37 protein-coding genes, 1 tRNA gene, 2 rRNA genes and 2 pseudogenes (1 of these 42 running past the window's edge) are annotated in these 46950 nt (G+C 55.3%); 29 read left to right on the top strand and 13 right to left on the bottom strand.

The genetic code is table 11. The features are described from left to right. Window positions 1-122 precede the first annotated feature (122 nt). From AB1E33_RS08775 to AB1E33_RS08765, 3 genes are all read left to right on the top strand, one after another. Window positions 123-2994, top strand: a 23S ribosomal RNA gene (locus AB1E33_RS08775). 217 nt (window positions 2995-3211) lie between these two features. After that, a 5S ribosomal RNA gene (gene rrf, locus AB1E33_RS08770) occupies window positions 3212-3326 on the top strand. Window positions 3327-3487: 161 nt separating this feature from the next. Next, a tRNA-Met gene (locus tag AB1E33_RS08765) sits at window positions 3488-3564 on the top strand. A 129-nt stretch (window positions 3565-3693) separates the two neighbouring features. On the opposite strand, the gene AB1E33_RS08760 is transcribed toward AB1E33_RS08765, so the two are convergent. Further along, window positions 3694-4443, bottom strand: a complete 750-nt coding sequence (locus tag AB1E33_RS08760; protein ID WP_372576886.1) for a hypothetical protein — start codon at window positions 4441-4443, stop codon at window positions 3694-3696. A 460-nt stretch (window positions 4444-4903) separates the two neighbouring features. Between AB1E33_RS08760 and AB1E33_RS08755 the strand changes: the two genes are divergently transcribed. After that, window positions 4904-5467 carry a hypothetical protein gene (locus AB1E33_RS08755; protein ID WP_372576885.1) on the top strand — a complete coding sequence of 188 codons (564 nt, stop codon included), beginning with the start codon at window positions 4904-4906 and terminating at the stop codon, window positions 5465-5467. Window positions 5468-5691: 224 nt separating this feature from the next. On the opposite strand, the gene AB1E33_RS08750 is transcribed toward AB1E33_RS08755, so the two are convergent. After that, on the bottom strand, window positions 5692-6600 hold the full coding sequence (locus AB1E33_RS08750; protein ID WP_372576884.1) for a LysR family transcriptional regulator: 909 nt from the start codon (window positions 6598-6600) through the stop codon (window positions 5692-5694). Window positions 6601-6723: 123 nt separating this feature from the next. Here AB1E33_RS08750 and cuyA point away from each other — a divergent pair, with 123 nt between their 5' ends. Together cuyA and cuyB are read left to right on the top strand one after the other, a co-directional pair. Beyond that, window positions 6724-7737, top strand: coding sequence for a D-cysteate sulfo-lyase (gene cuyA / locus AB1E33_RS08745; RefSeq protein ID WP_372576883.1), 1014 nt, complete (start codon window positions 6724-6726; stop codon window positions 7735-7737). 3 nt (window positions 7738-7740) lie between these two features. Then, complete coding sequence (cuyB, locus tag AB1E33_RS08740) at window positions 7741-8454, top strand: cysteate racemase (protein WP_372576882.1); 714 nt, start codon at window positions 7741-7743, stop codon at window positions 8452-8454. A 52-nt stretch (window positions 8455-8506) separates the two neighbouring features. Here the strand turns inward: cuyB and AB1E33_RS08735 are convergent, their stop codons facing one another. Next, a complete protein-coding gene (locus AB1E33_RS08735; protein WP_372576881.1) occupies window positions 8507-9385 on the bottom strand; it encodes a LysR family transcriptional regulator in 879 nt (292 codons plus the stop codon). A gap of 275 nt (window positions 9386-9660) precedes the next feature. On the opposite strand from AB1E33_RS08735, the gene AB1E33_RS08730 reads away from it, so the two are divergent. From AB1E33_RS08730 to AB1E33_RS08715, 4 genes are all read left to right on the top strand, one after another. Further along, complete coding sequence (locus tag AB1E33_RS08730; protein WP_372576880.1) at window positions 9661-10626, top strand: ABC transporter substrate-binding protein; 966 nt, start codon at window positions 9661-9663, stop codon at window positions 10624-10626. 70 nt (window positions 10627-10696) lie between these two features. After that, the gene (locus tag AB1E33_RS08725; protein ID WP_372576879.1) at window positions 10697-11752 is read left to right on the top strand and encodes a quaternary amine ABC transporter ATP-binding protein; all 1056 of its coding nucleotides are present in this window, start codon (window positions 10697-10699) and stop codon (window positions 11750-11752) included. Next, entirely contained in the window at window positions 11749-13290 is a 1542-nt protein-coding gene (locus tag AB1E33_RS08720) for an ABC transporter permease (RefSeq protein WP_372576878.1), read from the top strand. The genes AB1E33_RS08725 and AB1E33_RS08720 overlap by 4 nt, the downstream gene beginning before the upstream one ends. Next, entirely contained in the window at window positions 13287-14006 is a 720-nt protein-coding gene (locus AB1E33_RS08715; RefSeq protein WP_372576877.1) for an alpha/beta fold hydrolase, read from the top strand. Before AB1E33_RS08720 ends, AB1E33_RS08715 begins: the two co-directional genes overlap by 4 nt. A gap of 391 nt (window positions 14007-14397) precedes the next feature. Here AB1E33_RS08715 and AB1E33_RS08710 read toward each other — a convergent pair whose 3' ends face one another. From AB1E33_RS08710 to AB1E33_RS08680, 7 genes and pseudogenes are all read right to left on the bottom strand, one after another. Continuing rightward, on the bottom strand, window positions 14398-15408 hold the full coding sequence (locus AB1E33_RS08710) for a DUF2955 domain-containing protein (protein ID WP_372576876.1): 1011 nt from the start codon (window positions 15406-15408) through the stop codon (window positions 14398-14400). After that, on the bottom strand, window positions 15398-16462 hold the full coding sequence (locus AB1E33_RS08705; RefSeq protein WP_372576875.1) for an HlyD family secretion protein: 1065 nt from the start codon (window positions 16460-16462) through the stop codon (window positions 15398-15400). The genes AB1E33_RS08710 and AB1E33_RS08705 overlap by 11 nt, the downstream gene beginning before the upstream one ends. Beyond that, complete coding sequence (locus AB1E33_RS08700) at window positions 16459-17538, bottom strand: AI-2E family transporter (protein ID WP_372576874.1); 1080 nt, start codon at window positions 17536-17538, stop codon at window positions 16459-16461. Before AB1E33_RS08700 ends, AB1E33_RS08705 begins: the two co-directional genes overlap by 4 nt. A gap of 180 nt (window positions 17539-17718) precedes the next feature. Beyond that, window positions 17719-18045: a potassium channel family protein gene (locus AB1E33_RS08695; protein ID WP_372576873.1), complete on the bottom strand. Its 327-nt coding sequence runs from the start codon at window positions 18043-18045 to the stop codon at window positions 17719-17721. A 110-nt stretch (window positions 18046-18155) separates the two neighbouring features. Next, window positions 18156-18788 (bottom strand): annotated as a pseudogene (locus AB1E33_RS08690) (transposase). A 144-nt stretch (window positions 18789-18932) separates the two neighbouring features. Continuing rightward, the gene (locus AB1E33_RS08685) at window positions 18933-19592 is read right to left on the bottom strand and encodes a lipid-binding SYLF domain-containing protein (protein ID WP_372576872.1); all 660 of its coding nucleotides are present in this window, start codon (window positions 19590-19592) and stop codon (window positions 18933-18935) included. Window positions 19593-20667: 1075 nt separating this feature from the next. Then, window positions 20668-21690, bottom strand: coding sequence for a permease (locus AB1E33_RS08680; RefSeq protein WP_372576871.1), 1023 nt, complete (start codon window positions 21688-21690; stop codon window positions 20668-20670). An 85-nt stretch (window positions 21691-21775) separates the two neighbouring features. On the opposite strand from AB1E33_RS08680, the gene AB1E33_RS08675 reads away from it, so the two are divergent. From AB1E33_RS08675 to AB1E33_RS08660, 4 genes and pseudogenes are all read left to right on the top strand, one after another. Next, window positions 21776-22633 carry a LysR substrate-binding domain-containing protein gene (locus AB1E33_RS08675; RefSeq protein ID WP_372576870.1) on the top strand — a complete coding sequence of 286 codons (858 nt, stop codon included), beginning with the start codon at window positions 21776-21778 and terminating at the stop codon, window positions 22631-22633. A 276-nt stretch (window positions 22634-22909) separates the two neighbouring features. Then, window positions 22910-25288 carry a molybdopterin-containing oxidoreductase family protein gene (locus AB1E33_RS08670; protein ID WP_372576869.1) on the top strand — a complete coding sequence of 793 codons (2379 nt, stop codon included), beginning with the start codon at window positions 22910-22912 and terminating at the stop codon, window positions 25286-25288. Window positions 25289-25753: 465 nt separating this feature from the next. Then, a pseudogene (locus tag AB1E33_RS29590) lies at window positions 25754-25890 on the top strand (IS6 family transposase); the annotation flags it as partial. 123 nt (window positions 25891-26013) lie between these two features. Beyond that, window positions 26014-26958, top strand: coding sequence for a glutathione S-transferase C-terminal domain-containing protein (locus tag AB1E33_RS08660; protein ID WP_372576868.1), 945 nt, complete (start codon window positions 26014-26016; stop codon window positions 26956-26958). Between the two features lie 151 nt (window positions 26959-27109). Here AB1E33_RS08660 and AB1E33_RS08655 read toward each other — a convergent pair whose 3' ends face one another. Both AB1E33_RS08655 and AB1E33_RS08650 read right to left on the bottom strand, forming a co-directional pair. After that, complete coding sequence (locus AB1E33_RS08655) at window positions 27110-28099, bottom strand: methylenetetrahydrofolate reductase (protein ID WP_372576867.1); 990 nt, start codon at window positions 28097-28099, stop codon at window positions 27110-27112. Next, the gene (locus tag AB1E33_RS08650) at window positions 28096-28677 is read right to left on the bottom strand and encodes a methylenetetrahydrofolate reductase C-terminal domain-containing protein (protein ID WP_372576866.1); all 582 of its coding nucleotides are present in this window, start codon (window positions 28675-28677) and stop codon (window positions 28096-28098) included. Before AB1E33_RS08650 ends, AB1E33_RS08655 begins: the two co-directional genes overlap by 4 nt. A gap of 426 nt (window positions 28678-29103) precedes the next feature. On the opposite strand from AB1E33_RS08650, the gene AB1E33_RS08645 reads away from it, so the two are divergent. Continuing rightward, window positions 29104-29484, top strand: coding sequence for a transposase (locus tag AB1E33_RS08645; protein ID WP_372576865.1), 381 nt, complete (start codon window positions 29104-29106; stop codon window positions 29482-29484). Between the two features lie 165 nt (window positions 29485-29649). Here the strand turns inward: AB1E33_RS08645 and AB1E33_RS08640 are convergent, their stop codons facing one another. Further along, window positions 29650-30303: a GntR family transcriptional regulator gene (locus AB1E33_RS08640; RefSeq protein ID WP_372576864.1), complete on the bottom strand. Its 654-nt coding sequence runs from the start codon at window positions 30301-30303 to the stop codon at window positions 29650-29652. Window positions 30304-30470: 167 nt separating this feature from the next. Here AB1E33_RS08640 and AB1E33_RS08635 point away from each other — a divergent pair, with 167 nt between their 5' ends. From AB1E33_RS08635 to AB1E33_RS08570, 14 genes are all read left to right on the top strand, one after another. After that, on the top strand, window positions 30471-31559 hold the full coding sequence (locus tag AB1E33_RS08635; RefSeq protein ID WP_372576863.1) for a Gfo/Idh/MocA family protein: 1089 nt from the start codon (window positions 30471-30473) through the stop codon (window positions 31557-31559). Between the two features lie 97 nt (window positions 31560-31656). After that, window positions 31657-32667 (top strand): TRAP transporter substrate-binding protein DctP, encoded by a 1011-nt coding sequence (gene dctP / locus AB1E33_RS08630; protein WP_372576862.1) that lies wholly within the window; start codon window positions 31657-31659, stop codon window positions 32665-32667. 33 nt (window positions 32668-32700) lie between these two features. After that, on the top strand, window positions 32701-33258 hold the full coding sequence (locus tag AB1E33_RS08625; RefSeq protein ID WP_372576861.1) for a TRAP transporter small permease: 558 nt from the start codon (window positions 32701-32703) through the stop codon (window positions 33256-33258). Then, entirely contained in the window at window positions 33255-34550 is a 1296-nt protein-coding gene (locus AB1E33_RS08620) for a TRAP transporter large permease (protein WP_372576860.1), read from the top strand. Before AB1E33_RS08625 ends, AB1E33_RS08620 begins: the two co-directional genes overlap by 4 nt. A gap of 15 nt (window positions 34551-34565) precedes the next feature. Further along, window positions 34566-36452, top strand: coding sequence for a bifunctional sugar phosphate isomerase/epimerase/4-hydroxyphenylpyruvate dioxygenase family protein (locus AB1E33_RS08615; RefSeq protein ID WP_372576859.1), 1887 nt, complete (start codon window positions 34566-34568; stop codon window positions 36450-36452). Continuing rightward, entirely contained in the window at window positions 36449-37261 is an 813-nt protein-coding gene (locus tag AB1E33_RS08610) for a citryl-CoA lyase (RefSeq protein WP_372576858.1), read from the top strand. The genes AB1E33_RS08615 and AB1E33_RS08610 overlap by 4 nt, the downstream gene beginning before the upstream one ends. 94 nt (window positions 37262-37355) lie before the next feature. Then, a complete protein-coding gene (locus AB1E33_RS08605; protein WP_372576857.1) occupies window positions 37356-38234 on the top strand; it encodes a sugar phosphate isomerase/epimerase family protein in 879 nt (292 codons plus the stop codon). 34 nt (window positions 38235-38268) lie between these two features. Then, window positions 38269-39678 (top strand): aldehyde dehydrogenase family protein, encoded by a 1410-nt coding sequence (locus AB1E33_RS08600; protein WP_372576856.1) that lies wholly within the window; start codon window positions 38269-38271, stop codon window positions 39676-39678. Further along, window positions 39678-41471 carry a thiamine pyrophosphate-binding protein gene (locus AB1E33_RS08595; protein ID WP_372576855.1) on the top strand — a complete coding sequence of 598 codons (1794 nt, stop codon included), beginning with the start codon at window positions 39678-39680 and terminating at the stop codon, window positions 41469-41471. The genes AB1E33_RS08600 and AB1E33_RS08595 overlap by 1 nt, the downstream gene beginning before the upstream one ends. A 71-nt stretch (window positions 41472-41542) precedes the next feature. Further along, window positions 41543-41950 (top strand): universal stress protein, encoded by a 408-nt coding sequence (locus tag AB1E33_RS08590; RefSeq protein ID WP_372576854.1) that lies wholly within the window; start codon window positions 41543-41545, stop codon window positions 41948-41950. Between the two features lie 384 nt (window positions 41951-42334). After that, on the top strand, window positions 42335-43384 hold the full coding sequence (locus AB1E33_RS08585; protein ID WP_372576853.1) for a substrate-binding domain-containing protein: 1050 nt from the start codon (window positions 42335-42337) through the stop codon (window positions 43382-43384). 171 nt (window positions 43385-43555) lie between these two features. Continuing rightward, the gene (locus AB1E33_RS08580; RefSeq protein ID WP_372576852.1) at window positions 43556-45088 is read left to right on the top strand and encodes a sugar ABC transporter ATP-binding protein; all 1533 of its coding nucleotides are present in this window, start codon (window positions 43556-43558) and stop codon (window positions 45086-45088) included. Between the two features lie 12 nt (window positions 45089-45100). Next, window positions 45101-46264 carry a sugar ABC transporter permease gene (locus tag AB1E33_RS08575; protein ID WP_372576851.1) on the top strand — a complete coding sequence of 388 codons (1164 nt, stop codon included), beginning with the start codon at window positions 45101-45103 and terminating at the stop codon, window positions 46262-46264. An 82-nt stretch (window positions 46265-46346) separates the two neighbouring features. Further along, window positions 46347-46950, top strand: the 5' portion of a protein-coding gene (locus tag AB1E33_RS08570; protein WP_372576850.1) for a substrate-binding domain-containing protein. Its footprint extends 464 nt past the window's final position; the window shows 604 of its 1068 coding nt (coding positions 1-604); its start codon is at window positions 46347-46349; the stop codon falls past the right edge of the window.

Below are 46950 nucleotides of genomic sequence, written 5' to 3'. Positions count from 1 at the left end.
TACCAGCTGGGCGGTCTCGATTGATTTGATTACTATTGCAGCTTCGGTTGTGTGCGCTCAAACGCACTCAAGCAGCCGAATAGGCGGTAGTGCCAATATCAAGTCTTTCTTTTTCTGGATCAGATCAAGCGCGAGAAGGGCGTTTGGTGAATGCCTTGGCAGCAAGAGGCGATGAAAGACGTGATACTCTGCGATAAGCCATGAGGAGCTGAGAATAAGCTTTGATCCATGGATTTCTGAATGGGGCAACCCACCTGAATGTTTGTTATTGTTAGCTGTGCTAATCAATAATGGGCATAACCAGGTATTTATGACCTGAATACATAGGGTTATAAAGGCAAACCCGGGGAACTGAAACATCTAAGTACCCGGAGGAAAGGACATCAATTGATACTCCCCTAGTAGCGGCGAGCGAACGGGGACCAGCCGAGCCTGATAAGTGACCAGAATGCGTTGGGAAACGCAGCCATAGTGGGTGACAGCCCCGTATGGGAAGCTTTGAGGGACGTATTAAGTAGGGCGGAACACGTGAAATTCTGTCTGAAGATCGGAGGACCACCTTCGAAGGCTAAGTACTCCTTGCTGACCGATAGTGAACCAGTACCGTGAGGGAAAGGTGAAAAGCACCCCGACGAGGGGAGTGAAACAGTACCTGAAACCGAACGCCTACAATCAGTCGGAGCCCCCTTGCGGGGTGACGGCGTACCTTTTGTATAATGGGTCATCGACTTGGTCTCACGAGCAAGCTTAAGCCGTTAGGTGTAGGCGCAGCGAAAGCGAGTCTTAATAGGGCGCATGAGTTCGTGGGATCAGACCCGAAACCGAGTGATCTAGGCATGGCCAGGTTGAAGGTAAGGTAACACTTACTGGAGGACCGAACCCACATCTGTTGAAAAAGATCGGGATGAGCTGTGCCTAGGGGTGAAAGGCCAATCAAACTCGGAGATAGCTGGTTCTCTGCGAAATCTATTTAGGTAGAGCGTCATCCGAATACCCCGGGGGGTAGAGCACTGGATGGGTAATGGGGCCCCACAGGCTTACTGATCCTAACCAAACTCCGAATACCCGGGAGTACTAGATGGCAGACACACTGCGGATGCTAACGTCCGTAGTGGAGAGGGAAACAACCCTGACCTACGACTAAGGCCCCCAATTCATGGCTAAGTGGGAAAGCAGGTGGGACGACCAAAACAACCAGGAGGTTGGCTTAGAAGCAGCCATCCTTTAAAGATAGCGTAACAGCTCACTGGTCTAAACAAGTTGTCCTGCGGCGAAGATGTAACGGGGCTCAAGCCATGAGCCGAAGTCTAGGATGCCGTAAGGCATGGTAGCAGAGCGTAGTGTGACATAAGATTTTATCTGAATTATCGCCAACCCGGTTATGAGGCACGGTCAAACGTGCTCAAGTAGCCGAATAGGCGGTAGCACAGATATAAATCTTTTCGATGAAGCCGGGGCGTGAGCCATCCGGTGGAGAGATCACTAGTGAGAATGATGACATGAGTAGCGACAAAGAGTGTGAGAGACACTCTCGCCGAAAGTCCAAGGGTTCCTGCTTAAAGCTAATCTGAGCAGGGTAAGCCGGCCCCTAAGCCGAGGCCGAAAGGCGTAGGCGATGGGAACTAGGTTAATATTCCTAGGCCGTGGAGTGGTGACGGATCTCGGAGGTAGTTCATCCTTATCGGATTGAATGGGCTGCTGAGAGGTTCCTGGAAATAGCCCTCCTATCAGACCGTACCCTAAACCGACACAGGTGGACTGGTAGAGAATACCAAGGCGCTTGAGAGAACGATGTTGAAGGAACTCGGCAAAATACCTCCGTAAGTTCGCGAGAAGGAGGCCCGGTTCCTAGGCAACTAGGGGCTGGGGGCACAAACCAGGGGGTGGCGACTGTTTATTAAAAACACAGGGCTCTGCGAAGTCGCAAGACGACGTATAGGGTCTGACGCCTGCCCGGTGCCTGAAGGTTAAAAGGAGAGGTGAGAGCCTTGAATTGAAGCCCAGGTAAACGGCGGCCGTAACTATAACGGTCCTAAGGTAGCGAAATTCCTTGTCGGGTAAGTTCCGACCTGCACGAATGGCGTAACGACTTCCCCGCTGTCTCCAACATCGACTCAGCGAAATTGAATTGCCTGTCAAGATGCAGGCTTCCCGCGGTTAGACGGAAAGACCCCGTGCACCTTTACTACAGCTTCGCACTGGCATCAGGATTGTGATGTGCAGGATAGGTGGTGGGCTTTGAAACCGTGACGCCAGTCGCGGTGGAGCCTCCCTTGAGATACCACCCTTCGCACTCTTGATGTCTAACCGCGGTCCGTTATCCGGATCCGGGACCCTGCGTGGCGGGTAGTTTGACTGGGGCGGTCGCCTCCTAAAGCGTAACGGAGGCGCGCGAAGGTTGGCTCAGAGCGGTCGGAAATCGCTCGTTGAGTGCAATGGCAGAAGCCAGCCTGACTGCGAGACTGACAAGTCGAGCAGAGTCGAAAGACGGCCATAGTGATCCGGTGGTCCCGAGTGGAAGGGCCATCGCTCAACGGATAAAAGGTACGCCGGGGATAACAGGCTGATACTGCCCAAGAGTCCATATCGACGGCAGTGTTTGGCACCTCGATGTCGGCTCATCTCATCCTGGGGCTGGAGCAGGTCCCAAGGGTACGGCTGTTCGCCGTTTAAAGAGGTACGTGAGCTGGGTTTAGAACGTCGTGAGACAGTTCGGTCCCTATCTGCCGTGGGTGTAGGAGACTTGAGAGGAGTTGCCCCTAGTACGAGAGGACCGGGGTGAACGATCCACTGGTGGACCTGTTGTTGCGCCAGCAGCAGTGCAGGGTAGCTATGATCGGACAGGATAACCGCTGAAGGCATCTAAGCGGGAAGCCCCCCTCAAAACAAGGTCTCCCTGAGGGCCGTGGTAGACCACCACGTCAATAGGCCGGAGATGTAAGCGCAGCAATGCGTTCAGTTGACCGGTACTAATCGCCCGATAGGCTTGATTTGATCCAGTAATGGAAAGACAAACCCACCGCCTCAAGTAACGAAGCGGTAGGCCAAATCAAAAGCATACACTTCTTAGACCAAGGATAACTTCGTTGCATCAAGCAGCGATGTTGATTGATTATACAACCGTGCAGGAACGCGCATCCGCTTCGCGAATACGCTGCCTCCTGCCCGTCGCCTTTTTGCAGAGCAAAAAGAGCGACGAGTTTTTTCCCGGTTTGGTGATCATAGCACGCGTGAAACACCCGGTCCCTTCCCGAACCCGGAAGTTAAGCACCGAAGCGCCAATGGTACTGCGTCTCAAGACGTGGGAGAGTAGGTCATCGCCAAACCTGGTAAAAACTCAAAACACTCTCTCAAAACGATCAAACAGTATGCGACCCAGACCTCAAAGAGCGCAAGCAATAGGTCAACGAATGGTCTCAACCAGCCCAACAGCCGGTAGACCAATCAAAGACCTCAAGTAGCGTAAGCGATAGGTCACATAAAGTGTCGCGGGATGGAGCAGCCCGGTAGCTCGTCAGGCTCATAACCTGAAGGTCGTAGGTTCAAATCCTACTCCCGCAACCAAAATAAACAATACAATAACAACGCATTACGCACCGCCCAAGGGCGGCTCTTCGCGTTGGCACGACGGCACTGGAAGCACTGTGGAAGCAAGCAGAGCCAGTTGGAACCGTGGCGGAAACGCAACAAAGATCAATCCAAACGCGGAAGATCAATTGTGCCATTCTCGACCCGCTCAGTTACGTCCGCCGTCTCAAGTATTCGATAGATGTCCTCAGCGTATTTGGGAAAGTCTTCAAGCGGGATGGGTTTCAGATTCGGGCCGCCGCCAATAAACAACAGATTTCCCCAGATCTGATCGTAACCGACTTGAAGGAAGCAGTTCATGGATTCGGCTGGATGGCGCTCGAATTCTTTGTAGCAGACAACGACGTGTTGGGGGATGGGATCGGCAGCTGAACTCGGGGTGTAAACAAGGAACTTGCGACCTATCCAAGTATCGTCATTTGGTCTTGAATACTGCCGCAGTTCGTATTCGACGTTACCGATTGTCTTATATCCAACAGATTTACTGCGCTCAGCGTAGGGGTTAAAATTTTTTCCCCACGTGAAAAGGCCATTGATCATTAGCCCAACCATAGCCTTGTCGAAGCTCAGCCCGTCTACCCGTCGCGGGTTGTAGTAGAACCGTATCGCCCGCTTTCCATCGGGAGCTGCTGCCAGATTGCTTCGGCAGGCACGAAAGAAATAGGGGCCGACCTGAACAATGCCGCCCTCAGGATATGGAATTGTGTCGGCCCTCGATATGTGGATATCGCCCCCGCACCAAGGCTGACTGTGATCGGCAGGCGGCGCGGGGGCATACCGATCTGCATGAACCGCAGAGCCAAATGAGCAGGCTAGATATACAGCTAAAGGAAGAAATAATTTGATGTTAATCATCCTATAGGGTTTTTTCGACGTTACTCCCTGAGAGGATTACGCATGAGCTATCAGATTTCAACCTCAAAACCTAACGGTCGTAGGTTCATACCCTGCTCATGCAATCAATATTTAAAACACAATAACAACACATTAGACACCATCTTCGAGTGGCTCTTTGCGTTGGCGTGATGGCGATGGAAGCAAGCGGAAGACATTCGGTGGCGTGGCGGAAACGCAACGATCGCGTATTGGGCAACCAAGTGGTGAGGGCAGCGCGCTACATGTTGCGACAAGTCTGCATAGAAAGTCCCCTAACCTTCGCGATCATCTGTTCTCGTTGACTGCGCCGCGAGCTCCATCCCAACTACTAGTTAGGCTGTTTGCGACGAAAATGAAATTAACTTGCTTGGCAGCGAAGCCGAGATAGCATGACGATCACCACCAGGATGATTTGGGAATTCCGGAGATCAACACTAGATTGAATAACTTGGTTCTAATTGCATTACTGGCGATAGTGCTTAGTCTGTTTAACTCTTCACTAAAACTGCATGCTGTAACTCCTGAACTTGAAGCCAGAGCAAGACAATTGCCTAGGGTCGAAGGTACTGTGATTGGTGTAACTTCTGAAGGACAGCTGCTGTTACATCTCGAACAAGATGGAGCGGAAAAGAAGGTCATACGAGTTCGTCAGTGGGGGTACGAAGCGGAACCTGAATTGTTGAGCTACCTAGTGCTTGGCCGAAAGGTAACCTGCGTCATACTATACAATGCCGATGAATTTCTCGGTGGAGAGTGCTTCTTAAGCTACTTCCCAGAATATGAAGCAGCTTCCGAGTGGAGAGATCGAAAGGGCCTATCAAGTGTCTCCAACTACTACGGCGGGTCAGTTACGTATTATCTAAATCAATTAAAAGTTGGATCACATCACTGCAATGAAGATGACCGGCGGCTTATTGCAGAAACTCCAAATGAGTCACCTCATCGACGAGATCACTATTTAGGGCGCTGTGACTATTTTGATCAACTCAATGAACGGAAATGAAAGCTGAAGGCTGATAGATTATGATTTTAGATTTGACTGCCAGCAATGCAATTGTATTTACGAACTCCAGTGATTTAACTGCGGAGCAGTTTGAAGCCGAGAAAATACCATTAAGGGAAGCCTAAAAGCGCTTTTCACCAACGCTGCTATGAAGTAGCAACGCCCTCTGACTCGCGGGCATTGGTTGCCAAGGTTGACCAGTTCAAATACGGCTTGCTGCGTGGTCAGGTAGATACTGTGGGAAAGCTAGAAGCTGCAACTGGTTCAAGCTTCTTCCATAACTTTTCACCATACTCTGGTTGAGCTTCTGCTAAACGGACCATCCTGATTGCCAGGGCCTGTGCTGGCAGCACATCGTCAACGCGCGAAAGCTTACCCTCTGCAAGGTGGGCTGCAACCAGAGAGTGGGGCAACCAGGCAACACCGATTTCATCCACGGCGTATTGCAGCACAGCCAGCGTCAGGGCAGTTTCGGCCCTGGTCAAGGCGTTCGTACCTTTGGGCAAACGCGGCGCGATCATCCGAGAAAAAACCTGCCCAAGAAAGACTTCGGGCGGGTAGCTGATCGTTGGAATTTCTGCATCAGTTGCTTTAGTGCGCAACGCAGGCGCACAGACCGGGATCAGGGTATCCGTCCCAATTGTCTTGGCCTCAAACGCGTTTCCAGGTTCGGGCATTCTGTCATCTGGGACCGCGTACATGATAGCAAAATCAACCTCTTTCGAGATCAGTTGCAGCAAACATTCGTCCTGATTCCCCGAACGCACGCGTACCGAGGTTTCGCGATCTTGCGTCAGAGCGCGGACAACCTTGGGCGAAACGGTTGTAGTGAGTGCATGTTGACAAACAAAGGACAATGATTTGCCCGCCTGATCGCTCTCAGTCTTCAAGGTATGTCGCAGTTTGTGTAAACGCGTGCTGAGTTCACGCAGTTCAAGTTCCAGTGCCTGCACACCTGGCATCAGTGATACAGGTTTGCGGCGGCGGTCGAAAAGCGTCGCACCAATATTGTCTTCGATAAGTCGCACCCGGCGGGTAAAGGCGGACTGAGTCAGCAAGCGCTTTTCGGCAGCGCGGGCCAGAGAGCCGCTATCAAGCACGGCCAATATGTCATCGATCCATTCAAGACGCATGAATTGCAGATAACGCAGTTCGTTTTAATATGCAATATTTGCAATGTAGGTGTCAAATTTCGCATTAGCAAATGGCGTTGCGTGCGAGATAAGTTGACGAAAATCAATATTAGGAGCTATCCCATGCATCTTGCCCGCTTCCCTCGCCTGCATCTTGCCCATCTTCCTACGCCGCTTGAACCGATGACACGGCTGTCAAAAGAGCTGGGGGTCGAAATCTGGATCAAACGCGACGATTGCACCGGCATGTCGACCGGGGGCAACAAGACCCGCAAGCTTGAATTCCTGATGGCCGAGGCTGAAGCGCAGGGAGCAGATATGGTAATGACACAGGGGGCCACGCAAACCAATCACGGTCGCCAGACCGCAGCGTTTGCCGCCAAGTTGGGGCTTGATTGTCACATCCTTCTGGAAGATCGCACTGGCTATGACGATGCCAACTACAACAACAATGGCAATGTGTTGCTTGACCATCTGCATGGCGCGACCACGGAAAAGTTTCCCGGTGGCCACGACATGCCGGGTGAGATGGAGAAAGCCGCCGACAAGAAACGGGCAGAGGGACATAATGTCTATGTCATTCCCGGTGGCGGCTCGAACCCGACCGGCGCCCTTGGTTATGTGAACGCAGCATTTGAGCTTTTGGGTCAGGCCAATGACAGCGGTCTGAAAATTGATCGATTGGTGCATGCAACCGGATCTTCGGGAACTCAGGCCGGGCTGGTCACTGGAATGTGCGCCATGAATGCGCAGGTGCCCGTGCTGGGCATAGGCACAAGGGCACCACAGCCCAAGCAGGAACAGATGGTCTATGACCTCTCTTGCAAAACAGCTGATAAACTGGGCTGCGCGGGTGTGGTCAAGCGCGAAGACGTGATGGCCAATACCGACTATGTGGGCGAGGGTTATGGCCTGCCGACTGCAAGTGGCATAGAGGCGATCCAGATGTTTGCCGAACTGGAAGGTATCCTTCTGGATCCGTGTTATTCGGCAAAGGGTGCCGCGGGCCTGATCGATCTTGCACGCAAGGGTGAGTTCAAAGATCAACGGGTCGTTTTCCTGCACACTGGCGGCGCGGCGGCTCTCGGCGGTTATGACTTCGCTTTTGATCACCAAAACCGATGGGTGTCGGTCTGAGCCATGATGCTGCGACCGATTGGCATCCTTGGTGGCATGGGGCCCGAGGCGACCAGCCTCCTCCAGCGCAAGCTGGTGGAGGCAGTGCCAGCGAGCGATGACCGCGACCACATTCCGCTTTTGATCGATATGAACCCCCAGGTGCCGTCGCGGATTGCCCATCTGATCGAGGGCGCGGGCGAAGATCCGGGACCGACGCTTGCCGCAATGGCACGTCGCCTTCAGGATTTCGGAGCTTTGGCGCTGGCCATGCCCTGCAACACTGCGCATCACTATGCTAAAGCGATCACAGATGCAGTGGACATACCGCTGTTGAACATGGTTGAGCTAACCGCAGACCATGCCACCAAGGCGATTGGATCGGGTGGGTGTGTCGGTATGCTTGCCTCGCCCGCAATGCGCCGCACCCGTCTTATCGAAACGGCATTGCGCGTGCGGGGGCTATCGGTCGTCTGGCCCGCCGACGATGATCCGATGCTGGCGGCAATCCGCAAGATTAAGATTGACGGCCCCTGTGTTGAGGCGCGCGAAACTCTGCGCGCGGCATCAAAGGAACTTGCCGCAGCAGGGGCAGACCTACAATGCGTGGCCTGTTCGGAATTCTCGCTCATCGCCGACAGCGTTGCCGCAGAGGCCAATGCCATCGATACGATCGACCTTCTGGTTCGCGCGATGATCGAGTTTTCTCAAACAGGTCACTTAGGCGAGACAGAGTAGCGGGCGCGACTTCTGTTGGGGGCGGCAAGCACTTCAAAACGGCTTTGATGGCTCACAGACGATCCCACAACTGGTGCGCGATCTGATCAAAGGCCGCCGGATTGGAAAAGGCAGAAATCGTTAGCGTAGCGCTCCATGCATCATCGCCAATCGGTACCAGCAATCCATCATCAAGTTCTGCTGAAATCGCGGTCTCAGGCATCCAGGCGAAGCCGCTTCCTGTCATCAGACGCCGTTTGATCGTCTCGACCAGACTATCGACATAGATCGTCTCGGCATTCAGCGGTTTCCGGTCTACAGTGTTTTCAACAACCATGCCCAGAAACGATGAACGGTCATAAGCCAGATAGGGAATTGGCGGACGATCCTGTTTGGCCAGGTCCCAGCCCATAGCCCGTGCTGGTTCAGCAGCGGCCACGGGTAATAGGCGATCCTTCAATAGGTCCTTTCGCGCAAAGGCGCCTTCATCGATCATTGGCGAGACTGAGTGGTGGTAATAGCACAATAGGATATCCACTGCGCCCTCGACCAGAAGATCGCAGCAGGTGCTTAAGGAATCAGACAGTACACGAGTGCGCAGATCGGGGATTTGCAGTTGCAACTCTTCGATCCGAGTTGCCAGAAAATTGACCGCAATCGTGTGAAGCACCGAAAATCGAATGAAACGACTATCACCCCGGTCGGCATCCCGCAGCGACTGACGTGCTTCCGAGAGCTGCGAGATCGCCGCCAGCGCGACCGGCAGGAACTGTTGACCTGCCTCTGTCAATTGAACCGGATAGGTAGCGCGGTTGACCAGTGGCAACCCAACCCAACTTTCTAACGCTTTGATTCTACGACTGAACGCGGATTGTGTGATGTTACGTTCATCGGACGCACGGGTGAAGTTCAAGGTCCGGGCGAGGCATTCGAAATCGCGCAGCCAGTTCAAATCCAATGGATGATCCTAAATCTAAAAGGGGGCATTGGCCAAATATAGCCATAACTATGCATAAAAAGAATAGTTTGATGAAATGTTCGAATTGGCTCTTTTCAAACCTCCTGAACTACACTTCCAGACAGGGTCTGACGGTTTGTCTCGATGTCAGCCTTCTGTCCGCAGTTGCAGCACGAGGCAAGTTGGCACGAACCTATCGCGCGATGGGGAAATCGAACGACCGATAAAACGACGCCAAAATAGGGCGCAATTCAACAGAGGAGACTATCATGAGAACCAAACTGAAATCGCTGGGCCTCGCGGCTGCGGTCGGCATCTATGCGATGCCCGCTCTCGCCGCCGAAGAGGTCAAGATCGGTGTGCCATCTTGGACCGGAGCACAGGCCATTGCACATCTGCTGGGTGCTGTTGTGGAGATGCGCGTTGGTGGGAAGGTTGAGTTTGTGCCGGGAAACAACGCCACGATCTTTCAGGCGATGGACCAGGGCAAGGGCGACATCGACGTGCATCCCGATGTCTGGCTGCCCAATCAGGAGAGCTTTACCAAGAAATATGTCGATGAGGCGGGTACGGTTACCCTGTCCTCGAACCCCTATGAGGGCAATCAGGGTTTTTGCGTCAGCAAGGACTTTGGCGAGGCCAACAACATCACCGACATAGCCGATCTGGGGCGCCCGGATGTCGCCGCGCTGATGGATAGCGACGGCAATGGCAAGGGTGAGATGTGGATCGGCGCGCCGGGCTGGGCTTCGGCCAATGTGAATGAGGTCAAGACGCGGGACTATGGCTTGCTTGATTTCATCGAGCCGGTGCGCGCAGAGGAAAGCGTAAAGACCGCGCGGATCAAGGACAGCATCGCCAAAGGCGAAGGCTATGCCTTCTATTGCTACAAGCCGCACGCAGTCTGGTACATGTTCGACGTTCAGATGCTGAGTGAGCCGACATTTGATCCGGAAAAATACGTGATGGTTCAGCCCTCTGACGACCCGGATTGGTACACCAATTCCAGTGTCGCCACCAAAGACGCGCTGAAGAACGTTCAGATCGCATGGTCCAATACCCTTCCGGATCGCTCTCCGGCGATTGCCGATTTCTTCGCGAACTTTGCATTGACGTCAGATGACGTCAGCGAGTTCGCCTATGAGATCAGCGGCAAAGGCCGCGATCCGGCAGAGGTTGCCCGTGAATGGGTCGAGGCCAACCCCGATCGTGTGGACGCTTGGTTGGGCCTCTGATCCCGCTTCCAGAAACTACAGGGTGGTGCCGGCTGGCGGCGCCACCCAAGCGCAGACCTCTGGAGGGCCCATGAGCAACGATACCGTTATCGAGATTTCGAATGTCTGGAAGATCTTCGGAACCCGACCTGAGGTCGCGCTGCAAGCGATCCGCGACCAGGGGCTGAGTAAGGCCCAGGTTCTGGCCGAATACAATTGTGTTGTTGGCGTCGCGGATGTCAGCCTGTCGGTCAACCGGGGTGAGATTTTCTGCATCATGGGTCTTTCCGGCAGCGGCAAATCCACTTTGGTCCGCCATTTCAATCGATTGCTTGAGCCGACAGATGGCAAGATCGAGATAGAGGGCACCGACGTGATGGCGCTGGGGCCAAAGGAGCTGCAGCAATTTCGCAACAACAAGATCGGCATGGTGTTTCAGAACTTCGCGCTCATGCCGCACCGGTCGGTGCTGGATAACGTCGCGATGCCGCTGGAAATCCGTCAAGTCAGCAAGAATGAGCGGATGCGCCAGGCCGCCGCCATTCTGGACATTGTCGAGCTTGGTGCCTGGGGATCGAAATTCGCGCACGAGCTGTCAGGCGGCATGCAGCAACGTGTGGGTTTGGCCCGCGCACTGGCGGCCAACCCGGACGTGTTGTTGATGGATGAACCATTCTCGGCGCTTGATCCGCTGATCCGGCGGCAGTTGCAGGATGAATTCATCCGGTTAAGCAAGATCCTCAAAAAGACAACGATCTTCATCACCCACGACCTGGATGAGGCGGTCCGCATCGGCAATCGGATCGCAATCATGCGCGATGGCAAGGTGGTGCAGATAGGAACAGCCGAAGACATCGTGATGAACCCCGCCGATGATTATGTCGCCGATTTTGTTGCGGGCATTTCACGGCTCAAAGTGGTGCGCGCCCATGCAGTCATGCGGCCCATCCCTGAACATATCGAGGCCCATGGGCCCCTGTCATCTGATGCGCCACGCGTCAATGAGGGAGAAAACCTGAGCACGCTCATTAATCTGGCGATCGACAACAGCAGCGCCATTCTGGTCGAAGACGGTGGCGTGGATATTGGCGTGATTACCCGCGCCGATCTGCTGCGCACCGTGATCGAAGGGACCGAAGTGTCATGAACACCTCTGATGTTAATCCACTGGAAGATACCGAAAGCGATGCTGCGCTGGCCTATGCTGAAGAGCGGCGCGAAAACATCCGCTCCTTTGTGCGCACCAGCCCTGACTATTACATCCGCAATTTCGACAAGATTGGTGCCTCGTCCCGATTCACGCCAACCTTCAACCTGATGGCAGGGCTATTTGGCCCGGTGTGGTTTGGCGCACGCGGGTTATGGTCATGGGCGCTGCCCTTTCTGATCCTCGAAACGATCGCTTTCGTGCAGATCGCCCGTGGACTGTTCGGCGACCTTGCAGCCGATGCCATGGAGCGCATCGCCTCGATCGAAGGAACGCTGGAATTGCGCCGCCAGCAGCTCGCCGCAGCGATCGAGAACAACTCGGACAAGATCGATGTCTATCGCCGTACCGTAGAATCGCTTGAGGAAAACATTGGTGGGATCCGAGCAGAGGCCGAGGCGTTGGCCGCCGAAGGCCCCACTATTGTTTTAACGGGCCTTGTCATCTTGATCATCGTGAAAGCGGTGCAGTCACAGGTAGCCAACTGGGCGCTTGAGGCCCGGTTTTCTGACTGGTTGTCGGATCGCTCGATCCGCTCAGCCATGCCGGTGTCACAAATCGTGTTCAGCGCGATCTTCATGGTGCTGATCGTGACAGCCGCTATGATGCATTATAGTTTTCCCGGCCGGTTTTCGCTACTCAGCCAGTTTCCCACAGATCCGAACATCCGCCTGACCAGTATCACCTGGGTGGAAGAGTTCATCGCGTGGTGCGTTCGCAATAGTGTGGCCTTCTTTGACGGGCTGACATTTGGCATCCGCGCGCTGCTAGACGCGCTCGAAGTCATTCTGGTCCAGACGCCATGGATCGTGATCGCCAGCCTGATCATATTGCTGACCTGGTTGACGGCAGGCATCAGCACGGCGATCTATTCGGGGGCATTTCTGGCCTATATGGGCCTTCTGGGTTTCTGGGAAGGAGCTATGACCACGCTGGCATTGTTGGGTACAGCGGCATGCCTGTCGATCGTGATCGGTATTCCGCTGGGCATGTTCGCCGCCCGCCGCCCACGGTTTTACGCCTTTATTCAGCCGATCATGGATTTCATGCAAACTATGCCCGCCTTTGTCTTCATGGTACCCGTGATCGCGTTCTTTGGCGTGGGCAAACCAGCGGCTGTTGTTGTCACGATGATCTTTGGCGGCACGCCGGTCGTGCGCCTGACGGTTCTTGGCCTGCGTGGTGTGCCCGAAAGCGTGCGCGAAGCGGCGATCAGCTTTGGTGCCAACAAGTGGTACCTGCTCACCAAGGTCGATTTGCCACTGGCAAGCCCGTCGATCCGGGCAGGGATCAACCAAACGATTATGCTGTCACTGGCGATGGTCGTCGTCGCTTCGCTGATCGGGGCCAAAGGACTGGGCGAAGACGTGCTGGAAGCGTTGCAATATGCCAATGTGGGCCAGGGTATTCTCGCCGGTTTCTCGATTCTGTTCTGTGCAATGATCCTTGATCGTATCGTGCAGGGCGGGCGCAAATGACACCGATTGTATTTGTCCATGGGTTTTTGGGCGGCAGTCGGCAATGGCAGGGGCAGGCCGAAGCTCTGGCAAAATTCGGCGCCATCGCCCTGGACTTGCCGGGATTTGGTCAGAATGCGCAGCTCGAAACCTTCGGTAGCATTGCGGGCTTCGCCGAGTGGGCGCTGGAAGAATTGTTGGCAAGAGGCATCCAAAGGTTCCACCTGATCGGCCACTCGATGGGCGGGATGATCGTACAGGAAATGGTCGCCCGCGCACCCGAACGCATTGACCGTTTGGTGCTCTATGGCACTGGCACCATGGGGGTTTTGCCCGGGCGGTTCGAGACGATCAGCACCTCAAGGCATAGGGTCAAAACAGACGGACCAAGGGCCACGGCCAGACGCATTGCGGCAACCTGGTTTCTGGAGCGCGAGAATGCTGCGGCCTATGAGGGTTGTGCTGCAATCGCGGAGCAATGCAGCCTGCAAGCCATGCTAACTGGGCTCGACGCGATGGAAGGCTGGAGTGGTGCGGAACGCTTGGCGGGTATCAAATCCCGAACACTGGTGATCTGGGGCGACCGGGATCGTACTTATCCATGGAGCCAAACCGAACAATTATGGCAATCCATTCCTGACGCCAACCTTGCGGTCATACCTGATTGTGCACATGCCACCCATTTGGAGAAGCCCGGGATGTTTAACGAAGTCCTGCGCGATTTCTTCGCAACCTGAGGAGTTTCCTCTCTGAAGGAATCACTCAGAAGTTCGTCACTGACGTTTATTGCTGCACAAGCCTGATATGCCCCGCGCATTACGAGCGCATACTGATTGAGAGTTTACATCGGCGTCATAAGGTCTATTCAACACTGGGGTCAGAACTTCGGTAACGGTTCTGTCTCAGTCAAGAGCTTTTGCGCAAGCAGATTGATCTTCCTACAATTGGCAAGCACTCCAACCGGCATCCATCTGCAATCAAACTATACCACTGAGGTTGCTCTAGTTGTGAATTGATCTGCAACACTGTACGGGAATTGTCGATTGCGGGTCTCCGCCGTCAATCCCTCCCTCCTGTCCGCTCGGCACTCAAGTAGACGAAATTGGTCCATTCGTAAGTATTGAACTATCAATAAACACTTTGTCGTTTTCTTTCCGGCCAGAACTCATCGACCACTATATATGCGACTATCACAAAGATTGCCGCGCTGGCGACTTGCAAAACACGTGTAATACTTTTGACGTCCGCTTCGTCTGAGAAAGGTGCAATTGACCCGCCATACACGATCAAAGCTGTTGTAATGGCCGATCCTGCGGCGGCGGCCAATGGAACCTGGGATTTCCCGAGCGTGCCGAGGGTCAGACAGAAGAAAAAGCACAGAAGGATTGGAGTAAGGATAATCGGAGCGATGACGTTAATCTCATAGCAGATAATGGATACCGCAGCGCCAAGCAGATTTGCAGTTAACATGGCCTTCGCAACAGTTTTTCCCGCCGCGGGCATCGCTGCAAGCTGTTGGCTTAGAAGCGCAACAAAAAACAACACAAGTAAGGCCGAAGCCCCGGAAACGAAGAATGCCAATGCAAATGGAACCGTGACCAAGGACATTCTAACAATGCGCCTTTGCGGATCAAAGTCCTGCTTTGGCGTACCTTTGGGCTTTGCATCAGCCGGCGGCTGCGCAGGTATGAGTACAAACATTAACGTCGATGCAAAACCTGCAAATAACAAATTCAATGGGATCCAGAACACCAACACCAAGGCCAAATCCTGAGATTGCAGCACGAGGTTCGGGATCATCAAGGCACCCATTAACGCGATAACACCGGGTAAAACCCCCGCGCCAGAGACGGACCACACAAATGACAGGACTATTCCGATGGCGACCATAATCAGAAAAACAACCGGGTAAGGGGCGAAGATCGATGACAGCAGAAACGAGATGAACATCAGCCCAATCGAAAACATGAACAGCTTGCCAAACGCCGCTAACGGCAAAGCCGCAGGTGCCTGAAGGAACAGGGCTGCAAACACAGCGCCTACAACAGCAAGCGGCCAACCCAGAAGTAAACCCAGCGAAAATAAACCGGTGACGCCAATAGCTAACCGAAGAATTGAGTGACGGTCTTCAATACGCATAAGACAGAACAGAAACCGCGCGAATGTACGTGCGGCCAACAAGATTCAATAAGGAATTTTCACTGAGGTACATGATGACATCAGCTTGCCCGTTCAACTGAAAACGAAGGTCGTCCTCGGTGCTCCCGGCTTCATACCCCGGCAAAACGATCCGCACCGGGAACCGCTCTGGTTCACGTAAAAACCCTTTGGTGCTTGGAGGGCTTGCCAGTTGGCCTGGCTCGTCCCCACCACTTAAAGACACTGCGGCACTAAAGCTCTCGATGACGCCGGGAATAATCTGGCCCGGGTGCATGTCCAGTACAACGTCTACAGGCGAGCCCACAGCTGCCCTGCCAAGGTTGTTTTCGGTAAAATAGGCCTCGATCCAGACATCCGTTGCATCCAGGAAAGTCAAAAGGTCCTGACCAGAACGCGCGTAAGTTCCCGGCGCAATCACCAAGTTTGAAATCACACCCGTTGCAGGAGCTCGCAGCTCTGTCCATTCAAGGTCTAGTTCCGCATCAGCCAAGGCCGCCAGCGCCCGCTGAATTTTCGGATTTTCCAGTCCTTCATCGCCTAGCCTCTGCTTGGCCTTTTCAAGATCGGCCTTGGCATTTTCCAGGTTGGCCTCCGACTCGGCCAATTGCCCGCGTGCATCGTCGGCGCGGGAAACGGCTATCAAACCTTTCTTTTCGAGTGCAAAAACGCGTTCAGTCTGAAGGCGGATCGTATCCAGATCACTTTGCGCGCGGGCCAGTTTTGCTTGAGCGGCACTTACCTCTGCGGACGACGCCCCGACCTCTTGTGTTGCGGCTTCAAGATCAGCTTCCGCCTTGGCCCGGTCGATCTCGTATGGCCGTCTGTCAATCCGTACAAGGACGTCACCTGCGGTTACGATCTGACCGTTTTCCACCAGGACTTCGGTGACGGTTCCGGTCACCTGTGGAACAATTTGTGTGGCGACGGCCTTTACTCTCGCATTGCCCGTGAACGGTGTTTTCCGATCTGCCACTAGATACCAGATAAGAAAAACGAGAATGATCGCGAATGTGATCCAAATCGTTTTTCTCATTCCGCTGCTCCGTCGGCAGTCTCTGCGGTCTCGGGCGAAGCGTCGATCCAGACCTTGAACAATTCATAGAAAACCGCGAACAATACCGGCCCCATGAAAATGCCTATCAGGCCATAGGCCATCATGCCACCAAGGACACCGATGAGAATAACCAGCATGGGTGTTTCCAAACCCTTGGAGATAAACACCGGGCGTAGGAAACTGTCCATGATCATTGTCGGGACAGCAAGGACAGTGAAAACCAAGGCCACTCCTCCGGACATAGTACTCCAAGCGTATATAATCACGGGGAGCAGAACCAAGCCCGGCCCAATCTGAATAATCGACAATATCAGGCAAACGAAAGCGAGCGTCGCGGCTGATGATATTCCAAAAACCGCTAACAAAACCCAAACAACAAAGGCTTGGATAGCGGCAACCCCAATCACGCCCTTGGTCACATTGCGGATCGTGGCGCCGGCCAGATTGATAAATTCACCGCCGCGTGGTGCAAACACGCGATTGGCAAACCTCTGAAGCCCTTGGACCAATTGTGGGCCGGGGCTGAAAAGCGCACCCATGATTATCACGGATAGCGCAAGCCCAAGCAGGCCAATACCTATTCCCAGAACCTTCCCGAAGAGTGACTTGGTAATCTCCAGAATTTGCGCCCCGTACTTCGCAAGTGCACCATCAAGGTTCCGTTCAAACATGGTCCAGACGTCTGCGATCTTGCTTCCGACCAACGGCAATTCCTTGATGCCTTCTGGGGCGGGCGGAATTTTCAATTCTCCGCTGTTGGCCTGTTCAGCAAATTCCGATCCAAGCTCGGCCGCTCCCGAGACTGCGGTTGCAATCGGACCTAATGTCAGTACCAAACCCAACAAAACTATGATCGTCGTGGCTATTGATTTGCGCCCTCCCAACTTGCTTTGAAGCCAGTCGAATATTGGGTACAGCGCAACGCAGAGAATTGTCGCCCAAATGACCACACTAGCAAGTGGGGCGACCATAACCAGCGCGCTGTAAAGGAAAAGCCCGAGGAAAAGTAATCGTATTGCGAGATCGACGATCTTGGCATCCTGGGTCTTTTCCATTCCATCCCTCCAAAGTTGTGTTTGGAGAATGTTACACTCAAAAAACACGATGTATATATTTTTTCAGTGCCAGACAGAGCCCATCTGTCTGAAATATAGTTAAAAACCCAGAGCGCAAAATTCACAACGTGACGACAACACGCTGGCCGCAGCTATTTTCACGCTAGAAAATGATGTTACCTACTTGCCTGAATCGTCGTCGCTTTGAGAGAGGATTGCGTCCGCAACTGTAGTCGCTGCTGTCACGAAAACTCCAAGACCGACGATGATGTATATCATCGTAAAAATCTTGCCCGCGGCAGTTTCCGGTGAAAAATCACCAAACCCGACTGTCGAAATCGTCACGACTGAAAAATAGGCTGAGTCCAACCAGCTCCATCCCTCGACGTAGTGGTAAAAAGCTGATGCCCAAAAGATCATGCCAACGGTAAAAGCTAGAATGCTCTTGACCCTGCCATCCTTGAGCGCGACGCCTATCCCTCTTGTTATTCTGGTCAATGAGTTCATCGTGCCCTCTCATATTGCCGAGTTCACTGTTATCATATTTTCAATAAACTCAATATGTTGATTGTCAGCCATAGCCGGCATTCAAAGCGTATTTTTCTAAGGCTCAGGTCTCATAAGCAATAGATAACCGTTGCGGCGAGTGCGACTCCTGACAGGAAGACCTTGGGACTTCCGTCGTATCGGGTTGCGACGCGTCGCCAATCCTTGAGCCTGCCGAACATGATCTCGATGGGGTTATGCCGTTTGTACCGGTGCTTGTTGCATAGCACAGCTTTAGAGCGGGACTTTCGATCTGGGGTACATGGCTTTTTGCCCTTGTCTTGCAGGGCTTCTCGGAACCAGTCAGCGTCATAGCCGCGAGCCCCAAGGAACCATTCGACCTATGGCAAGCTGCTCAGCAGTGCCCGTGCGCCGATGTAATCGCTGACCTGCCCAGCGGTGACAAAGAAGCTGATGGGCCGTCCCTGGCCGTTGCAAGTGGCATGAAGTTCCGTGTTCGACGGCCAGCCCTATCATGATTGGGGCAAAGACACATTTGTCGCTCCACCGTTTCCAGCGGTTATATAGCGTCTTATGTGGCCATATCCTTTGGGCGCATCACGCCATCGTAAGCCATTACGATTGATGAAGATAAAACCACTCGGCACACGTCTGTCATCAACACGTGGCCGACCATGGGATTTGGGGAATTAGGGTTCCTGACGTGCCATCTGCGCGTCTGTCAGCCAGTAGAGATCAGACATGTTCACTGCTCGTTGTTCGAACCGTGAAACAGGTAGTTCTGCGGAAATCAATGGGTCTGAACCCTAAATTGAACCAATACCAGAAGTGCTCCGGCTGTGGGACTCGCAGGTGCAGCAATCATGATCTGAGTTTGGAGCCCGTGCTCAATTGAGATCTTTGTCTTTCCAATATTTCGTGCCTGAAGCATTTGCGTTAACGCGCCACCCTGTCTTGCTCAGTACGAAGAACATCCGCCCATTTGAGAAACTGACTTCAGCCGTCGTTCGTTCGTTGCCTTGCATTGCGCCCGCATCTGCCGAAGCATCATATCCGTTTTCTACAAAGCGCTGGAAATCGACTGGCGTCTCGAACATGATGACGAACTGGGATTCAAAGCCGCCAATTCCGAATGCGGCACCGGCTCCTCCGGTCCCCATTTGCATGTAAGTGTGGGCCCCTTCCGGAAGAGACACGGCAACCCCGCGGCCATATCCGGCAGAGAGCGGAAATATGGAAATTCGCCGCATATCGAAAGCAGCATACCCGGCACTCATCTCCAATGCCCGGGCAGCCTCCGGGTTCTCGTCAATCAAACGGGCTAGAACCTCATCTGTCATACGGTCGAGTTTGGTTCTGGTCGCCTCCGGTGTCTCTTCGTCTTTGACCAGCTCGCTGGTCGATCCGATGGCGTTATCAACTGCATCAACACCTTTTTTGCCGACTTCGCCGACTTTGCCTGCGCCCTTCTTCAGGTTATCCAGAAGGCCTTCGGCATTTGCACTACCGGCACTTATTGCTAGCAAAAGAAGCAAGATTTTTTTCACGATATCATCGCCTTTTTTCAGACAGGGTTGGGTGCGTCGACATGCAAGCAGCCTTCGTTTCGCAATTGCGGTGAACTTGATTGTTAATCGTACAGACGGATTCTTCGTTGGCCAACAGCGAACTCATGCGACCGCAGCGAAAGGTAGAAGAGTCCCGCCCCATTCCAGTTCATGTGCCATGCAGCGAAAGGGCGTTATGGTTATGGTGCCTCATTGCTGGGTTCAATGACCGGTTCGGCGAAACCCGCAGCGTTTCCGCAAACGCCTCGTCGCGCCTGCAAAGGTTTTCTGCGTAAGCGAAAGCCGCGCCGGCAAAAAGGCAGAAAACTCCGCATTGCTGCTAATGGTTGAGCAGTGCTCGAAGGTCCACTCAGGGCAGAATTCTGCAATTTAAACAATCTGGAATGTGTTGTATAAACCCGCCTCAAACAAATAGTAGCGCTGGTAATCATCGGTGAGCCTTAAACGCAATCCTTGATCCAACCGACATTCACCGCGCTATTCTTGCTGATCCGCCCATGGGTGAGTTCGACTCCACCAAGACAACACTTCAGGGAAAACAAACTGTCTCTCGAGCAAACTGTGCAATCTTATTGGGGCGATCGCAGGTTAATATCCTTCCCTACAGAACTTGTAGGTGCGCATCAAAAGGATGCGTTGCCTTCATTGATTTATTCAGAAGAATTGGGTGCGTTCGCCCATAAACTCGTGCGACATTTGCGCATAAGTTTGCACGATTTGCCCATAAGTTTGCGCGACTAAAAATACGCGCTCTTTTGATGGCAGATGTAGTGTCATTCCGACAACTTTGACGCATTGATGCTCAATCAAAGAAGAATGCTGATTGGCAAACTTCAGCCCTAATATGAAGGACGCAGCTCGTTCCCGGGCTTGGGGTAGGTCGCGGAGTTGGAATCCAGTGGCAGCAGCTCAATTTCTGTGGAAAGTCGTTAGGTGCAAGAGCTGGTTCAGCCGGACGAACCGGGGGCCGTCGTTTGCCTCAGCTATGGGTCTGTGGTCGAGATACGGACGGGAATTGACCTTAGCCGGTGTCCGCTCCGGTTCTTATGCGTTATCAGATTATCCGCCCAAAAACATATCCCGCCGCAAGTGAGCCGAGAACGGCAAGCAGAAGATAGAGCAGAAATGGCTTCAATTTGAGTACCGGCGCTATGGCTATCGCCCCCCAAATGCTGACCACACCACCCGAGATCAGAAAAGCCATGGCAGCGCCCTCGGACATGCCATTGTCAATCAGTCCACGCGTCAGCGGGAGCGCAGCGTACCCATCGATATAGGCTGGAGCGCCCACAAAGACGGCAGCAGGTATGGCCCACCATTGATCCTCGCCAACATAAGCCGCAAGCACCCCCGGGGTCAGTGCAGCGTTCAGGGCGTATTCGGCCGCGAAGGCAGGGACCAGGCAGATCAGGATCAGCCGAGCGGTAGCCCAGAATTGCTTGGCAAAGGATCGCCGACGCGCCTCGGTTTTCCATACCTGCGGATCGAAGGTCTGGTCTCTACCACATCGGGCAGCGCTCAGTTGACGCGCCAGACCGTTGTCACGAAGTGCGTTCAATGCCCAAGGCGTCTTGGCAAATAGTCCGGTGACTGCGCCACCGAATAGACCTAACCCGAACGCTGCGAGTGTTTTGCCAATCGCAAAGCTCAAGCCAAGTGTTGCTGCCGTTGTCGCGAGCATTGCAGGATCTGTGATAGGGGACGACAACCAAAACGCCATGATCGGGGCGAGCGGCACGCCCGCCGCCAACAATCCAGCCATCAACGGTAGCACTGTGACACCACAGACCGGCGTGATGGCCCCGATTAATGATGCCGCCATCACTGTACGAAGCGTCCTGCCCTCGAACACGCCGGCAATATGTGCATCTGCTCCGCTTGCGATGATCCACGCAGCAAGAACGATGCCCGGAATGACAATGGGGGCAACGACAACGAGACCCCACAGGACGAACTTGGCGGCATTCGCGATGTGTTCCGGCCAAGCAAGACCGATGCCGACCAACAGCAACAGGCACAGGCCCCATACCACATAGATTTTGCCTAATTGTCGGCGGGCAATTGTCTGATCGGTCATAGGACGCTCCTCTGACCTTGAGAAATAGGGATTGATAAGTCATGTGTGAAACGAATAGTATCAATTTCTGATATTGGATTATCGAATGGAAAACTTAGACAGCGATTTGCTGCGCACCTTTGTCGCTGTAGCCGAAGCGGGAAGCGTCACGGGCGGCGCGGCCCGTATCCACAGATCCCAATCCGCCACAAGTCTCCAGATCAAACGTCTCGAATCCATCCTCGGCCACCCCGTTTTTGAGCGGCATGGGCGCGGGGTGGCCCTAAGCGATACCGGTCGCCAGCTGTTGCCCGTTGCACAGGAAGTGACCGCACGCCTCGACACAGCACTGCGGGACATTTCCCAAACTGCCGTGACGGGTAAACTACGCATTGGCATTCCAGATGATCATGGTCGAACAAAGCTGGCGCAGATTATCGCAGCATTCACCCGTCACCATCCACAGGTCGAACTGGATGTGACCTGCGCTTTGAGCACGGGTTTCCCAGACGCGCTCGACAAGGGATCGCTGGACCTTGCGGTTTATGAAGTAGAACGACCAGAACAACATGAAGAACTGTTGTTTGCAGACCCAACATGCTGGGTGTCAGCCGCGCATCGGGAATTCCAAACCGATGAAAGCTTACCGGTGGCCTTGTTCGATCACGCCTGTTGGTGGCGCGATGTCGCAATCACTTCCTTAAAAGACCGCGGAAAACCGTATCGCATCGCCTATTCCAGCCAAAGTGTCTCTGGCGTAATCGCAGCAGTAGAAGCTGGGATTGCGGTCGGACTACTGGGCCGTACCTCGCTACATTCAGGGCTGTCAGTCGTGGGGGAGAAACTTGGCTTTGGAAATACGCCCGCCTCGAAGCTGGTGATGGCCGCAACCAGTTCAAGCGAAGCTGGGCCACAGGATGCCATGAAAACCGCTATCCGCACTGCGTTTCTAACTGGGGATTAAGAAAACAGCTCTGCCGCGGGTTTCAGCGAACGAGCAAGTTGAGGTTAGTGCTGACATTGGCTGAATCTTAGCGAGCGTCTGCTCTGAGGGAATTACCGGCTTTCGTTGCATGCACACTAGTGGCTGCTTTTGTCTATTTGCCCCAAGAAGCTACCACGTTGCCATCGAATGCAATTCAATTGAGTCGGATGGAAACGGGGAGACGGCATCAATTTGTGGTAGCGTCAGTCAACGGTCAATAATTTGACTGAACCGAACAGCCGAAAGCGAATACTCATGTTTGAACCGACACAGGTCCGAGAAGAGGTATCCAGTTTTTGCGCGCTTTGTGTATCGCGGTGCGGTGCAATAGCAACCGTTGAAGACGGGCGGCTGACATCGCTGTCGGCGGATCCTTCACATCCGACGGGGCGGGCGCTCTGTATCAAGGGCAAGGTTGCCCCCGAATTGGTCTACCATCCGGACCGGCTTGAATATCCGATGAAGCGCACACAGCCAAAAGGCGCTGCTGATCCTGGGTGGCAACGGATCAGCTGGGGCGAAGCATTGCGCACAATCTCTGACAATTTAAGGCGTCTTTCCGATCAACATGGCCCCGAGACTGTTGTCTTCAATACTGCGTCCCCGTCGACCTCTGCCATGTCTGATTCCGTAGAATGGGTCAGGCGGTTAAGGCGAGCTTTCGGCAGCCCGAACCAATCCATTTCAATGGAACTGTGCGGTTGGGGCCGGTATTTGGCCAACCTTTACTCATTTGGGTCGGCTTTACCCGCGGGAGTAATGCCGGATCTGGAAAACGCGGGTTGTATCCTGTTCTGGGGTTACAATCCAACGGTCTCGCGGATTGCCCATGCCACGGCAACCAGTGCGGCCAAAAAGCGTGGTGCACAGTTGATCGTTGTAGATCCGCGCAATGCGGGATTGGCGCGGCAGGCTGACGCTTGGTTGCAAGTTCGTCCAGGCACCGACGGAGCATTGGCGTTGGGATTGTCGAATGTCATGATCCAAGCGGGTTGGTGTGATCAAGCGTTTTTGCGCAGCTGGTCGAATGCACCGATGCTGGTTCGAGATGATACCAAACGGTTGTTACGCGCTTCTGATTTGGCGGTTGGCAAGCCGTTTGACAGCTACATGGTCTGGTCTGGAGCAACCAAGGAACCAGTGGTCTGCGAACATGGCGCCGACACCAGCAGCTATGCCCTCTCGGGTTCATTCGAAGTGGCAACCTTGGATGGACCAGTGACCTGTCGCCCGGTCTTTGCACTTTGGGCGCAAATCTGCGCTCGCTATACCCCAGATAACGTAGAGAAAATCACCGGCGTCGCGGCATCGGAAATCACGCGGACGGCCAAGATGATGTGGCAATCGCGGCCTGTTGCCTACATGACCTGGTCAGGACTTGAGCAGCAATCCAATGCAACCCAGAGTGCGCGATCCATTGGGCTGTTGTATGCGTTGACCGGCAACTACGATACCAAGGGGGGCAATGTAGAATTTCCCGCCGTCCCGACCAACAACATCCAAGGGGACGAGTTTCTGTCGGCAGCGCAACGGGACAAGACTTTGGGACGGGTCAAGAGGCCTCTTGGCCCGGCAAAATATGATTTTGTCGCCTCGGCCGATATCTACGACGCCATTCTGGACGAGAAACCCTACAAAATACGGGCGATGATTAACTTTGGCTCGAACCTGTTACTGGCCCATGCAGATGGCGCGCGTGGTTACGAGGCGTTGAAGGCGCTTGAGTTCAATGTCCATATCGATCTTTTCATGAACCCCAGTGCCGAGCTTGCCGATATCGTTCTGCCTACGACGAGCCCGTTCGAGTCCGAAGGGTTGAAGATTGGATTTGAGGTAAGCGAGGACGCATGTTCCCTTGTTCAGTTACGCCAGCAACTGGTCGAGGCACGAGGTGAGGCAAGGTCGGACATCCAGATTGTTTTTGACCTGGCCTGCCAGCTTGGGCTGGGGGATCTGTTCTGGGACGGTGATGTCGATGCTGCCTACCACCACCAGCTGTCGCCTAGCGGATTGACACCAGAGGCCTTGCGCGCAACTCCTGAAGGCATTCGTGTGCCGTTGCAGACGACCTACCAGAAGTATCAGGCCCTCAAAGACGGCGTGCCGCGCGGATTTGATACTCCTTCGGGGAAAGTAGAATTCTATTCTGAAATCTTGATGGATCACGGATATCCGCCGTTACCTGACTATGAGGAACCACAGGTAGGCCATTGTGCCCAACCGAAACTGGCGGCGAGATACCCATTGATCCTGACCTGCACCAAAGATTCACTCTTCTGTGAGAGCCAGCATCGTGGATTGCCAAGCCTGCGCCGTCGCGCACTGGAGCCTCAAGTCGACATGCATCCAGAAGCTGCTGAAGCGCGAAACATCAGTGCTGGTGATTGGGTGCGTGTAAAAACGCCCAAGGGCCATGCCCGTGCCCGAGCACGGCTGGACAAAACCCTTGATCCCAAGGTGATCTGTGGTCAGCACGGATGGTGGCAAGCTTGCCCGGAACTTGACGCACCAGGCTATGACGTATTGGGCGAAAACACAGCGAACTTCAATCAGATGATCGGTCAGGATGCGTTGGACCCAGTCAGTGGATCAGTTCCTTTACGCGCATATGTCTGTGAGATTGAAGCGCTTTAGTGAAATTGACTGCTTTCCTTTCCAATGAAGACCTAACCCAGGCGCGGATCGGGCTGTTTTCAGCCTGATCCTAGTTCTCAATTAACCAGCCTTCAGATAAGGGATCGCACCGAAATGTCCGTGTCGTCGATGACGTTGAAGTTCGAGACACTTCCTGATTTGCGAGCTTGACCATGCGGTGCGTAAACAGGATCGGCGGCGAAACTATTGAGTACGGTGCGAGTCGTGAACTCAAGAACTGCGATTAGGGTGCTTTCCCTGCTTGTAGCGGCGGTAAACAAGGACTTTGAAAGCAAACTCACGCAAGCGAGTCCTGCACACACGAATGTCGAGCGTAGTGCAATTTCGCGGCCAAAGTCTGGTTCCAGTACAGAGACATGGCCCCACCTGCCATAGCCCCTAAAGGCATCGAACCCCAACCAAAGAAGCGGTAAATCCTGTTGACGCGGCGCAACACCTCCGCGGAGACCGATGCTAGGGTTCAAAGCCTTCGCTTCAGCACCGGCAACGCTGGACGGAATCGAAGTGGCGCTCATGATCCGCAAAGGCCAATTCACGCCCGGAGTCTGTCCATTCGTCAATTCGCGGAACTGGCCGCTTAACCCGCAGCCACGGCGAGATCTCTTCGGCCAGCTGAAACTTCGCAACAGAACCCGTAGGTGCTTTGATCGCTGACGATTGCTTTCAGTTCTGGCGCCCTCGGCCTATCCTTTGGCCGTATAGTAATGGGCGAGGCAAAGATGGGAATGCTGGTCGACGGAAAATGGGAGGAGGTGGCCGATCAGTCGATGGTTTCGGGAACCTACCGTCGAGAACCAAGTAAGCTTCCAACCTCTATCGACGCCGATGTGCTGAAACAGCTGACCGACGCGCACGACCGGTTTTTCCTGATAGCGTCAGCAAGTTGTCCATGGTCTCACGGAGCAGTCCTAGCTCTTACGCTTGCTGAACTGACTGACAGCATCGAAATACAATGGGCCGGTGGGCCGCGGGTCGAAGGGTATGGATTGTTGGCTGGTGGACCGGTCCCGGACCGATCTGAGATCCAGCACGTTCACCAGTTCTACACGATGACGGCCCCGACATTTACTGGGCGTGCAACCGTACCGATCCTTTGGGATGCAAAATCCTGCAAGATTCTGTCAAATTCCTCTGCAGATATCATTGCGGCGTTCGATGATGTTGGGAATAAAATCAATCTGCGCCCCGCTGGACTTCTCGATGAAATCGAGGATTTGACCCAGTTCATCTTTCACGGCCTTTCCAACGCCGTCTATCGCGCGGGCAAGTCCCAAAGACAGGATGAATATGACGAAGCGGTCGATGCGGTATTCCATACAATGGATGCACTCGAAGACCGCCTGGACGGTCGGGCATTTCTATTTGGCTCCCAAGTCACGTTAGCAGACATAAGGCTGTTCGCGACCCTCGTCCGTTTCGACACGGTCTATGCAACGCATTTCCGCTGTACTCGAAAAAGACTGACCGATTATCCGAGGCTTTGGCGTTTCACACGTAGCATCTACCAAATGCCCGGCGTCAAGGAGACCGTGGATTTCGACGAGATCCGGTTTGGTTACTATGTCAACGATGGTAGCCACAATCCGTTCGGCATTGTCGGGCAGCAACCCGAAATTGATTGGGAACGCCGCGATGATCTGCTGGATTAGCAGCCATTCGCCAAAAGTGCGAGGTTGGTTCGCGGTTTCTCAAGAATAGAGCTTAATAGCATTTGAAAAGCGCAGAACCCAGCAATTGTACAAGTGGTCGGTGGTTCGGAACCCACAATGGTATCAGGCGAAGATCAACCGACCGGACAAACTAATCTTTCTTCAGCTTTCGCCGCCCTGTCAGAACACCCGATTCAAGGATGATGCTAGAGACAAGGTGTTCGCGCCGATATGCCATAATGTGCACGCCTGATATGCCCCCAATCTGGCGCAGCTGCTGGATCAGCTCGATGCATATTTTCTTGCCCTCATCCGAAGGATTTTGCGCCACCTCCATCCTGTCGATGACGGCATCTGGGATGTGAATGCCCGGCACGTTGCTGCGCATCCACCGCGCCGCCTTGGCCGAGGCGAGAGGGCCGACACCGGCGATAATAAACACGCGCTTGTCTAGGCCTGCATCACGCACGCGCTCCATGAATGCCTCAAAGAGGGGAATATCAAAAATGTAGTTGGTCTGGATGAAATCGGCTCCGGCCTCAACCTTTTTGGCGAGGCGGTCTGCCCGCCACTCATAGGGTGGGATGCACGGATTTTCTGCCGCCCCGAGGAACAGCTGCGGTGGGCTGGACAGTTTGCGCCCCGACAGAAACACACCGTCGTCGCGCATCGTGCGCAAGGTGCGCAACAGGTTGAGGCTATCAAAATCAAACACCGGTTTCGCGCCGGGTTGATCGCCCACGCCCACGCCATCGCCTGTCAAGCAAAGCACGTTGCTAACACCCAGGGCAGCTGCCCCCAAAACATCGCCTTGAATGGCGATGCGGTTCCGGTCACGGCAGGAAATCTGGTAGACCGGGGAATAGCCGGCGCGAGTCAACAGAGCACAGATGCCGATGGAGGACATATGGCAGTTGGCCCCCGATGCGTCGGTGGCATTGATCGCATCCACGACTTCTCCCAGGGGCTGGGCCGCATCGAAAACATCTGCTGCGTTTGCGCTGTCAGGTGGATTCAATTCGGCTGTTACGGCAAAGCGGCCTGAGCGCAATACACGCTCAAGCCGGCTGTGAGAGACATGCCCCTCGGGAGGCTTTGCATAGGGCAGCAGGGTGTTTTCGATGGTTGAAATATCGCTCATGCGCCGCGCCGCGTGGTCGTTGCCTTGGGTGGCTCGTCTGCCAGTGGGGCTGTACTTGGCTCCTGCAATCGTGCCCCTGGAAAGGCCTCAGCCAAAGTGGTGCGGGCCGCATCTCGTTTCTCGCGGTTCAGTGCCGCTATTTCGCGGCTGACGCGCAACCACGAGGAAGAACCTTGCAGGCTGCGATCGACAGGTGGCAGAACCTCCCTGATCTTCGCGGCCCCGTCTTTCATGTGGCTGGCCCCCTCCCAGCCCAGCGTCCAAACGCATTTCATTTCGGGCTTCACCTCGCAGTACCCGCTTTGCCGCACCCCACCACAAGGGCCATTGCGGAGCTGTTTGGGACAGTTCATCGGACAGGACATGCCGGTTGAGGACAACACGCATTGGCCGCACATTTTACAATCAAAAAGAAGTGTCTTCACGCCCTTTTCGACAAGGGCAATCGGGCGCTCGACACGATCGTAGCCAATTTTTGCAAAAATGGGGTCCAGGGCCACTATGGCCTGCTCGACACGCTTGTAGATCCATTCAAAGGTGCGCGCGCGGCGGATGACAAAAAGTCGGGCACGGTACATAGATTTGTTCCTTGTAGAGTCTTGAGCTTAGCACGGGTCGGACATTTTCTATGCGCAATTTGGCGCTGACACATCTATGCCGGCAAGGTCCACATCCGCCATTTTGCTAACCTCCTGATGGCTGCCACCTCCAAAACCTATCAGATGAGAGATAAAGGGGATGTCCATTCCATCAGAGCCGTAAAAGTTGCATTTCGTCATATTGAATACCTGCGGGGCTGACGTGTCGCTTGGTTGCGGACGCACGGCGTGTGGTGGCCTATATGTTGCGACCTGCAATCATAATCGGCTCGGCTTCCAATCATCGCGATTTTCGGCCCGACGTATTTGCGTTTATCGAGCGGGTCAAACCCGGATTATTTGCAATTGACCCAGATTATTTGCGACCGGCCTGCAATCACCCAACTCAGCTCACATTAGGTGCGAATGATCGCAGCGCGGACAAAACCGCCCGTTGCCACAGTTATCACAACAGAAGAGCGCCTAACGTCTGATACGCGGGCGAATACGGGATTTTTCAATTCAACAAACCTCTCCGCTCTTACTAATCAAGCTAGGTGGCACGTGGATTTGACCGTTTGGGTTTCCGATGATGTGGCACAGAATTGGGCGGCGAAACGCCGAAATTCACGTGACGGACAGGCCCGTTATTCGGATCTGGCGATTGGGATTTGTCTGACGTGGCGAGTCGTTTTTCAGCTGGTTCTTCGGCAATCCCAGGGCTTCATGCGGTCGATTGCGCGGCTAATGAGTTTGGACATTGCGGGGCAGAATTCTCAATGCTTTCGCTACGTAGCAATGGCTTGAACATCCGTCAGAACACGAGACGTTCTTGCGACGCGATCTCTCCTATCGTCGCCTCATCCGGATTAAAAATGCATGGCGGGAAAGGGCGCGTCTCACCTTCAGCCCGATCTGTTCAACAAGCGCCCAGACTGCGTGAACTTCCACCTAATTCAGGTTTCGACAAAGTCAGAAAGCAGCGAGAGTATGCTCTAGACCTTTTTCGATATGCAGTTGCAAAACCTGCGCCGCCCGGTCGACATCCCGGTTCAGCGCCGCCTCAAACATGTGACGATGTTCTTCTGCGGCCGCTTCTCCGCGATAGGTCAGAACGAGCATCTGGTAACGCAGGTATTTGTCGTAAAGGACGGCATGAAGCGAGAGCAGATTTCTTGATCCGCAAGCTTGGATCAGTGCCTTGTGGAATTCCCAGTCATAGCGCTTCCAGCCTTCCTTCTGGCTGTCGTCGCCACCCTGCATCTTCTGCTCCATCAGGTGCAGTTTGTGATGCGCGGCAACTAGGTTGCCCTCCCAATCGGTGTCGCCATTTTTCACCGAAAGGCGCAGTGCATGGCATTCCAATAGCACGCGAAGTTCGGCGATTTCGATGAGATCTTCGCGCGAAACAGGCGTCACGAAGAACCCTCGCTGGTCCTGTGCCTCTACAAACCCTTCGCTGGCTAGGCGGTTCAGGGTTTCGCGCAGGGTGGACATACTTGCGGAATAGCTTTGACGCAGCCCGTCCAGTTTTAGCTTCTTACTGGGGGCAAGGTCGCCAAAGATGATATCACGCTTGATGCGTTGGTACGTGGACGCACCGACCTCGTTCAAGGATTTTGCCATCGCATTCTATCCGATATCTCTGATTTTGTCCGTCAATCTATCATCACGGTCAGATTGGGCAACCAGTCACTTCATCAGTGTAAAATAAAAATATCTGATGATATTGATATTGCCAGTCAAAACGGAATAGTGTGCGCCCGGAACGCGGAAACCAAAGGGCGAGGCCAATGTCAGCAGCAACTTCTATCGCCATCGTGGGCTTTGGCCTGATTGGTCGGCGACATGCCGAAGTTGTACGTCGATCGCCCGGATTGTCACTGGCAGCGATAGTCGATCCAGATGGCAACAGTCGGAGATCGGCTGTCGAATTGGGCACCAAAGCCTTCGCATCGCTGGACGAGATGTTCAAAGAGCTAACACCGGATGGCCTGGTGCTGGCCACCCCAACGCCGATGCACCTGGATCAGGGGCTGACCTGCATTTCGCGCGGTTGTCCTGTGTTGATTGAAAAGCCAATAGCGGTCACCTCGAGCGAAGCCGGTATTCTGACGGACGCGGCCGAAGCCGCTGGCGTTCCTCTTCTTGTCGGACACCATCGGCGGCACAACGGCATGGTAAGGGCAGCAAAGAACCTTCTGGCGAGCGGGGCGATCGGAGATGTGCGCGCAGTGCAGGCAACCTGCTGGTTCTACAAACCGGATCACTATTTCCGGGCAGCGCCCTGGCGGATGCGCAAGGGTGCAGGTCCGATATCGGTCAACCTCGTACACGATGTTGATTTGCTGCGCCATTTCTGCGGCGAGGTTCGAACTGTTCAGGCGATCGCCGTTCCTTCGGCCCGTGGGTTTGAGAACGAGGATCTGGCAACCGCCATTCTGACCTTTGCAGGCGGTGCGGTCGCGACGATTTCGGTCTCGGACAGTATCGTCGCGCCATGGAGTTGGGAGCTGACGTCTCGAGAAAACCCGGCATATCCCGCGACGAATGAAAGCTGTTATCTGATCGGTGGCTCGGAGGGTGGATTGTCCTTACCGGATCTCAGGGTCTGGCGGCACGAGCCAACGCCAGATTGGTGGACGCCGATCTCGGCGACATCGGTGACCTGCGGGTCCGACGATCCGTTGGCGACGCAGATGCATCACTTTGCAAAGGTCATTCAAGGCCGCGAGACTCCATTGGTTTCCGGACCGCAGGGGAGGAGATCGCTGGAAGTTGTCGAGGCCATAGCGGTTTCTGCCCAGACCGGCGCCGAAGTGCGCATCGCGGATGCCGTCGACGCAAAAACCGGCGTTCAAAACGTAACTGCTAAAATCTAAAATGTCAGATATTTTATAAAATATCTTGCAAAACAATAAAAATCAGCAATAAATGACGCGACCTCGTTGCAATGGTCTGATCCAAGGGAGGAAAACCATGATCACCAATCTTACCCGTCGAGCGGCCATCGCGTCGCTGGCTGCCCTGGGGCTGGCTGCCGGTAGCGCGGCCCCTGCATTCGCTGCTGACAAGATCACGTTGCGGATGGCGACATCCGGTTCGGAAACGGACCAGCGTTCGGTGGCAATGGCCGACGTTTTTGCACCAATGGTGGCCGATTTCGTCGACTACCAACCCAGTTACAACGGTACGATCTTCACACAGGGCACCGAGCTTGACGCGATCAGTCGGGGCAATCTGGAAATGTCGATCACTTCGGCACAAGAACTGGCACAGTTCTTCCCCGAATTCTCGATTTTCACCGCAGGTTACGTCCATCAGGACGCCGCCCATCAGGTGGCCGTGTTCAACGACCCGCTGATGGATGGCTTCAAGGAAACCGTTGAAAACGACCTTGGCGTGAAGCTGCTCTCGGTCATGTATCTTGGTCGCCGCCAAGTAAATCTGCGCCAACCAAAGGAAGAGTTGACCGTCAATACGCCGGCGGATTTGGCGGGTGTGAACCTGCGGATGCCCGGGACCGACGCGTGGCAGTTTCTGGGCAAGGCCTTGGGTGCCGCACCGACACCGATGGCCTTCTCCGAGGTTTACACCGCGCTGTCGACTGGCGCCGTTGACGGTCAGGACAACCCGCTGCCCACGGTGGTCGACGCAAAATTCTACGAAGTGACCAACCAGATCGTTCTGACGTCGCATCTGGTGGACCTGAATTATATCGCGATCGGAAAAGCAGTCTGGGACGAGCTGACACCTGAGCAGCAGGAGGTGGTTCAGAAAGCCGCCGATGCCGCCGCCGAATCCGGTCGTCAAAAACAGCTCCAGAAAGAGGCCGACCTTGTCGCTTTCCTCGAGGAACAGGGCCTGTCCATCTACGAGCCCGACCTGACCGAATTCCGCAACCAAGTCCAGTCGATGTACCTCGATAGCGAGTTTGCGGCGACCTGGCCGGAGGGTGTCTTGGACAAGATCAACACGCTCGGCAACTAAACCAAACCGACACCATCAGGAGGGAGAACAGCCATGAAAACTTTCATCAGGGGGTTCTCCCGACTTGCAGAGGCGATTGCCGGCGGCTTGCTGGCGGCAATCTTCGCAATCTTTCTTTTGCAAATTCTGCTGCGCTATTTCTTCACCCCTGCCGGATGGACGCTTGAACTGATCGGCATCCTCTGGGTCTGGGTGATCTTTTTTGCCTGCGCCTTTGTCGTGCGCGAGCAGGATCATGTGAAGTTCGACATCATTTACCTGTCGGTCGGCAAACGGACCCGGCAGATCTTCGCGCTGATTGCTGCGGCGGCCATTGCCATCGGCATGCTTTATACGTTCCTGCCGACTTGGGACTATATCGAGTGGATGAAGATCCGCAAGACTACCACCGTGCGGAACCCCTTCACCGGCGCCAAGATTCCGATGCGAGATGTGTTCTCGATCTATGCCATCTTCACCATCGCGGTTGCGGCTCGCTACGCATGGCTTTTCTTTGAAGTCTTGCGAAACGGGCCACCGAAAACCGAGCTCGAACTTGTCGTCGAAGCTGTCCACGAAGCTGACCAGGACGAAAAGGGAGACGCGAAATGAGCTTCGAACTCCTCACATGCCTGTTCACGCTTTTCCTGCTGGCGGGTGTTGGAACGCCGATCGGATATTCGATCCTGTTGGCTTCGGTGGCCTATCTTGGCGTTGCCGGGCTGGACGTGGCCCTTGCCGGTGAAAAGATACTTCAGGGTTTTTACAAGAGCACCATTCTCCTGGCCGTGCCGTTGTTCATCGTTGCTGCGAATATCATGAATGCAGGTTCGATCACCGATCGGTTGCTGAATTTCTGTGTTGCAGCTGTTGGGCGGTTCAAGGGTGGGTTGGGCCACGTCAATGTGGTCGCCTCGCTGATCTTCTCGGGGATGTCAGGCTCTGCCGTGGCGGATGCTGCAGGGATCGGCAAGATCATCATCGAGATGATGACCAAGGACAACCGCTACAGCCGGGGTTATGCGGCGGCCATCACCGCAGCTTCGGCCACTATCGGCCCGATCATTCCGCCTTCGATCCCGATGGTCCTTTATGCGTTGGTATCGAAAGCCTCCATCGGGTCGCTTTTCCTTGCGGGGATTCTGCCGGGCCTGATCATGGGCGGGGTGCTGATGGCGATGAACACTTACCTCGCTGGAAAACGCGGCTTTGCCATCGAAGATCCGGTCCCGCTCCGCGAATTGCCTGCCAAGACCGCAAACGCCTTTCCGGCGCTGCTGATGCCCGCGATCCTGCTCTATGGCATCTACGGCGGCGTCACGACCCCGACCGAAGCGGCAGCTGTTGCAGCATTTTATGCCCTCATGCTGGCGGCGATGTTCTACCGCGCCATTTCGCTTGGCGGCCTCTACCGCGTCTTTGTTGACAGCGCACGGTCTTCCGCCTCGGTGGGGATCGTCATAGGCGGCGCATTCATCCTGAACTTCATCGTCATTCAGGAACAGATCCCGCAATCCATCTCGGCCATGCTGGAAGGCGCGGATATCAGCCCGATTGTCTTCCTCATCCTGGTCAATATTCTGATCCTTCTGCTGGGCTGTGTGCTTGATGCCACGACAATCATTCTGGTGATCGTGCCACTGTTCATTCCGACCTGCGAGGCTTTGGGTATCGACCTCGTGCATTTCGGCGTGCTTGTCGTGGTGAATTCCATGATCGGTCTGATCACGCCGCCCTATGGCATCCTGTTGTTCGTAATCAACGCGGTCACGGACATCCCGCTGCGCGAGATCATTGCCGAAATCTGGGCCTTCCTTGCGGTCCTGATCGTGGCTCTGCTTGCCATGTTGCTGATGCCCGAAATGGTGCTCTGGCTGCCGCGGGTCTTCGGCTATCAGGGATGATCGGGGAGATCGGGTATGACAGGACTGTCGATCGCCACGACCTCGGTTCCCGGTGACCTGATGACGAAACTGGATGCAATCGCTGAATCCGGCTTCTCCGGAATCGAACTGTACGAGCCTGACCTCACCGGGTTTCCGGGCCGCGTGGAGGAGGTTGCAGAGCGGGCCGGAGCGCTGGGCCTGTCGATCGACGTTTTCCAACCCTTCCACGATTTCGAGGGTCTGGCGGGTGCCGAGCGCGAAGCTGCTTTCGCGCGCCTAGATCAGAAGCTTGCACTGATGGGCAAGCTCGGGGCCAATACGCTGCTAGTTGGCACCAGCAAGCGAAGCAATTCTGCGTCGGATCGGAAGACCACTGCGGCTGACATGGCAGAACTGGCCACCCGAGTTGGTCAGGCCGGATGTCGCGCGGCGCTCATCGCCCTGCCTTGGGCGGCACATATCCGCACCGAACTGGAAGCACATGACATAATCGAGACCGTGGATAGCCCCTTTTTGGGATTAGCATTGAACTCATTCTTTGCGCTGGCCGACGGTTCGCAGGCGGCGCGTCTGCGCGACATTCCCGGTGACCGGATTTTCCACGTCCAACTGTCGGATGCGCCAGCTTTCGATGTCGATATCTCACGGCTCAAAAGCCGGTTTGGCCTCTTGCCGGGACAGGGCGCCCTGAACCTGCAAAGTTTCGTTCGGATCGTGGCGCGTGCGGGATACAGGGGGCCGTGGTCGATCGCGCGGATCAGCTCAAGTGCAGAGGATAGCCGCGAGACATATGCCAGGGATGGCTATCGTGCCCTCGTTGCGCTGCTGGATGAGGTCGCGCAAACCGAACCTGCGCTGCCCCGCCCGTTGCAGGATCTGCCGCCACGCATCTATCCGACGGGTGTCGAGTTCGTCGAGTTCGCCGTTGATGATGCCAATCGTGGGTCTTTGACGAAACTCCTGAGCAGCCTCTCCTTCCGAAAAGAACGCAGACACATCTCCAAAACTGTCGAGCTTTGGCGGCAGGGTGCGGTGAATATCGTCGTCAATGCGCAGGTAAGTGGGTTTGCAGCCAAAGCCCTGGCGGAACACGGACCGTGTGTGTGTGACATGGGGTTGCGTGTAAAAGATGCAGACCAGACCGTCACCCGCGCCACCCGGCTGGGTGCGCCGGCATTCTCTCAGCCCGTGGGGTCAGGAGAGCTGGATATTCCTGCGATCAAGGGTGTTGGCGGTTCGGTTGTGCATTTCATCGACGAGAAATCCGATCTTCACCGGGTGTGGGATATCGAGTTTGATCCGGTGCCAAGGGAAGGGGCCGCGCAGCCTGTAGGCCTCAGGCGGATCGATCATGTCGCGCAGACGATGCGGTATCAGGAAATGCAAAGCTGGCTGACCTACTACATGTCGACCTTCCTGATGGAAAAAGCCCGCGTCGTCGACGTCGCGGATCCCTCAGGCGTGATCCTCAGCCAGGCATTGGCCAGCCCCGAGGGCGAGGTGCGGCTCAATCTGAACGGGGCGGGTGAGCGGCGCACGTTTGCCGGTGCCTTCCTGGCAGGGGGGGTTGGCGCAGGGGTCCAGCATGTCGCCTTTTCGACGGACGACATTTTTGAAACCTCTGCTCAATTGGCAACCTCTGGGTTCGAGCGGCTTCCGATTGCAGCCAATTATTATGATGATCTGCAGGTCCGCTACAGCTTTTCCGATGACCTGACGGCGACCCTGCGCGAAGGTCACATACTCTATGATCGGGACGGGAAGGCAGAGTATTTCCAGATTTACAGCAAGCCGATCTTTAACGGATTTTTCTTCGAAATCGTGCAGCGAAAGGGCGGTTATCAAGGTTACGGTGCGCGGAATGCACCGATCCGGCTGGCCGCCCAGATGCATCTGAGCAAAACAAAGGTACCCGCATGAGCGACGACGCACAGGCCGTCCGCCATTGGTGGCGCACGTCTATCATCGACATGAAACCCGGCCATATCGCGTTTCGCGGTCGCCCGATCGAAGAGTTGATCGGCAATGTGAGCTTTGGCCAGATGATCTGGTTGATGACCAGGGGCGACTTGCCTTCGGTGGAGCAGGCTGCGTTGCTGGACTGCGCCTTGGTCGCAGGTGTTGACCACGGCCCGCAAGCCCCCTCCATCGCGGCAGCACGGATGGCCGCAACCTGTGGTGTCGGGTTGAACAACGTCATGGCGACCGGTGTAAATATGCTGGGGGATGTGCATGGCGGAGCAGGAGAGCAATGTGCCGAGCTCTATCTGGACATCGCCGCGCGGTTGGATGATGGCAGCGATCTGGGAACCGCCGCGCGAGACGGCATCGCAGACTGGCGCGCGACTTACGGCAAGATCGTTTCGGGCTTCGGCCACCGGTTCCACAAACCCGTCGATCCCCGCGCCCCGCGTCTGATGGCGCTTGTCCGTGACGCTGCGGCGGCCGGAACCGTCACTGGCCGGTTCGCCGAAATCGGCGAGGCCGTGCAGGCCGAGATCGGCGCGCAGCGCGGCACCCCAATTGCCATGAATATCGACGGCGCGACTGCAGTGATTTTCTGCGAGCTGGGTTTTCCGCCGCCGCTGTCACGCGGTTTGTTCTGCCTGAGCCGCTCGGTCGGCGTGTTGGCGCATGGATGGGAGCAAATGCAGCAGGGAGGACGCAACAAGGGGCCGATGCCACCCAGATACCTGCCGGAATTCCAGCCTCGCCTAGATATTGAATGAGTCAATGGCTCGAAATAAAATGATGATTTACAAAACATCAGATATTTTTTATAATGTAGGAAAATGATAACTCGTGACGCCGGAGGCGTGATTGATGCCCGACAGTCAGACAGCAACCAATGAAGCACCGATATACTCGCTTGCCCATTTGACGCTGATCAACTGCACGCCCGCCGAGCTTGTCTATGTTGCGGCACGCGCAGGATACGACGCGGTCAGCCCTCGGTTCATTACGATGAACGTGCCCGGCGAGTTTGATCAGCGCCCGCTTGATAAGGCGCAGGTGCAGGCCACGCGAACGGCGCTCGCAACGACCGGGCTGACGGTCTTGGATGTAGAATTGGCCAGGATCACCGAGGATTGCGATCCGCGCGATTTTGAACCCGCACTCGCACTAGGCGGGGAACTCGGCGCGCGCCATATGATCATGTCCGCATGGACCACCCGGCGCGATGACCGGAATTTCCTGCTCGATGTCTATGCCGAGACCTGCGATCTCGCGGCGCCATACGGAATAACCATCGATCTGGAATTTCCATCCTTTTCCCGCTTGCGCACCCTCGACGAAGTGCTCGACATCGTGCGCGCAGCAGACCGACCCAACGGTGGCATACTTGTGGATACGCTATACCTGCACTTGTCTCGGGTCGATCTGGGCGAGCTTCTGCATGTGCCGCCCGAATGGCTGCATTTCCTGCACATCTCGGACTGTCTGCCAGGGATCGCCGATACCCGCGAGGGCATGGTTCAGCTGGCACGCGATGCGCGGCTTTACCCGGGCGAGGGATGGATCGATTTCGCCGGAATCATCGAACGCTGCCCGCCCATGAACTATGCCATCGAGCTTCCCAACCAGAGCCGGGTCGAAGAGCTTGGGTATGAAGAGCACGCCCGCCGTTGTCTGGCACATGCCAAACGGACCTTCGGGTCCGCCCGCTCCAAACGTCGCGAGATTACCCACATCGCGGCCTGAACCTCTCATCAGAACACCAGCAAGGACGCCAATCATGGCACGAGAATTGACCGAAGACGAACGTAACCTGGCCGAGGGCATGCTGGCTCGTGCCCGCATTGCGATGGCCGAAATAGAGGGATGGAGCCAGGACCGGCTCGACCGCCTCAGCCAGGCGATTGCCTGGTATGCAGGCAACGAAAAAAGCTTCACCCGTCTGGCCCAGCAAGGCGTCGATGAAAGCGGGATCGGGGATCGGGAAGGCCGCCCCGGGAAGCGGTTCAAGATCCACATGGTCTTGCGCGACGTGCTGCGCACCCCCTCGACCGGCATCGTTGAAACCGACGAAGCACGTGGCCTGGTCAAATACGCCAAACCTGCCGGTGTTATCGCCTCTCTCATTCCAATGACCAACCCGGCGATGACTCCGCCAGTGACCGGCGTGTCTTCCGCCAATGCGCGCAACGCAGTGATTTTCTCTCCCCATCCTCGCACAGCAAAAACGACCTATGAGATGACCGGGCTGATGCGCACCGCATGCAAGGCCGCCGGCGCGCCCGAGGACCTGTTCCAGGCGATCCGACACCCGTCGATTCCGCTGACCCAATACCTGATGAGCCGCGCCGATCTGACGCTGGCCACCGGGGGCAAGCCCATGGTGCAGGCGGCCTATTCCAGCGGCAAACCCGCGTATGGTGTGGGTGCTGGAAATTCCTCGATCGTGATCGACGAAAGCGCCGATATCGACATTGCCGCGCGAAATACACGGATCTCAAAGACGTCGGATTTCGGGTCGGGCTGCTCGGCTGACGGCAATATCATCATTCAACGCGCGATCTACGACCAGATGGTCGAGGCGCTTGTCGCCGAAGGCGGATATCTGTGCACCGAAGAGGAAAAAGCGCTTCTGGAAAAGGCCATGTGGGATGCCAAGGGCAACCGCACTTTCCCAACGATTGCCTGCCGGCCACAGCAGACCGCAGATTTCGCCGGGTTTTCCATCCCCGAAGATCGGACATTTCTGATGGTCGAAAATCAGGGCCAGATCGGACCGGAATACAGGTTTTCGAAAGAAAAGCTCACGACGCTGATGGCGCTTTACCATTTTGAGACATTCGACGACGCGCTCGAGATCGTGGAGTCCATCTACAATACCGGCGGCAGGGGCCATTCCTGTGGAATCTATTCTCACAATGACGAGAATATTGACCGTTTGGCCCGTCTTGCACCTGTCAGCCGGATGATGGTGCGGCAGCCGCAATCCAAGGCCAATGCCGGTGCCTGGACCAACGGGATGCCGATGACTTCCAGCCTTGGGTGCGGGATCTGGGGCGGCAACATCACCAATGAGAACGTCACAATGAAGCAGATGATGAATTACACATGGGTCAGTCGCCCGATCCCCGAGGACCGCCCCTCGGAGCAGGAGCTGTTCGGTGAGTTTTATGGACAGGAGGTGGCGTGATGGACGGGTCGAAACTGGACGGCAAAACCGTCGCGGAACATATCGTCGATTTCCTTGAACGCCGTGAGGTGCAGCATGTGTTCGGCCTGTGCGGTCACACCAATATCGCCGTGCTGGCCGCGCTGGCAGAAAGCCCGATTGACTTTGTCACCGTCCGCCACGAGCAAATCGCAAGCCACGCCGCCGACGCCTACGCGCGGGTTCAGGGCCGGGCCTCGGTTGTGCTGTCCCATCTGTCGCCTGGGTTGACCAATTGCGCGACAGGCGTCGCCAATGCCGCGCTTGATTGTATACCGATGGTGGTGATCGCGGGGGATATCCCGACACATTACTACGGCAAGCATCCCCATCAGGAGGTCAATCTGCACGCCGACGCCGCCCAATGGGAAATCTATCGTCCCTTCGTGAAACGCGCCTGGCGTGTGGATCGAGCCGAGCTAATGGCTGACATTCTGGAAAAGGCATTTCATCTGGCCGAAAGCGGTCAACCCGGGCCGGTGCTGGTCAATGTACCGATGGACATATTCTCGGAAGTGATCCCTGCTGATACGTTCGAGCGGGTTGCTCAGAATACTCGGGCCTTGAAGAAACCTTCCATTGATGACGATACCGCGCGCGAAATTGTAACGGCTTTGGCCAATTCCAAAGATCCGGTGGCTTATGTGGGAGGCGGTATTCTGTTGGCAGAGGCCTCGGAGGAACTGGCTGATTTCGTCGAGCATATGGGCCTGCCAGTGGCCCATAGCCTCATGGGCAAGGGAGCGCTGCGGGACGACCATCCGCTGGTCATGGGCATGACGGGCTTCTGGGGGACGTCACTGGTCAATCAGTCCTGCCTGAACGCCGACACTATTTTTGCGATTGGCACCCGCTTCAAAGAGGCCGATTGTTCCAGTTGGTATCCGGGCTACACCTTTAACATCGGCGGCAAGGGTGACAGCACAAGGGTCATCCATATCGACATCGAACCGCAGGAGATCGGCCGGAATTATCCGACTGAGATTGGTGTGGTGGCAGACGCCAAAGCCGCGTTGCGGGTCCTGACCCGCGTGGCGAAAGAGATGTATCCGGACGGTTTTGATCGCGGAGCGAAGAAGAACGAAATCGCGGAATTCCGTGCAAGCTACAAGGAATGCAACCGCGAGATGGCGGAAAGCGTGGCCTTTCCGATGATGCCCGAGCGCATACTGGCGGACACCCGCAAGGCGCTGCCAAACGACGCCATCATCACTACCGATGTTGGCTGGAACAAGAACGGCGTCGGTCAACAGTTCGACATCCTGACACCGGGTTCGATCCTGACACCTGGCGGTTTTGCCACCATGGGGTTCGGCCCCCCCGGCGCGATCGGCGCGAAGCTCGCTGCGCCTGAGCGTGTGGTCATCAGCCTCGTCGGCGATGGTGGGTTCGGCCAAAACCCCTCCATGCTTGCCACCGCCGTGGAACTCGATCTGGGAATCATCTGGCTGGTGATGAACAACAATGCCTTCGGAACTATCGCGGGCCTACAAAAGGCGCATTACGGGCTGACTTATGGAACCACCTTTCCCGGCACGGCAGATGCACCCACCAATGGTCCGGGCTACGCCGAGATCGCCCGGGCCTATGGGGCCGAAGGCGTTCGGGTCAGCTCTGCCGATGGCCTGCTGCCCGCGCTTGAGGCGGCGATCGCGAGCGGAAAGCCCACCGTTCTGGATGTCCCGATGATCAACAATCCCACACCTACGACGGGTCACTGGAACATCCTCGATATCTATTCGCCCGACAAGGACGTCAGCCACGTCTCGACCTGAAAACCCGTGCATCCCGTCGCGACAGGCTGCGACCGGATGCACCTTGCAAACCTCTCCCGGAAGGCCCCGCCATGTACACGAACATCCTGATCCCTATCGCATTGGACCACGAATACGATGTGCAACGGACCATTGAGACAGCGCGTCGCCTGTTGGCAACTCCCGGAAAGATCACCCTTGTCGCAGTGCTTGAAAACGTCCCTGCCTATGTGGCCGAATACGCCACCGTGAAGCCCGCCGACCATATCCGGGCGGAGATCGAGCAACGCCTCCGCGCTTTGGCAACTGATCAGGAAGGCCTTGATGCCGCCGTGCTGTCCGGCAAACCGGGGGTCGCGATCCCCGATCTGGCGGCGGAAACCAGTGCCGACCTAATCGTCATCAATTCCCACAAGCCCGGTGTCGAGGATTACTTTCTCGGCTCCACCGCCTCGCGCGTGGTGCGACGTGCGCCGTGTTCGGTGCTGGTAGTGAGGTAAGCTGCGGTGCCGGGAACACACGGATGTGCCAAACCTGCTCGGTGGTTACGCCTTCCAGACGCGTGATTTCGATTGGGTAACCACCAGGCTTTCACATCTTAAAGTCAGCAAAATCAAATACTAAGCTGTACTCCCTACCTTGCAGATGCCAGGAGAATTTGGCTGCAGTCTTTCTGGTCATGACCTGGATTACAACTGTAGTGAATAAGTATGTCATATGAATATACAAATTATCAGACGGATGACGGTGGTACGTTAGCGATATCGCATTGTGTTCAGGATCTCACCACAACCGGTGTAAGCGGTGTTGGGGTCAATCAACGAAACGCAACGTGTTGCAGGTCAAAAATGACCTGCTGCCAAGGAACATGAACTGGAGGAAATATGTCCCTATTCCAGACATTTACCCGTAGAGCCGTCCTTATGTCCGTTGCCGCTGTTGCGTTGACGGCAGGCGCGGCGCAGGCGGGCGACGTCAAAATTGGATTTCTGCTGAAGACGATGCAGGAGGAACGCTACAAGCGGGATCGTGCGGCATTTACCGCCAAAGCCGAAGAGCTTGGTGCAGAAGTCATCTTCGACTCCGCAAACAATGATGAGCTGACCCAACTTGCCAAGTTCGAAAATATGCTTGCCAAAGGTGCGACTGTCATCGTTCTGCAGCCGGTGAATACCGGTACCGCCGGAAGCATGGTCAGCATGGCCAACAGTGAAGGCGTCCGCGTTGTCGGATACGACTCGATGCTGGTTGATGGTCCGCTGGACGCAATGGTGATGCAGGACAGTTGGGCCGTTGGCCGCTTGCAGGGCGAAGCCATGGTCGAGTGGCTGAAGGAAAAAAATGGCGAGGTCTCTGGAAAAATCGCTTTGATCCAAGGTCAACCCGGCGATTCAAATGCCATCGCGATGAGCAGTGGTGTACTGGAAATCGTCGATGCCAACCCGGGCATTGAACTGGTGACAAATCAGGCACATGAGGGGTGGTCATCCGAAAAGGCGATGGCCACGGCGGAAAACTCTCTGACTTCAAACAGCAACGGCATCGATGCGTTCATTGCCAACAACAGTGGTATGGCACGTGGTGTTATTGCTGCGCTTGAGGCACAGGGGCTGGCGTCGGCAGATAAAGTTTTTGTCGCGGGATCCGATGCCGATCTGGCGAATATTCAATACGTGGCGCAGGGCAAGCAGGCGGTCGAGATTTGGAAACAGATCGATCCGCTGGCCGAAACCGCCGCCGCAGTGGCCGTTGCATTGGCAACCGCTCCCGATGGCGCACCGGCTGATCTCGTTGAAGTCGATAAGGTCATCAACAACGGATACGCCGACGTGCCAACGATCGTGACTCCGATCACTCTGGTGACGCAGGACAATATCGACGACACGATCATCGCAGGCGGCTTCTACTCCAAGGAAGAAGTCTACGGGAACTGATCCCAAGGGCGATTAACCTGGAGGAGGGCATATAGCCGTTCCGCCTTTAAGCGTGCTTCTCCCCGCGCGCGGCTGCATGGTGCCCTCCTTCTTTTGATCTTTCCGCGCCGACCTGTGTCGGCCGGCGCGGACGTGATCAGAGATAGAAACCTGAATTTGTTGGGAAAAAACATGTCGGACGTCATCCTCAAAATGCAGGGCATCATCAAGGATTTTCCCGGGGTCCGTGCCTTGAACAATGTCAATTTCGAAGCGCGGTCAGGCGAACTCTTGGCATTGATGGGAGAAAACGGGGCGGGTAAATCCACTCTGATGAAAGTGCTCAGCGGTGTCTGGCCCTATCCGACCTACGAAGGCGATATCTATCTGCGGGGCGAAAAGGTTCGGTTCGCAAACACAAAAGAGGCAGAAGCCGCAGGGATCGGCATCATCTACCAGGAACTCAACCTGATCCCCGGCCTGTCGGTTGCCGAAAACATCTTTCTTGATCGCCAATTCACGGATTCCAGAGGCAAGATCAACTGGAACCAGACCTTTGCCGAGACCCAGAAACTGCTCAATGAGCTGGGTATCAACGATATTCGCCCGACCGATCTGGTGCAGAACATCACGGTGGGCAAACAGCAGATGGTCGAGATCGCCAAGGCCCTGTCGCTGAAAGCAGAACTTCTTGTGCTGGATGAACCGACCTCGGCGCTGACGGACAAAGAGGTCAAGGACCTCTTCCGCATCATCCGCAAGCTGAAAGCAGATGGCGTTTGCATGTGCTACATCTCGCACAAAATGGAAGAGATCGAACAGATTGCCGACCGGATTGCGGTTCTGCGGGACGGTCAGACAATCGGCGAAGTGACCCCGATCGCGGATATCACACTTGACCAGATCATTGCCCGCATGGTCGGGCGCGACATCAAGGACATGTTCCCCAAACTCGATTTCACACCGGGCGAGGTGACTCTGGAGGTCAACGATCTGTCCGTCACAAACCCCGACCTGCCGGGAAGCTATCTGGTCAAGAACGCCAGTTTCGTCGCGCGCAAGGGCGAGATTCTGGGGATTTCCGGGCTGATGGGAGCCGGTCGAACCGAATTGGTTGGCGGCGTATTCGGTGCCTATCCCGACCAGACCACGGGTGAGGTCAAACTGAACGGTCAAAAGCTGGAGATCAAATCGCCGAAGGATGCGATTGATGCCGGGATTGCCCTGCTGACCGAAGATCGCAAGGCATTGGGCCTGTTTCTGGATAAATCCATTTCCTTCAACACCACGATCTCTTCGCTGGAGACGATCAGCTCAAAGGTGCTGGGCATCATCAACACCCAGCAGGAGCGCAAGGTCGTCAGGGAATATGTCGATCAGCTGGGCGTCAAAACCCCTTCGATTGACACGGTGATCGGCACCTTGAGCGGCGGGAACCAGCAAAAGGTCATTCTTGGCAAATGGCTGAACTCCAGACCGGATGTATTCATCCTGGATGAACCCACGCGCGGGATCGATATCGGCGCGAAAGTGGAAATCTACAAGCTGCTGAACGAGTTGGTCCAGCAGGGTGTGACCGTCATCATGATCTCGTCCGAACTGCCCGAGGTTTTGGGTATGTGCGACCGGATCCTGGTGATGTGCGAAGGCGAAATCGTGTCGAACTTTGAACGGGACGACGCGAAGAAAGAAGCAATCATGGCGTATGCCACCGGCAGCGCATAAGGGAGGAAGCAAATGAGTGCTGACAGCAACGTTGCAGGTGTCGGTGTCAACGGCGCCAAGGAAAATCACCTGATAAACTTTATCAAGGACAACGCGACGCTGATTGCGCTGATCGTGTTGGTCATCGGTCTCAGCTTTGCCGACGATGCGTTCTTTACCGCGCGCAACCTCAGCAACCTGTCCCGCCAGGTCACGATCATCGGGATCATCGCGGTTGGTATGACGATGGTCATTCTGATTGCGGGCATCGACCTGTCGGTGGGCTCTGTCGTCGGCTTGTCGGCCGTGGTCTGCACGCTGATGATGCAATATGGCGTACCTACCGTAATTGCGGTGCCCGCAACGCTCTTGATTGTCGGAGTAGGCATTGGAGCGTGGAACGGCTTCTGGATCGCCAAGTTCAATATACCACCCTTCATCATAACGCTTGGAATGCTGACAATTGGACGTGGCCTCGCGCTGACGCTGACCAATGGCAGTTCTGTACCTGTAACAAGTAAAGTGTTTCCGCTGATCGGTGGCGCCTACATCCCGCCAATGATGTCCAGTATCGTGCTGATCGTCTGCGCAGCTCTTGCCGTCTATTCGATCTTTCGTGACGTTCAGCAAAGCCGAGCCCACGGTGTTGAAGTCAACATGCAGGAGTTATTGGTCAACGGCGCCGTCATGATCGGTGGCTTTGCCTTGGCGTTCCACGTGTTCACCAGCTACAAGGGCATCCCGGTTCCGGTGGCGATTTTTGCGGTCATCGCGTTTGCGGGCATCTATACGCTCAACAGCACCCGGTTTGGCCGCCGTCTCTATGCGCTTGGCGGCAACGAAGACGCGGCGCGTCTGTCCGGTATCAATGTCGTGCGCACCAAGATGATCGTCTACACCGTCATCTCGGTCCTGTCGGCCCTTGCTGGCATCATCCTTGCCTCGCGTCTGAATGGTGCGTCACCCAACCTGGGGACGATGTTCGAACTGGACGCGATTGCGGCGGTCGTTATTGGCGGCACCAGCCTTGCCGGCGGGTCCGGCAAGGTGAGCGGGACTATTATCGGCGCATTGCTGATCGGCGTCCTGAACAATGGCATGAGCCTGCTGGGGGTGGTTACCTTCTATCAACTCATCATCAAGGGCCTGATCATCATCCTAGCTGTGTGGTTCGATGTGATGCAGAAAAAGAAGTAGTCCGGACAGGTCCCCGGTGTGTCCGCACCGGGGACATCTCCCGGCAGTCCCAATTTCATGCAAGACACTTGAGAGGTGAGCGATGGTACAGTCCATTTTTGCGAGCTTACAAAGAAATGGCCTCAAAGCTTTGGGTTTGGCCGGCCTGTTGACCGGGTTGCTGCCCACAATTTCGGCAGCGCAGGAGGATGTGAAAATCGGTTTCCTGCTCAAGACCATGCAGGAAGCGAGATACCAGACAGACAAATCCCTGTTCATCGCGCGCGCGGAATCGCAGGGCGCCGATGTGATCTTCGACAGCAGCGGTAACGATCCTTTGCGTCAGCTGCAGCAGGTCGAAGAGATGCTGGATCTCGGTGTGGATGTTCTGGTGCTGCAGCCCGTCAACACCGCGACGGCAGGGGCGCTGGTTGATTTGGCGCAGGATCAAGGCGCCAAGGTGGTCGGCTACGACTCTATGCTGCAGGATGGCCCGCTTGACGTTATGGTCATGCAAGACAGCTGGGCCGTGGGGCAGCTTCAGGCCGAAGCCATGGTCGATTGGCTCAAGAGCACCCGTGGCGAAGTGGCAGGCCGTGTGGCTTTGATCCGGGGCCAGCCCGGTGACGCTAATGCAGCAGCATTGAGTAGTGGTGCATTGGAAGTTATCGCGGAACATCCCGGCCTGGAACTCGTCAGCGATCGCA

The sequence above is a fragment of the Ruegeria hyattellae genome (assembly GCF_041537925.1).
Classification (GTDB): domain Bacteria; phylum Pseudomonadota; class Alphaproteobacteria; order Rhodobacterales; family Rhodobacteraceae; genus Ruegeria_C.
Note: the sequence above shows the minus strand (reverse complement) of the source record. Positions and strands in the feature narration are given on the sequence as shown.

Bases quoted from the DNA above. Each gene is read 5' to 3' on its own strand.
- cuyB (WP_372576882.1), top strand. From the start codon at position 7,741: ATGATGCTGCGACCGATTGGCATCCTTGGTGGCATGGGGCCCGAGGCG.
- AB1E33_RS08700 (WP_372576874.1), bottom strand. From the start codon at position 17,538: ATGGAAAAGACCCAGGATGCCAAGATCGTCGATCTCGCAATACGATTA.
- AB1E33_RS08645 (WP_372576865.1), top strand. From the start codon at position 29,104: ATGATCGCAGCGCGGACAAAACCGCCCGTTGCCACAGTTATCACAACA.
- AB1E33_RS08655 (WP_372576867.1), bottom strand. From the start codon at position 28,099: ATGAGCGATATTTCAACCATCGAAAACACCCTGCTGCCCTATGCAAAG.
- AB1E33_RS08675 (WP_372576870.1), top strand. From the start codon at position 21,776: ATGGAAAACTTAGACAGCGATTTGCTGCGCACCTTTGTCGCTGTAGCC.
- AB1E33_RS08590 (WP_372576854.1), top strand. From the start codon at position 41,543: ATGTACACGAACATCCTGATCCCTATCGCATTGGACCACGAATACGAT.
- AB1E33_RS08600 (WP_372576856.1), top strand. From the start codon at position 38,269: ATGGCACGAGAATTGACCGAAGACGAACGTAACCTGGCCGAGGGCATG.
- AB1E33_RS08650 (WP_372576866.1), bottom strand. From the start codon at position 28,677: ATGTACCGTGCCCGACTTTTTGTCATCCGCCGCGCGCGCACCTTTGAA.
- AB1E33_RS08695 (WP_372576873.1), bottom strand. From the start codon at position 18,045: ATGAACTCATTGACCAGAATAACAAGAGGGATAGGCGTCGCGCTCAAG.
- AB1E33_RS08595 (WP_372576855.1), top strand. From the start codon at position 39,678: ATGGACGGGTCGAAACTGGACGGCAAAACCGTCGCGGAACATATCGTC.
- AB1E33_RS08575 (WP_372576851.1), top strand. From the start codon at position 45,101: ATGAGTGCTGACAGCAACGTTGCAGGTGTCGGTGTCAACGGCGCCAAG.
- AB1E33_RS08725 (WP_372576879.1), top strand. From the start codon at position 10,697: ATGAGCAACGATACCGTTATCGAGATTTCGAATGTCTGGAAGATCTTC.
- AB1E33_RS08670 (WP_372576869.1), top strand. From the start codon at position 22,910: ATGTTTGAACCGACACAGGTCCGAGAAGAGGTATCCAGTTTTTGCGCG.
- AB1E33_RS08750 (WP_372576884.1), bottom strand. From the start codon at position 6,600: ATGCGTCTTGAATGGATCGATGACATATTGGCCGTGCTTGATAGCGGC.
- AB1E33_RS08720 (WP_372576878.1), top strand. From the start codon at position 11,749: ATGAACACCTCTGATGTTAATCCACTGGAAGATACCGAAAGCGATGCT.
- AB1E33_RS08580 (WP_372576852.1), top strand. From the start codon at position 43,556: ATGTCGGACGTCATCCTCAAAATGCAGGGCATCATCAAGGATTTTCCC.
- AB1E33_RS08585 (WP_372576853.1), top strand. From the start codon at position 42,335: ATGTCCCTATTCCAGACATTTACCCGTAGAGCCGTCCTTATGTCCGTT.
- AB1E33_RS08605 (WP_372576857.1), top strand. From the start codon at position 37,356: ATGCCCGACAGTCAGACAGCAACCAATGAAGCACCGATATACTCGCTT.
- AB1E33_RS08635 (WP_372576863.1), top strand. From the start codon at position 30,471: ATGTCAGCAGCAACTTCTATCGCCATCGTGGGCTTTGGCCTGATTGGT.
- AB1E33_RS08620 (WP_372576860.1), top strand. From the start codon at position 33,255: ATGAGCTTCGAACTCCTCACATGCCTGTTCACGCTTTTCCTGCTGGCG.
- AB1E33_RS08760 (WP_372576886.1), bottom strand. From the start codon at position 4,443: ATGATTAACATCAAATTATTTCTTCCTTTAGCTGTATATCTAGCCTGC.
- AB1E33_RS08625 (WP_372576861.1), top strand. From the start codon at position 32,701: ATGAAAACTTTCATCAGGGGGTTCTCCCGACTTGCAGAGGCGATTGCC.
- AB1E33_RS08710 (WP_372576876.1), bottom strand. From the start codon at position 15,408: ATGCGTATTGAAGACCGTCACTCAATTCTTCGGTTAGCTATTGGCGTC.
- AB1E33_RS08715 (WP_372576877.1), top strand. From the start codon at position 13,287: ATGACACCGATTGTATTTGTCCATGGGTTTTTGGGCGGCAGTCGGCAA.
- dctP (WP_372576862.1), top strand. From the start codon at position 31,657: ATGATCACCAATCTTACCCGTCGAGCGGCCATCGCGTCGCTGGCTGCC.
- AB1E33_RS08615 (WP_372576859.1), top strand. From the start codon at position 34,566: ATGACAGGACTGTCGATCGCCACGACCTCGGTTCCCGGTGACCTGATG.
- cuyA (WP_372576883.1), top strand. From the start codon at position 6,724: ATGCATCTTGCCCGCTTCCCTCGCCTGCATCTTGCCCATCTTCCTACG.
- AB1E33_RS08730 (WP_372576880.1), top strand. From the start codon at position 9,661: ATGAGAACCAAACTGAAATCGCTGGGCCTCGCGGCTGCGGTCGGCATC.
- AB1E33_RS08640 (WP_372576864.1), bottom strand. From the start codon at position 30,303: ATGGCAAAATCCTTGAACGAGGTCGGTGCGTCCACGTACCAACGCATC.
- AB1E33_RS08705 (WP_372576875.1), bottom strand. From the start codon at position 16,462: ATGAGAAAAACGATTTGGATCACATTCGCGATCATTCTCGTTTTTCTT.
- AB1E33_RS08660 (WP_372576868.1), top strand. From the start codon at position 26,014: ATGGGCGAGGCAAAGATGGGAATGCTGGTCGACGGAAAATGGGAGGAG.
- AB1E33_RS08680 (WP_372576871.1), bottom strand. From the start codon at position 21,690: ATGACCGATCAGACAATTGCCCGCCGACAATTAGGCAAAATCTATGTG.
- AB1E33_RS08610 (WP_372576858.1), top strand. From the start codon at position 36,449: ATGAGCGACGACGCACAGGCCGTCCGCCATTGGTGGCGCACGTCTATC.